This is a genomic window from Ensifer sp. Root142 (assembly GCF_001426785.1).
Classification (GTDB): domain Bacteria; phylum Pseudomonadota; class Alphaproteobacteria; order Rhizobiales; family Rhizobiaceae; genus Ensifer; species Ensifer canadensis.
In genome coordinates, this window is record NZ_LMFK01000049.1 from 288,358 (window position 1) to 345,510 (window position 57,153).

General features: G+C 62.6%; 52 protein-coding genes and 2 pseudogenes (1 of these 54 only partly in view). 19 read left to right on the plus strand and 35 right to left on the minus strand.

All coding sequences use genetic code 11. From position 1 onward, the window contains the following. Positions 1–9 precede the first annotated feature (9 nt). From ASD52_RS36230 to ASD52_RS36245, 4 genes are all read right to left on the minus strand, one after another. Positions 10–780, minus strand: a complete 771-nt coding sequence (locus ASD52_RS36230; protein ID WP_057211363.1) for an amino acid ABC transporter ATP-binding protein — start codon at positions 778–780, stop codon at positions 10–12. Between the two features lie 13 nt (positions 781–793). Then, on the minus strand, positions 794–1,456 hold the full coding sequence (locus ASD52_RS36235; protein ID WP_057211365.1) for an amino acid ABC transporter permease: 663 nt from the start codon (positions 1,454–1,456) through the stop codon (positions 794–796). Positions 1,457–1,461: 5 nt separating this feature from the next. Further along, positions 1,462–2,124, minus strand: coding sequence for an amino acid ABC transporter permease (locus ASD52_RS36240; RefSeq protein ID WP_025428472.1), 663 nt, complete (start codon positions 2,122–2,124; stop codon positions 1,462–1,464). 72 nt (positions 2,125–2,196) lie between these two features. Beyond that, positions 2,197–3,036, minus strand: a complete 840-nt coding sequence (locus ASD52_RS36245) for a transporter substrate-binding domain-containing protein (protein WP_025428471.1) — start codon at positions 3,034–3,036, stop codon at positions 2,197–2,199. A 160-nt stretch (positions 3,037–3,196) separates the two neighbouring features. Here ASD52_RS36245 and ASD52_RS36250 point away from each other — a divergent pair, with 160 nt between their 5' ends. From ASD52_RS36250 to ASD52_RS36275, 7 genes and pseudogenes are all read left to right on the plus strand, one after another. Next, positions 3,197–4,255, plus strand: a complete 1,059-nt coding sequence (locus ASD52_RS36250; protein WP_057211367.1) for a D-TA family PLP-dependent enzyme — start codon at positions 3,197–3,199, stop codon at positions 4,253–4,255. Between the two features lie 347 nt (positions 4,256–4,602). Further along, positions 4,603–5,628, plus strand: coding sequence for a sulfate ABC transporter substrate-binding protein (locus tag ASD52_RS36255; RefSeq protein WP_025428469.1), 1,026 nt, complete (start codon positions 4,603–4,605; stop codon positions 5,626–5,628). Between the two features lie 392 nt (positions 5,629–6,020). Beyond that, a pseudogene (gene cysT, locus ASD52_RS36260) lies at positions 6,021–6,833 on the plus strand (sulfate ABC transporter permease subunit CysT); the annotation flags it as partial. Beyond that, entirely contained in the window at positions 6,823–7,695 is an 873-nt protein-coding gene (gene cysW, locus ASD52_RS36265) for a sulfate ABC transporter permease subunit CysW (RefSeq protein ID WP_057211371.1), read from the plus strand. The pseudogene cysT and the gene cysW, both read left to right, overlap by 11 nt. 15 nt (positions 7,696–7,710) lie before the next feature. Further along, a partial coding sequence (locus ASD52_RS40510; RefSeq protein WP_244497547.1) for a sulfate ABC transporter ATP-binding protein occupies positions 7,711–8,396 on the plus strand: 686 nt, incomplete at its 3' end. Position 8,397: 1 nt separating this feature from the next. Then, positions 8,398–8,935, plus strand: a pseudogene (locus ASD52_RS40515) (TOBE-like domain-containing protein); the annotation flags it as partial. 105 nt (positions 8,936–9,040) lie between these two features. After that, positions 9,041–10,405, plus strand: a complete 1,365-nt coding sequence (locus ASD52_RS36275; protein ID WP_057208938.1) for an FAD-binding oxidoreductase — start codon at positions 9,041–9,043, stop codon at positions 10,403–10,405. A gap of 15 nt (positions 10,406–10,420) precedes the next feature. On the opposite strand, the gene ASD52_RS36280 is transcribed toward ASD52_RS36275, so the two are convergent. From ASD52_RS36280 to bcsN, 13 genes are all read right to left on the minus strand, one after another. After that, the gene (locus ASD52_RS36280; RefSeq protein ID WP_025428465.1) at positions 10,421–10,927 is read right to left on the minus strand and encodes an RES domain-containing protein; all 507 of its coding nucleotides are present in this window, start codon (positions 10,925–10,927) and stop codon (positions 10,421–10,423) included. Continuing rightward, entirely contained in the window at positions 10,927–11,298 is a 372-nt protein-coding gene (locus ASD52_RS36285; RefSeq protein WP_025428464.1) for a DUF2384 domain-containing protein, read from the minus strand. Before ASD52_RS36285 ends, ASD52_RS36280 begins: the two co-directional genes overlap by 1 nt. A gap of 61 nt (positions 11,299–11,359) precedes the next feature. After that, the gene (locus ASD52_RS36290; RefSeq protein WP_025428463.1) at positions 11,360–12,157 is read right to left on the minus strand and encodes a crotonase/enoyl-CoA hydratase family protein; all 798 of its coding nucleotides are present in this window, start codon (positions 12,155–12,157) and stop codon (positions 11,360–11,362) included. Then, on the minus strand, positions 12,154–13,023 hold the full coding sequence (locus ASD52_RS36295; RefSeq protein WP_057208936.1) for a hydroxymethylglutaryl-CoA lyase: 870 nt from the start codon (positions 13,021–13,023) through the stop codon (positions 12,154–12,156). The genes ASD52_RS36290 and ASD52_RS36295 overlap by 4 nt, the downstream gene beginning before the upstream one ends. Continuing rightward, on the minus strand, positions 13,020–15,008 hold the full coding sequence (locus ASD52_RS36300) for an acetyl/propionyl/methylcrotonyl-CoA carboxylase subunit alpha (RefSeq protein WP_057226872.1): 1,989 nt from the start codon (positions 15,006–15,008) through the stop codon (positions 13,020–13,022). Before ASD52_RS36300 ends, ASD52_RS36295 begins: the two co-directional genes overlap by 4 nt. A 16-nt stretch (positions 15,009–15,024) precedes the next feature. After that, complete coding sequence (locus tag ASD52_RS36305; RefSeq protein WP_057208934.1) at positions 15,025–15,408, minus strand: RidA family protein; 384 nt, start codon at positions 15,406–15,408, stop codon at positions 15,025–15,027. Between the two features lie 10 nt (positions 15,409–15,418). Further along, a complete protein-coding gene (locus ASD52_RS36310; protein ID WP_025428459.1) occupies positions 15,419–17,026 on the minus strand; it encodes a carboxyl transferase domain-containing protein in 1,608 nt (535 codons plus the stop codon). A 53-nt stretch (positions 17,027–17,079) separates the two neighbouring features. Next, the gene (locus ASD52_RS36315) at positions 17,080–18,243 is read right to left on the minus strand and encodes an isovaleryl-CoA dehydrogenase (protein WP_025428458.1); all 1,164 of its coding nucleotides are present in this window, start codon (positions 18,241–18,243) and stop codon (positions 17,080–17,082) included. A gap of 283 nt (positions 18,244–18,526) precedes the next feature. Next, positions 18,527–20,737: a hypothetical protein gene (locus ASD52_RS36320; protein WP_025428457.1), complete on the minus strand. Its 2,211-nt coding sequence runs from the start codon at positions 20,735–20,737 to the stop codon at positions 18,527–18,529. Next, positions 20,734–21,789: a glycosyl hydrolase family 8 gene (locus ASD52_RS36325; protein WP_025428456.1), complete on the minus strand. Its 1,056-nt coding sequence runs from the start codon at positions 21,787–21,789 to the stop codon at positions 20,734–20,736. The genes ASD52_RS36320 and ASD52_RS36325 overlap by 4 nt, the downstream gene beginning before the upstream one ends. After that, complete coding sequence (locus ASD52_RS36330; RefSeq protein ID WP_025428455.1) at positions 21,786–24,134, minus strand: cellulose biosynthesis cyclic di-GMP-binding regulatory protein BcsB; 2,349 nt, start codon at positions 24,132–24,134, stop codon at positions 21,786–21,788. Before ASD52_RS36330 ends, ASD52_RS36325 begins: the two co-directional genes overlap by 4 nt. Beyond that, entirely contained in the window at positions 24,131–26,311 is a 2,181-nt protein-coding gene (bcsA, locus tag ASD52_RS36335) for a UDP-forming cellulose synthase catalytic subunit (protein ID WP_057208928.1), read from the minus strand. Before bcsA ends, ASD52_RS36330 begins: the two co-directional genes overlap by 4 nt. 112 nt (positions 26,312–26,423) lie before the next feature. Then, a complete protein-coding gene (gene bcsN, locus ASD52_RS36340; RefSeq protein WP_025428453.1) occupies positions 26,424–27,401 on the minus strand; it encodes a cellulose biosynthesis protein BcsN in 978 nt (325 codons plus the stop codon). A 620-nt stretch (positions 27,402–28,021) separates the two neighbouring features. Here bcsN and ASD52_RS40685 point away from each other — a divergent pair. Then, positions 28,022–28,144 (plus strand): hypothetical protein, encoded by a 123-nt coding sequence (locus tag ASD52_RS40685; protein WP_025428452.1) that lies wholly within the window; start codon positions 28,022–28,024, stop codon positions 28,142–28,144. A 370-nt stretch (positions 28,145–28,514) separates the two neighbouring features. Here ASD52_RS40685 and ASD52_RS36345 read toward each other — a convergent pair whose 3' ends face one another. The 8 genes from ASD52_RS36345 to ASD52_RS36380 form a co-directional block, all read right to left on the minus strand. After that, positions 28,515–29,087 carry a gluconokinase gene (locus ASD52_RS36345; RefSeq protein ID WP_162254190.1) on the minus strand — a complete coding sequence of 191 codons (573 nt, stop codon included), beginning with the start codon at positions 29,085–29,087 and terminating at the stop codon, positions 28,515–28,517. 93 nt (positions 29,088–29,180) lie between these two features. Beyond that, positions 29,181–29,876 (minus strand): class II aldolase/adducin family protein, encoded by a 696-nt coding sequence (locus ASD52_RS36350; RefSeq protein WP_057208924.1) that lies wholly within the window; start codon positions 29,874–29,876, stop codon positions 29,181–29,183. A gap of 20 nt (positions 29,877–29,896) precedes the next feature. Then, positions 29,897–31,342, minus strand: coding sequence for an FGGY family carbohydrate kinase (locus ASD52_RS36355; RefSeq protein ID WP_057226875.1), 1,446 nt, complete (start codon positions 31,340–31,342; stop codon positions 29,897–29,899). Positions 31,343–31,435: 93 nt separating this feature from the next. Beyond that, positions 31,436–32,284, minus strand: a complete 849-nt coding sequence (locus ASD52_RS36360; protein WP_025428448.1) for a sugar phosphate isomerase/epimerase — start codon at positions 32,282–32,284, stop codon at positions 31,436–31,438. A 2-nt stretch (positions 32,285–32,286) separates the two neighbouring features. Then, on the minus strand, positions 32,287–33,285 hold the full coding sequence (locus ASD52_RS36365; RefSeq protein WP_025428447.1) for an ABC transporter permease: 999 nt from the start codon (positions 33,283–33,285) through the stop codon (positions 32,287–32,289). Next, positions 33,282–34,283 (minus strand): ABC transporter permease, encoded by a 1,002-nt coding sequence (locus ASD52_RS36370; protein WP_025428446.1) that lies wholly within the window; start codon positions 34,281–34,283, stop codon positions 33,282–33,284. Before ASD52_RS36370 ends, ASD52_RS36365 begins: the two co-directional genes overlap by 4 nt. Then, positions 34,276–35,790 carry a sugar ABC transporter ATP-binding protein gene (locus ASD52_RS36375; protein ID WP_025428445.1) on the minus strand — a complete coding sequence of 505 codons (1,515 nt, stop codon included), beginning with the start codon at positions 35,788–35,790 and terminating at the stop codon, positions 34,276–34,278. The genes ASD52_RS36370 and ASD52_RS36375 overlap by 8 nt, the downstream gene beginning before the upstream one ends. A gap of 183 nt (positions 35,791–35,973) precedes the next feature. Then, on the minus strand, positions 35,974–36,966 hold the full coding sequence (locus ASD52_RS36380) for an autoinducer 2 ABC transporter substrate-binding protein (RefSeq protein ID WP_025428444.1): 993 nt from the start codon (positions 36,964–36,966) through the stop codon (positions 35,974–35,976). Positions 36,967–37,208: 242 nt separating this feature from the next. Here ASD52_RS36380 and ASD52_RS36385 point away from each other — a divergent pair, with 242 nt between their 5' ends. From ASD52_RS36385 to ASD52_RS36395, 3 genes are all read left to right on the plus strand, one after another. Next, positions 37,209–38,267, plus strand: coding sequence for a LacI family DNA-binding transcriptional regulator (locus ASD52_RS36385; protein WP_057208922.1), 1,059 nt, complete (start codon positions 37,209–37,211; stop codon positions 38,265–38,267). Between the two features lie 89 nt (positions 38,268–38,356). After that, positions 38,357–38,806, plus strand: a complete 450-nt coding sequence (locus ASD52_RS36390; protein ID WP_025428442.1) for an Lrp/AsnC family transcriptional regulator — start codon at positions 38,357–38,359, stop codon at positions 38,804–38,806. Positions 38,807–38,809: 3 nt separating this feature from the next. Continuing rightward, the gene (locus ASD52_RS36395; RefSeq protein WP_025428441.1) at positions 38,810–39,439 is read left to right on the plus strand and encodes a LysE family transporter; all 630 of its coding nucleotides are present in this window, start codon (positions 38,810–38,812) and stop codon (positions 39,437–39,439) included. Positions 39,440–39,464: 25 nt separating this feature from the next. On the opposite strand, the gene ASD52_RS36400 is transcribed toward ASD52_RS36395, so the two are convergent. The 4 genes from ASD52_RS36400 to ASD52_RS36415 form a co-directional block, all read right to left on the minus strand. Beyond that, positions 39,465–39,857: a GFA family protein gene (locus ASD52_RS36400; RefSeq protein ID WP_025428440.1), complete on the minus strand. Its 393-nt coding sequence runs from the start codon at positions 39,855–39,857 to the stop codon at positions 39,465–39,467. A 144-nt stretch (positions 39,858–40,001) separates the two neighbouring features. Continuing rightward, the gene (locus ASD52_RS36405) at positions 40,002–41,006 is read right to left on the minus strand and encodes a DUF535 family protein (protein WP_234908102.1); all 1,005 of its coding nucleotides are present in this window, start codon (positions 41,004–41,006) and stop codon (positions 40,002–40,004) included. Positions 41,007–41,222: 216 nt separating this feature from the next. Further along, entirely contained in the window at positions 41,223–42,395 is a 1,173-nt protein-coding gene (locus ASD52_RS36410; RefSeq protein WP_171521349.1) for an ATP-binding protein, read from the minus strand. Then, entirely contained in the window at positions 42,392–43,087 is a 696-nt protein-coding gene (locus tag ASD52_RS36415; protein ID WP_025428437.1) for a response regulator, read from the minus strand. The genes ASD52_RS36410 and ASD52_RS36415 overlap by 4 nt, the downstream gene beginning before the upstream one ends. A gap of 354 nt (positions 43,088–43,441) precedes the next feature. Here ASD52_RS36415 and fabZ point away from each other — a divergent pair, with 354 nt between their 5' ends. Then, positions 43,442–43,930, plus strand: a complete 489-nt coding sequence (fabZ, locus tag ASD52_RS36420) for a 3-hydroxyacyl-ACP dehydratase FabZ (RefSeq protein ID WP_025428436.1) — start codon at positions 43,442–43,444, stop codon at positions 43,928–43,930. Positions 43,931–44,207: 277 nt separating this feature from the next. Beyond that, positions 44,208–45,005 (plus strand): phosphatase PAP2 family protein, encoded by a 798-nt coding sequence (locus tag ASD52_RS36425; RefSeq protein WP_057226799.1) that lies wholly within the window; start codon positions 44,208–44,210, stop codon positions 45,003–45,005. Between the two features lie 39 nt (positions 45,006–45,044). Here the strand turns inward: ASD52_RS36425 and ASD52_RS36430 are convergent, their stop codons facing one another. Next, complete coding sequence (locus ASD52_RS36430) at positions 45,045–46,046, minus strand: substrate-binding domain-containing protein (RefSeq protein ID WP_025428434.1); 1,002 nt, start codon at positions 46,044–46,046, stop codon at positions 45,045–45,047. Between the two features lie 192 nt (positions 46,047–46,238). On the opposite strand from ASD52_RS36430, the gene ASD52_RS36435 reads away from it, so the two are divergent. The 4 genes from ASD52_RS36435 to ASD52_RS36450 all read left to right on the plus strand — a co-directional run bounded on the left by ASD52_RS36435 (position 46,239) and on the right by ASD52_RS36450 (position 51,634). Continuing rightward, on the plus strand, positions 46,239–47,267 hold the full coding sequence (locus tag ASD52_RS36435; RefSeq protein ID WP_025428433.1) for an ABC transporter substrate-binding protein: 1,029 nt from the start codon (positions 46,239–46,241) through the stop codon (positions 47,265–47,267). 136 nt (positions 47,268–47,403) lie between these two features. After that, positions 47,404–49,641 (plus strand): iron ABC transporter permease, encoded by a 2,238-nt coding sequence (locus ASD52_RS36440; RefSeq protein ID WP_057208918.1) that lies wholly within the window; start codon positions 47,404–47,406, stop codon positions 49,639–49,641. Further along, the gene (locus ASD52_RS36445) at positions 49,638–50,699 is read left to right on the plus strand and encodes an ABC transporter ATP-binding protein (RefSeq protein ID WP_025428431.1); all 1,062 of its coding nucleotides are present in this window, start codon (positions 49,638–49,640) and stop codon (positions 50,697–50,699) included. Before ASD52_RS36440 ends, ASD52_RS36445 begins: the two co-directional genes overlap by 4 nt. A 122-nt stretch (positions 50,700–50,821) precedes the next feature. Then, on the plus strand, positions 50,822–51,634 hold the full coding sequence (locus ASD52_RS36450) for an inositol monophosphatase family protein (RefSeq protein WP_025428430.1): 813 nt from the start codon (positions 50,822–50,824) through the stop codon (positions 51,632–51,634). Between the two features lie 22 nt (positions 51,635–51,656). On the opposite strand, the gene ASD52_RS36455 is transcribed toward ASD52_RS36450, so the two are convergent. Both ASD52_RS36455 and ASD52_RS36460 read right to left on the minus strand, forming a co-directional pair. Then, positions 51,657–52,430, minus strand: coding sequence for a slipin family protein (locus ASD52_RS36455; protein WP_025428429.1), 774 nt, complete (start codon positions 52,428–52,430; stop codon positions 51,657–51,659). 26 nt (positions 52,431–52,456) lie between these two features. Then, positions 52,457–53,821 (minus strand): nodulation protein NfeD, encoded by a 1,365-nt coding sequence (locus tag ASD52_RS36460; RefSeq protein WP_025428428.1) that lies wholly within the window; start codon positions 53,819–53,821, stop codon positions 52,457–52,459. 244 nt (positions 53,822–54,065) lie between these two features. Between ASD52_RS36460 and ASD52_RS36465 the strand changes: the two genes are divergently transcribed. Next, positions 54,066–54,767: a DUF2161 family putative PD-(D/E)XK-type phosphodiesterase gene (locus ASD52_RS36465; RefSeq protein ID WP_025428427.1), complete on the plus strand. Its 702-nt coding sequence runs from the start codon at positions 54,066–54,068 to the stop codon at positions 54,765–54,767. A 19-nt stretch (positions 54,768–54,786) separates the two neighbouring features. Then, the gene (locus ASD52_RS36470; protein WP_025428426.1) at positions 54,787–55,155 is read left to right on the plus strand and encodes a YbaN family protein; all 369 of its coding nucleotides are present in this window, start codon (positions 54,787–54,789) and stop codon (positions 55,153–55,155) included. 40 nt (positions 55,156–55,195) lie between these two features. Here ASD52_RS36470 and ASD52_RS36475 read toward each other — a convergent pair whose 3' ends face one another. The 3 genes in view from ASD52_RS36475 to napA are tightly spaced (at most 4 nt apart) and all read right to left on the minus strand, a layout consistent with a single transcriptional unit that may run on beyond the window. Next, the gene (locus ASD52_RS36475; RefSeq protein ID WP_025428425.1) at positions 55,196–55,891 is read right to left on the minus strand and encodes a NapC/NirT family cytochrome c; all 696 of its coding nucleotides are present in this window, start codon (positions 55,889–55,891) and stop codon (positions 55,196–55,198) included. A 4-nt stretch (positions 55,892–55,895) separates the two neighbouring features. Further along, positions 55,896–56,396: a nitrate reductase cytochrome c-type subunit gene (locus ASD52_RS36480; protein WP_038577799.1), complete on the minus strand. Its 501-nt coding sequence runs from the start codon at positions 56,394–56,396 to the stop codon at positions 55,896–55,898. Beyond that, positions 56,366–57,153: the end of a periplasmic nitrate reductase subunit alpha gene (gene napA, locus ASD52_RS36485; RefSeq protein WP_025428423.1), read on the minus strand. Its footprint extends 1,717 nt past the window's final position; the window shows 788 of its 2,505 coding nt (coding positions 1,718–2,505); its start codon lies off the right edge, out of view; it ends in the stop codon at positions 56,366–56,368. Before napA ends, ASD52_RS36480 begins: the two co-directional genes overlap by 31 nt.

Below are 57,153 nucleotides of genomic sequence, written 5' to 3' on the forward strand. Positions count from 1 at the left end.
ATTTGTGCATCAGTTGAACGACGAGGTTTTCAGGAATTCGGCCAGGCGCTCAGTCTGCGGCTTCAGGAACATCTCCCGCGGATTGCCCTCTTCGCCGATGCGCCCCTGGTTCATGAAGATCACCCGGGAAGACACCTCGTAGGCAAACCGCATCTCGTGCGTCACGAGCAACATGCTCATCCCGTCCTCCGCCAGCCCCTTGATCACCTGCAGCACCTCGTTGACAAGCTCCGGATCGAGCGCAGAGGTCACCTCGTCGAACAGCATCAGCTTCGGGTTCATGGCAATCGCCCGGGCGATCGCTACGCGCTGCTGCTGACCGCCCGAAAGCTGGCCGGGATAATGATCCCTGTGCGAGAGCAACCCCACCCGGTCGAGCCATTTCTCGGCCACCGACAGTGCTTCGTCCCGCCCCATGCCGCGCACCTTGATAAGGCCGAGCATGACGTTCTTCGCCGCGCTCATGTGCGGAAAGAGGTTGAACTGCTGGAACGCCATGCCGGTCATTGCCCGCTGGCGGGCGATTTCCTTTTCCCGCTTGCGCCGCCTGACGCCGGCGACGGTGTCATAGCCGATCTCCTGGCCGTCAATGCGGATCGACCCGCCCTGGAACTCCTCCAGCATGTTGATGCAGCGCAGCATCGTCGTCTTGCCCGAGCCGCTGGAGCCGATGATCGAAATGACCTCGCCCTGCGCCATTGTGCAATCGACGCCCTTCAGCACCTCGACGGGGCCATAACGCTTGTGGAGGTCGCGGATTTCAAGAAGTGCCTGGGTCATCGGATCCGGTGCCTCACGATGGGACGGCTGTCTTGCGCTCGACGTAACGGCCGAAGCGCTCGATGCTGTAGTTGATGACAAAATAGAGGAAGCCGGCGAAGAAATAGAACTCGAGGCTCATGAAAGTGCGCGAGATCAGCTCCTGCGTGCGCAGCAAAAGCTCGGCGACGCCGATGATCGACAGCAGCGTCGAAGCCTTGACCATTTCGGCGGCGGTATTCACCCAGGCCGGCAAGGCCTGCCGCAAAGCCTGAGGACCAAGGATATAGGCAAAAGTCTGCGGGAATGTCAGGCCGATCGCCTTGGCCGCCTCCGTCTGTCCCTTGGGGATCGCCTGAAGCGCGCCGCGGACCAGTTCACCCACATGCGAGCTGCAGAAAACCGAAAGGGCAAGGATGCCGGCCTGGAACGGCCCGAGATCAATGCCGATGGTGCTGAGCACGTAGTAGCTGGCGAGAACCAGCACCAGTACCGGCGTGCCGCGGATGAAGTCGGTATAGCCGCGCACGATGAAGCGCACGGGTTTGTAGCCGTAGGTCAGGGCGAGACCGACGAAGACGCCGAGCACCGTCCCGACAACGATGGACAGGAAAGAAATGGAAACCGATACGCCGAGACCCTTGAGAAGGGGGATGCGGGCGATCCAGAGCTGGTCGAGGAATGCGGAAAGATCCATGGCGATCACCTCGGCACGGCAAGTCGGCGCTCGACCGCGCGCATCAATGCGGCGAGAAGCGAACAGGTGGCGACATAGAGGCAGCTGGCGACGATCCACGTCTCAATCACCCGGAAGCTTTCGACATTGATCTTGCGCGCCTCGAAGGTCAGTTCGGGAACGGCGATCGCGGCTGCAAGCGAGGTATCCTTGAACAGGGAGATCATCGTGCTGCCGAGCGAGGGAAGTACATTGCGCAGCATCAGCGGCAGGATAATCGAGGTGCGGATCTGCATTTCCGTGAGCCCGATCGCCAGTCCCGCCTCCCTTTGGCCAGGAGGCACGGAAAGCAACCCGCCGCGGAACACCTCGGCGAGATAGGCGCCGGAATAGATCGCCAGCGTCAGCACGAAACTCTCGATCTTACCTAGCCTGACGCCAAGCTGCGGCAGGGCAAAGTAGCTGAACAGCACCAGCACCAGGATCGGCGTGTTGCGGATCGCGGTCACATAGAAGCCGGCCGGCTTGCGTAGAACCATGGACTTCGACACCAGCCCGAAGGCGGTGACGAGGCCGATGAGACAACCGGCGAGGATCGCCGCGAAGGCGAGGCCGAGACTGAGAGCCAGACCTTCGAGCAGAAGGTCGAAAGACCGCCAGACTGCGGCGAAATTCAACTGATAACCCATGTCTTCAGCCATCCATGCCGACAGGACAGGCGTCGATCCCGCACGAGTACGGGATCGACCGAACGGAAGCGCCTACTTGAATTCGACCGGAAAGCCGATCTGCGGCGGCGTCAGGTCCTTGCCGAACCAGGTCTTGAACGACTTCGCATAGAAATCGAAATCCACCCCGGTCATGGCTTCGTGCAGCGCGGTGTTGACGAAGTTCAGCCAGTCCTGATCCCCGCGCTTGACGCCGCAGGCATAGGTCTGCGGGTTCCAGCCATAGCCGGCGTCCTTGTAGCGATCGGGGTTCTGGGTCATGTACCAGGCAAGCGACGACTGGTCGGTGGCCACAGTATCGGCCCGGCCGGATTCGAGCGCCTGATAGATGAGGTCGACAGATTCATACTGATCGACGGTCGCTTCCGGCAATGCCGCATGAACCATCGCCTCGGCATAGACGTTCTGCAGAACCGACACGGTCACCGATGAACCCGCCGCCTTCAGCGCCGCATAGTCGGCATATTTGCCGTCCGACTTCAGCATCAGGCCGACGCCTTCGCGATAATAGGGGATGGTGAAGGCGATCTGCTGGGCGCGCTCGCCGGTCACCGTCATGAACTGGCAGGTGATGTCCACCTTGTTGGTGGTGATGTTCGGGATACGGGCGTCTGATGACTGGTTGACGTATTCGATCTTTTCCGGGTCGCCGAACAGCGCCTTGGCGATGATCCGGCCCATGTCGACATCGAAGCCCTGAAGCTTGTCTTCGGCGCTCTTGAAGTGCCACGGTGCATTGGTGCTGCCGGTGCCGAGCACGAGATGACCGCGCGCGAGAATTTCGTCGAGTTTGCTCGCTGGCTGCTGCGCCTGTGCCGGCAAGGTAATGGAGGCGGCTGCGATGGCGGCAGCCGCGAGAACTGTCTTGATCATCTGCATTCTCCCATTTTTGGGTTCCCGTCATTATTCCATTATACAGTATCACAATCCTGAATAATGGATTGACGTATGAAATGCCGACGGTCATAACTTGTCAAGGGTGGATGATGTAGCTTCCCCGTGTGCCGCGCCCGACAAAAGGAAGTGATGAGCGATGCCCCTGCCGATCGAAACGCCCGCCGTGCTGGTCGATATCGAGATCGCCAAGCGCAACATCCGCACGTTCCAGGACTACGCGGACATCAACGGCATCCGCGTTCGGCCGCATATCAAGACCCACAAGTTGCCGCAGATGGCCGAGCTGCAGCTCGACGCCGGCGCCATCGGCATCACCTGCCAGAAGGTGACCGAAGCTGAAGCGATGGTGGACGGTAGTGCGCGGATCAACGATGTCCTCATCACCTACAACATTCTCGGAACGCCCAAGCTCGACCGGCTCGAGCGCCTTAATGGACGCATCGCGCTGGCAGTCGTCGCCGACAACGAGACGGTCATCAATGGACTTTCCCGTCACTTCTCGACCAAGGGCAAGCCGCTTCGGGTGTTCGTCGAATGCAACACCGGCGCGGACCGTTGTGGCGTCGCTTCGCCCGTGGAAGCCGCCCGTCTGGCCCGCCTGATCAATGATGCCAAGGGTATCGAATTCGCCGGCCTGATGACCTATCCGCCAATCGCCGGCGAGGCAAAGGTTCAGGCCTTCATGAGCGAGGCCAAGCGCCTGATCGAGGCGGACGGCCTGACCGTGCCTGCGATCACCTCGGGCGGCACGCCGAGCATGATGCATTCGGCCGGCGCGCCGATTGCATCCGAATATCGGCCCGGCACCTATATCTACAACGACCGCTCCCTCGTTTCGCGCGGCGTCGCAACCTGGGACGACTGCGCCCTCACCGTACTGGCGACCGTCGTCTCGGTGCCTTCTGAGCACCGTGCGATCATCGATGCGGGCAGCAAGGTTCTGACCGCCGACCTCCTAGGCCTCACCGGCTATGGCCATGTGCTTGGCCGCGACGACATCCGCATAGACCAGCTCTCGGAGGAACACGGCCGACTTGTGACCGACGGACCGATCGGCCTGACGGTCGGGCAGCAGCTGCGCATCGTTCCCAATCATGCCTGCGTCGTGACCAACATGGTCGACGCCGTGCATATCGTCGAGGGCGACGAGCCGAAGGCCATCTGGCCGATCGTCGCCCGTGGCCACGTGCTCTAGCGGGTTTGTTGCTGCGGCAACCGTTCTTTGGCTGAGTTTTCCTAGGCCCCGCTTCGTCCCAGAAGGGTCGCATCCCTAGCAGTCCCGTGCCCAAACCGCGTCCATACGGCCGCCCGATCACATAGCCCATCCGGAATTTTGATGTGCGCGTCAAAGGGCTCATGCTATTCTCCGCCCGGTTCGCCACTGACAGGAGATCGGCGACCAGACGGGCGTTGGGCAAACCGTTCCTTAAAAAGGCACAACAACGATAGGACTTTTCCCGATAGCCACCTCCCGCATCATCAGTTTGCGTTGAAGCAGTCAATTAAATTGATAGTTTTATCTGGTAACCGATGGAGGTCGAGATGGGCTTTGGACGAATTACCGGAATTGTGGGACTGGCAATTGTAGTCGGAGGCCTGCAGCTTGGTGCTGCAAGTGTGGCTTTTGCCGACACGACGATCCTGAACGTGTCCTATGACCCGACACGTGAACTTTACAAGGACTTCAACGCTGCCTTCGCTGAAAAGTGGAAGGCGGACACCGGCGAAACCGTGACGATCCAGACATCGCATGGCGGCTCCGGCAAGCAGGCCCGCTCCGTGATCGACGGACTGCAGGCCGACGTCGTGACGCTGGCGCTTGAGGCGGACATCGACGCGATCGCCAAGGAAACCGGAAAGATCCCGGCAGACTGGAAGACCAAGTTCGAAAATAACAGCGCACCCTACACGTCGACGATCGTCTTCCTGGTGCGCAAGGGCAACCCGAAAGGCATCAAGGACTGGGGCGATCTCGTCAAGGACGACATCCAGGTGATCACGCCGAACCCGAAGACCTCGGGCGGCGCGCGCTGGAACTTCCTGGCAGCCTGGGCCTACGCACGTGCGGCCAATGGCGGCGACGATGCCAAGGCGCAGGCATTCGTTACCGATCTGTTCAAGCATGTGCCGGTGCTCGATACCGGTGCGCGCGGCTCGACCACGACCTTCGTCCAGCGCGGCCTTGGCGACGTGCTGCTCGCCTGGGAAAACGAAGCCTATCTTTCGCTCGAGGAACTCGGCCCGGATAATTTCGACATCATCACGCCGTCGATCTCGATCAAGGCCGAGCCGCCGGTCGCGCTGGTTGACGGCAATGTCGATGCCAAGGGTACGCGCAAGGTCGCCGAGGCCTATCTCGGTTACCTCTACAGCGACGCCGGCCAGAAAATCGCTGCGAAGCATTACTATCGCCCGTTCAAGCCGGCGGCTGCCGACCCCAAGGATGTCGCTCGCTTCGGTGATCTCAAGCTGGTGACGATCGAGGACTTTGGCGGCTGGAAGGAAGCGCAACCGAAGTTCTTCGGCGACGGTGGTGTGTTCGACCAGATCTACAAGCCGGGGCAATAATCGACCCTGTTCATGACATGAGAAGATCGGCCGGACCATTCGATCCGGCCGATCCCGTGCTACAGCGCCGCGCGTCAAATATGACGCGTAAAGGGACGCTGTAGCGCTTTGAACTTGCTGCAAATTTCCTCGTAAAACCGTTTCCGATTTGAGGAGGAAATTGTGCAGTGGGCCCACATGGGGATTGCGGGCATCATTGAGGACCGCTTGGGTTTTTTGCCTTGGGCATGAGAGGTGAGTTGGATTTGAGAGAGCATGGCCACAACAGGCGCTGGCGGTTTCGYCAGCCGAGYGTGCTTCCGGGGTTTGGTCTGGCGCTCGGCGTCACGCTATTCTGGCTGGTTTTGATCATCCTCATTCCTTTGTCGGGCCTGATCTGGCGTTCGAGCGGNGTGCTTCCGGGGTTTGGTCTGGCGCTCGGCGTCACGCTATTCTGGCTGGTTTTGATCATCCTCATTCCTTTGTCGGGCCTGATCTGGCGTTCGAGCGGCCTCGGCTGGTCGCAGTTCATGACGCTGGCGCTCGAAACCCGCACGCTCAATGCACTCAGGATCAGTTTCGGCACGGCCTTTGTCGCCGCCATCGTCAATCTGATCTTCGGCGTCATCCTCGCCTGGGTGCTGGTGCGCTATCGTTTCCCCGGCAAGCGGGTGATCGACGCCATGGTCGACCTGCCTTTTGCGCTGCCGACGGCGGTCGCCGGCATTGCGCTGGCGACACTGTATGCCCCGAACGGCTGGATCGGCGCGCTGCTGGCCCCACTTGGCATCAAGATCGCCTTTACCCCCGTCGGCATCGTCATCGCGCTGATCTTCGTCGGCCTGCCCTTCGTCGTCCGGACCGTGCAGCCGATCATGGAGGAGATCGACAAGGAAGTGGAGGAGGCCGCCGCCACGCTCGGCGCCAGCCGCTTCCAGACGATCCGCCGGGTGCTGTTGCCGGGGCTGCTGCCAGCTGGGCTGACCGGCTTTGCGCTCGCCTTTGCCCGCGGCGTCGGCGAATACGGCTCGGTGATCTTCATCGCCGGCAACCTGCCCTACGTCTCCGAGATCGCYCCGCTCTTGATCGTCATCCGGCTGGAAGAGTTTAATTATCCCGCCGCCACCGCCATTGCCGCGGTGATGCTGGTGATCTCCTTTGCCATGCTGCTCGTCATCAACTCGATCCAGGCCTGGAGCCGGCGGAGATATGTCTATGTCGCCTGATCTCGCTACAGCCGCCCATCACGTGCGCGCCGCCACCTCGGAAAGCCGCTTTGCTCGCTTAAGCCTGACGCTGGCAGCGCTTGCCTTCGTCGCCTTGTTCCTGCTGCTGCCGCTGGCCGCCGTCTTTACCGAGGCGCTGCGCAAGGGACCGGCCGAATTCCTGTCGGCGCTTGGCGATGCCGAGACCTTYTCCGCCATCCGCCTGACGCTGATTGTCGCCGCCATCGCCGTGCCGCTCAACCTCGTCTTCGGCGTCGCCGCCGCCTGGGCGATCGCCAAGTTCGAGTTCATCGGCAAGGCCTTCCTGACGACGYTGATCGACCTGCCGTTCTCGGTCTCGCCGGTGATCTCCGGTCTGGTCTTCGTGCTTCTGTTCGGCTCGCACAGCCTCATCGGCCCGTGGCTGCAGAGCCATGGCATCCAGATCCTGTTTGCCGTGCCGGGRCTGGTGCTGGCCACCGTCTTCGTCACCTTCCCCTTCGTTGCCCGCGARCTGATCCCGYTGATGCAGGAACAGGGCACCAGCGACGAGGAGGCGGCGCTGTCCTTGGGCGCGTCCGGCTGGCAGACCTTCTGGCATGTGACGCTGCCCAACATCAAATGGGGGCTGCTTTACGGCGTGCTCCTGTGCAACGCCCGCGCCATGGGYGAGTTCGGCGCGGTGTCGGTGGTYTCGGGCCATATYCGTGGCCAGACCAACACCATGCCGTTGCAGGTGGAAATCCTCTATAATGAATATAACTTCGTCGCCGCCTTTGCGGTTGCGACGTTGCTGGCGCTGCTGGCGCTGGTCACCCTCGTCTTGAAAACGGCGCTCGAGCTTCGCTACAGCGCCGAGATCGCCGCCAGCCGCAGGCATTGAAAGGTCCGGATCGTCATGGAAGTCCGCGTTCAGAACATACGCAAGGAATTCGGCCGCTTTCCGGCGCTCGACGATGTCTCGCTCGACATCCGCTCGGGCGAGCTGATCGCGCTGCTCGGCCCCTCCGGCTCGGGCAAGACGACGCTGTTGCGGCTGGTCGCCGGTCTCGAAAGCCCGACCGACGGCACGATCTTCTTCGGCGACGAGGATGCCTCGCAAAAGACCGTGCAAGAGCGCAACATCGGCTTCGTGTTCCAGCACTATGCCCTGTTCCGTCACATGACGGTGCTCGACAATGTCGCCTTCGGGCTGAAGGTGCGTCCGGCCAACCGCCGGCCACCGGCGGCCGACATCCGCAAGCGCGCGCTTGATCTCATCGATCTCGTCCAGCTCTCCGGGCTTGAGAAGCGTTATCCGGCGCAGCTGTCGGGCGGCCAGCGCCAGCGCGTGGCGCTCGCCCGCGCCATGGCGGTCGAGCCGAACGTGCTTCTGCTCGACGAGCCCTTCGGCGCACTCGATGCCCAGGTCAGGAAGGAACTCAGGCGCTGGCTGCGCGAGATCCACGACCGYACCGGCCACACCACCATCTTCGTCACCCATGACCAGGAAGAGGCGCTGGAACTTGCCGACCGGGTGGTGGTGATGAGCAAGGGCACGATCGAACAGGTCGGCACCCCCGACGAGATCTACGACCATCCGGTNCCAGGAAGAGGCGCTGGAACTTGCCGACCGGGTGGTGGTGATGAGCAAGGGCACGATCGAACAGGTCGGCACCCCCGACGAGATCTACGACCATCCGGTSTCGCCGTTCGTCTACGGCTTTATCGGCCAGTCGAACGCGCTGGCCGTCACCTTGCAAAACGGCGAGATCTGGTTCGAGGACCGGCCGATCGGCCTCAGAGCCCCGACCGAGCCCGACGGCCCGGCCACCCTCCACTTCCGCCCGCACGACATCGAGCTGATCGATGGCTGCGGCGGCTGTCTCGCCGGCCTGGTCACCGCCAGCCGCCGCGTCGCCGGCACCCGCCATCTCGAACTCGACCTCGGCCGCAACCATCCGCATGCCGAAATCGAACTGCCACCCGAACGCACCACAACACAGGACCGCGCAAGGGTCGCATTCCGCCCGACAAAGTGGAAGCTGTTCAGGGACGAGAAGGCGGGCAACGAGGTGCCAAGCGCAGACGTCGAGGCGGAGGCGCCGGTCCAACCGTTCGAACTGGCACGCACCGGGACCTGACGGCTTCTCAGCGCCCGATCCTCATCTCGCCTCCAAGCCATTTCCCGTTTCTGCCGAGATGCGCTACAGCACCTCATGCGGTGAGAGAAGCGGGAGACGAGGCGCATGTCCGTTATTGACGATCTGAAACAGGCACTCGGCGATGCCGTGCTGACCGGCACTGACATCGGCGAGCGCTATCGCAGCGACGCCAGCCTCACCGGACGTTATCTTCCGAAGGCCGTCATCCGCCCTGCGAACACAGAGGAAGTCGCAGCGACCCTCCGCATATGCAACGCCCATGGACAGGCGGTCGTCGTACAAGGTGGGCTGACCGGCCTTGCCGGCGGCGCGAACCCGGACGAGGACGCGATTTCCATCTCGCTCGAACGCCTGACCGGCGTTGAGGAAATCGATCCGCTTTCCGCAACCATGACCGTCCTTGCCGGCACGCCGCTCGAGGTCGCCCAGCGCGCCGCCGACGATGCAGGCTTCCTGCTGCCGATAGACCTCGGCGCCCGCGGCTCCTGCCAGATCGGCGGCAATCTCGCCACCAATGCCGGCGGCATCCGCGTCATCGGCCATGGCGTCACGCGTGACAACGTCCTGGGGCTTGAAACCGTGCTTGCCGATGGCACGATCCTCTCGTCGCTCAGCAAGATGATCAAGAACAACACCGGCTATGATCTGCGCCAGTATTTCATCGGTTCGGAGGGCACGCTCGGCGTCATCACACGCGCCGTCCTGCGGTTGAAGCCGCGGCCGTCCGGACGGCTGACGGCGCTCTGCGCGCTTCAGACCTATGACCAGGTCGTCGCCTTCCTGGCGCGAGCACAAAGAGGACTTCCTGGCCTCTCGGCCTTCGAGGCCATGTGGGAAGACTATTTTCACTTCAACTGCGAGGCGGAGGGACAGCGCTTTTTCGAGACGTCCCCCGCCTTTGCGGTGATCGTGGAACAGGATGTCCAGGGCCACGAGACCGACAGCGAGGAATTTGAGACCTTCCTCGGCGCCGCACTGGAAGACGATGTCATCGTCAATGCTCTGATCGCCCAGTCGGAGAAAGAAAGCCGGCTCTTCTGGCAGGTGCGCGAGGGCCACGCGATGGACCGCTTGCTGCCGGCGCTGATCAATCTCGACGTCAGCCTGCCGATCGGCGAAATCGGCCGTTTCGCGGCCGAATGCGGCGCGGCGCTCGCCGCCCGTTTCCCGCAGGCGCACATCTCCTTCTTCGGGCATGTTGCCGACAGCAATCTGCACATCGCTTTTTCCACGCCGGGAAGCGACGAGAGCACGCAGCACGCGGTCGACGGCATCGTCTATGACATCGTTCGGCGCTATCGCGGCTCGATCTCCGCCGAACACGGCATCGGCACCTTGAAGCGGGAGTTCCTCGGCCATTCGCGAAGTGCGGCTGAGCTTGAGGTCATGCGCCGGATCAAGCACGCGCTTGACCCGAAGGGCATCCTGAACCCCGGCAAGGTTTTTTGACTGGGCGTATCGGCCTCAGAGCCAGGACGCCGGCGTCTTCGGCAAGCGGCTTTCCGGATCGATCACCGTCAACTCCGCCCCGCCGGCATTCCATCGCCAGAGCGCGACGCAGCTGCCGCCCGGGGACATGAAGGACGGGTAGATCAGCCCATCGAAACCACGGCTGGTCAACTCCGCCTGCAGACGGTGCGTCGCCGGCACCACGCCTTGATCCAGTGCGTCGCGCCACTCCTCCCGGTGGATATCATCAGTAACGCCGAAATCCGCAAGCACATCCGGCGCCATCATATCGGCCAGCCACGCATGCCGCAGTTCAAGCTGAGCGATCAAAGCGGGATGCTGGACAAAGCTCTGGTTATATTCCGCCCAGGCGGTCGACAGTTCGCGCGCCGCGTAAATCGTCGGCAGGCCGACCGGGTTCCAGCGGCCGCCGAAGCGCGCGGCACCATCGCCCGAAAGCGGAGCGTGGGCCCAGCGGGGCACATAGGCGCGCCAGAGGCGCACCGGCTCACTCTCCGACATCAGGCGTAGACACCCGAACGCACGGCCTCGAGATAGGCAAGCACCTTGTCTGCCTTGCCCTCTCGGGCAAGATCATAGGCAGTCTTGCCCGCCCATCCGGGGATCGGCTGGTGCTTGAACCAGATCACGGCCCGGCTCTCGTCGCCCGCCATTTCGGCAGCCATGGCGAGGATACGCACGACTTTGCTGAGAGCCGCGTCGACCTTGCGCGCGCTCGACTTCGCCGTCAGCGTGTTGCGTGCGACGCCGATCAGCTTCGCCAGTTCCGCAAGTGTCACGCCCAGACGATCCGCGACCAGCCGGGCAGACAGAAACGACGACTGGCTTTCGCCGAAATGGGAGGCAGAGATGTTGAAGCCGACGGCTGACATGGCGCATTCCGATCTTATCTTGATCATCACCTGATCAAAATAGGCTCAAAATCTGCTCAAATCAAGGAAGCGATGCCTGTCGCCAAGAGGGCTCGCGCCGTTCGAAGAAGGCGGCAACGCCTTCGCGCGCCTCATCGGACTCCCAGCAATCGGCAAGCTGCTCGATCGTCGCGGCAATAGTCTCTTCGGTGATCGGCTGTCCGAGCGAACGGGCAAGCCGTTTCGCCCGTCCGGTCGCACCGGGCGCTGTCTGGAGATAGGGTTCGACCTCGGCCGCAATTGCCGCATCAAGCGCATCGGGGGCAGCAATGGCCGTCACCAGACCGGCATCCCTTGCCTCTTCGGCGCTGAACAGGCGTGCGGACATGAACAGAGGCCGCGCCCTGCCCTCGCCGATGCGGGCAACGACGTAGGGGCTGATGGTCGCCGGAATGAGGCCGAGCCGGGTTTCGGTCAGGCCGAAGCGCGCATCGGACGACGCAATGACGGCATCGCAGATGCTCATGAGGCCGACGCCGCCGCCGAAGGCATTGCCGTGCACCCGTGCGATGACCGGCTTGGCGATCTCGTTCAGCGCCTTGAACATCAACGCCAGACGGGTCGCCTCGGCGATCCGGGTCGGCCGGTCCGCGTCGAACTGCTCGCGCATCCAGTTGAGATCGCCGCCGGCGCAGAAACTGCGGCCTTCGGCATCGAGCACCACGACGCGGACGGTGACATCCACTGACAGTCGCTCCGCCGCCTCAGTCAGTTCACCGATCATGATTGCGGAAAGCGCGTTGTGCTTCTGCGGTTGCGCCAGCGTCAGGCGGGCGACGCCCTTCGCATCGACGGCGTATCGGATCGTTTCGAACATCAGCCAGCACTCCTCAGCGATCGTGCGAAGGCGGCCGCATCTTCGAGCCTTGCCGCATCCAGCCCCGTCGAAAACCCGCGCCCGATGACAAAGGCATTGACATCAAGCGTATCGACATTCCCTGCGGCGCCCGGCGCATAGGGGCAGCCGCCAAGGCCACCGGCAGAAGCGTCGAAGACACGCAAGCCGCGCTCGAGCGCGACTCCGATATTGTCGAGCGCTCGCCCGGACGTGTCGTGAAAATGGCCCGCCAATTGTTCGGCCGGAACATGAGCCAGCACGGCCGCCAACATCGCGTCGACCGCCTCGGGCGTGCCGCGCCCGATCGTGTCGCCAAGGCTGATCTCGTAACAGCCAAGCACCATCAAGGCGGCGGCCACTTGGGCAGCGCTCTCCGGCGCGATCGCGCCTTCATAGGGGCACTCGACAACGCAGCTGACATAGCCTCGCAACGGCACAGCACTGGCGCGGCAGGCCTCTGCAACCGGGCGAAAGCGCTCGATGCTTTCGGCGATCGAACAATTGATGTTCTTCTGCGAGAAGGTCTCAGACGCCGAGGCGAAGATCGCAACCTCGTCGGCCTTGGCCGCCAGAGCCGCATCGAAGCCCTGCATGTTCGGCGTCAGCGCCGCGTAGCGCGTACCCGGTCGACGCTTTATCCCGGCCATGACAGCCGACGCATCCGCCATTTGCGGCACCCATTTCGGGCTGACGAAGCTCGTGACCTCTATGCGCTGGTAACCACAGTCCGACAGCAGATCGACAAGGTGGATCTTGTCCTTCGTGTCGACAAGCCGCTTCTCGTTCTGCAAGCCGTCGCGTGGCGCCATTTCGACAAGTGTGACATGTTCTGGCGCCAGCACGCTCATTCGCTGCGCTCCGGTTGCAACACGACGAGGATCGCGCCGGCGCTTACCTGTTCGCCTGGCGTTACCAGCGCGCTCTCGATGACGCCCGCACGCGACGCTGCCAGCGTCAGCTCCATTTTCATCGCTTCCATCACCACGAGCGGTTGGCCCTTCGTGACCACGTCGCCGGCGCGAACATGGATGAGCTTGACGATGCCGGGCATCGGAGCGGCAAGCTCGTCCTCCGCCGCCTCACCGGCGTGGGCGGTGGCGAGCGCATCGGGAAGGCGAAGAACGAAGGTCTCGCCACTGACGAAGAGCGTGATGGTTTCATGCTCGCGCAGGAAGCGGAAGACGCGTTGCTCGCCGGAGATCTCCACACGGGCGCCATCGTCGAACCGATCGAGCACAAGCACCGGAAAGGTGCTTTCGCCAGCCCGCACTGCGAACTGATCGCGCCCGCGCGCGGCAAGCGTGACGACCGATCGCCCGCCGGCGTGGTCGACGGCAATGCTTCTATGAGCATCCCCCCAGATCTGCCAGTGACCGAGCGACGACCAGGGATCGTCGGATTTCATCGGCTGCAGCACGCCGGTGGCGGCGATCGCCGCCAGTGCCAGCGCCTCGTCACTCGGCACCACAGGCGTCGTCAATTGATCGATTGCCCGGTCGATAAGGCCGGTATCCGGCCGCCCGGCGCGAAAGTCGGGCTCTGCAGCGAGGCGGGCCAAGAAATCGAGATTGGTGATGGTACCGCCGATACGGCAGGCTTTGAGGGCGCTCTCCAGCCGCGCCAGCGCCGACGAGCGGCTCGGCCCGTGTACGATCAGCTTGGCGATCAGCGGGTCGTAGTAGGGGGCGATGACGTCGCCCTGCCGGACGCCGGCATCGACGCGGACGCCGTCTACAGGAAAATCGAGCGTTGCGAGCCGCCCGGTTGCCGGCAGGAAGCCGCGCGCCGGATCCTCGGCATAGATCCGTGCCTCGAACGCCCAGCCATCAATGGCGATTTCATTCTGTCGCTTTGGCAAGGCCTCGCCGACAGCGGCGCGCAACTGCCACTCGACGAGGTCAATGCCCGTGATCGCCTCGGTGACCGGATGCTCCACCTGAAGCCGGGTGTTCATTTCCATGAAATAGAACTGGTCCGGCCAGAGCCCGTTGGTGACATCGGCGATGAATTCGACCGTGCCCGCACCGACATAGCCGATGGCGCGCGCAGCCTTGACCGCGGCCTCGCCCATGGCGCGGCGAACCTCCGCCGTCATGCCGGGCGCCGGCGCCTCCTCGATCACTTTCTGATGGCGGCGCTGCAGCGAGCAGTCGCGCTCGAACAGATGCAGGATATTGCCGTGGCGGTCGCCGAAGACCTGGACTTCGATGTGACGCGGCTTGGTCAGGTATTTCTCGATGAGCACCGCGCCGTCGCCGAAGGCGGCTTCGGCTTCGCGGCGCGCTGCTTCAAGGGCCGCAGCAAACTCGTGCGGCTGCTCGACCTTGCGCATCCCCTTGCCGCCGCCACCTGCGCGCGCCTTGATGAGTACGGGAAAGCCGACGTCAGCCGCCCGGTCCGCCAGGAAGGATGGCTCCTGCTCGTCACCGTGATAACCGGGGACAACGGGCACGCCGGCCTGTTGCATCAGCGCCTTGGCCGCATCCTTCAGCCCCATCGCGCGAATAGCGTCCGGCGACGGGCCGACGAAAGTCATGCCCGCGGCCTCGACCGCCTCGGCAAAATTGGCGTTTTCCGACAGGAAACCGTAGCCCGGGTGAATGGCATCCGCGTTGACGGACCGAGCCGCAGCCACGATCCGCTCGATCGAAAGATAGCTCTCGGAGGCTGTTGGCGGTCCGATGCGGATCGCCTCGTCCGCCAACGTCACATGTAAAGCGTCGACATCGGCATCGGAATAAACGGCGACAGTGCGGATGCCCAGGCGCCGGGCCGTGCGGATGACGCGGCAGGCGATCTCACCGCGGTTGGCAATCAGAAGCTTTGAAAACATCGGCATATGGCCCGCCCTATTGTGCCGCGATCACTTCGACTTCGAGCAACCAACCGGAATCGAAGATGCCGGCAATCACCACCGTCATCGCCGGCGCGAGCGGACCGAGATATTCGGCACGGGCCGCGCGGTTGGCCATGGTGTGGTTGCGATCGGCGAGAAAGGCCGTCACCTTGACGATATCGGCCTTGCTCATGCCGGCGGCCTTCAATTGGGCGTCAATGTTCAGCCAGACCTGGCGCGCCTGTGCCTCGAAGCCGTCGGGCAGCACGTCGTCGGAATTGAGCGGCACCTGGCCGCTGACGAAAACCAGTCGCTCGAAATTCTCGAGCCGCACGGCTTGCGAATAGCCGCCACGGGGTTGCGGCGCATTCTTGGCGTTGACGTTTTCGCGCTTCATCGCGATCTCCCTACATTCTGAACAGGCCGAAACGCGTATCTTCTATTGGCGCATTGAGCGCCGCCGACAGGGACAACCCGAGAACGTCGCGGCTCTTGCGCGGGTCGACGACGCCGTCGTCCCAGAGCCGGGCCGAGGCATAGAGCGGATGGCTCTGGCGCTCGAAGAGATCGAGAACCGGCTGCCGGAACTTGGCTTCCTCTTCCTCGTTCCAGGGCGTTCCGGCGCGCTTCAGCGCCTCGCCGCGCACCGTCGACAACACGCCGGCCGCCTGTTCGCCGCCCATTACAGAAATCCGGCTGTTGGGCCAGGTCCAGAGGAACCGCGGCGAGAAGGCGCGACCGCACATGCCATAGTTGCCGGCACCGAACGATCCGCCGACCAGCATGGTGATTTTCGGCACCTGCGCCGTCGCCACGGCCGTGACCAGCTTGGCGCCGTGCTTGGCGATGCCTTCGGTCTCATATTTGCGGCCGACCATGAAGCCGGTGATGTTTTGCAGGAACACCAGCGGGATCTTGCGCTGGGCGCAAAGCTCGACGAAGTGCGCACCCTTCAGCGCCGATTCCGAAAAAAGCACGCCATTGTTGGCGATGATGCCGACGGGAACGCCGTGGACATGCGCGAAACCGCAGACGAGCGTGGTGCCGTAGCGCGCCTTGAACTCGTCGAAGCGGGAGCCATCGACAAGTCGGGCGATGACTTCGCGGATGTCATAGGGCGTGCGCAGGTCCGCCGGCACGATGCCGGCGATCTCCTGCGGATCGTAAAGCGGCGGCTCCGGGCTCTGCAATTCCACCGACGTCGGTTTGCGGCGGTTGAGTGCGGCGACCGCACGGCGGGCAAGCGCCAGCGCATGCGCATCATCGCGCGCCATATGGTCGGCAACACCGGAGAGACGCGTGTGCACGTCGGCGCCGCCAAGGTCCTCGGCCGAGACCACTTCACCGGTCGCCGCGCGCACCAGCGGCGGGCCGGCCAGGAAGATCGTGCCCTGACCCTCGACGATGATCGTCTCGTCCGACATGGCCGGCACATAGGCGCCACCTGCGGTGCACGATCCCATGACAACGGCGATCTGCGGAATTCCGGCCGCCGACATGTTGGCCTGGTTGTAAAAGATCCGACCGAAATGCTCCCGGTCGGGAAAGACCTCGTCCTGGTTCGGCAGGTTGGCGCCGCCGGAATCGACCAGGTAGATGCACGGCAACTGGTTCTCGGCGGCAATCTCCTGCGCACGCAGATGCTTCTTGACCGTCATGGGATAATAGGTCCCGCCTTTGACGGTCGGGTCGTTGCAAACGATCATGCATTCGCGGCCGGACACCCGGCCGATACCGGTGATGAGACCCGCTGCCGGCGCATCGCCGTTATACATGCCGTGTGCGGCCGTCGAGCAGATTTCGAGGAAGGGCGTTGCCGGGTCGATCAGCGAGGCGACGCGGTCGCGCGGCAGCAGTTTGCCGCGGCTGACATGGCGCTCGCGCGCCGTCTCGCCTCCACCGCCGGCCGCCATCTTGACGGCGTCCTCCACAGTCGTAATCGCCTCCGCCATCGCCGCCTGATTGGCCTTGAACACGTCGGACGAGGGCGAGATGTGAGATTTCAGAACAGTCATGAAGTCCTCATTCGATCGAGCCTGATTGTGGCTTCGGAGGTCTACCCTGGCGTCTATCTGGTCTCGGTGAACAGCTCGCGGCCGATCAGCATGCGGCGGATTTCACTGGTTCCGGCACCGATCTCGTAGAGCTTGGCGTCACGCAACAGCCGCCCGGCCGGATAGTCGTTGGTGTAGCCGTTACCGCCGAGCGCCTGGATGGCTTCGAGCGCCAGCGCCGTTGCCTTCTCGGCCGCATAAAGAATACAGCCGGCCGCGTCCTTGCGGGTGGTCTCACCACGATCGCAGGCTGCAGCCACCGCATAGACATAGGCGCGCGCCGCGTTCGCCGTCACATACATGTCGGCAAGCTTGCCCTGCATGAGCTGGAACTCGCCGATCGCCTGGCCAAACTGCTTGCGCTCGTGGAGATAGGGGACGACGACGTCAAGGCAAGCGGACATGATGCCGAGCGGTCCGGCGGACAGAACGACACGCTCATAATCGAGGCCCGACATCAGCACTCGGACACCGCCGCCTTCGTTGCCGAGAATATTTTCCGCCGGCACCTCGCAATCCCGGAAGATCAACTCGCAGGTGTTCGAGCCGCGCATGCCGAGCTTGTCGAGCTTCTGGCCGGTGGAAAAGCCAGCAAAGTCTTTTTCGACGAGGAAGGCGGTAATTCCGCGCGGACCGGCACTTGGGTCCGTCTTGGCGTAGACGACCAGCACGTCCGCATCCGGGCCGTTGGTAATCCACATCTTGCCACCGTTGAGAACGTAGCGGTCGCCGCGCTTCTCGGCCCGAAGCGTCATGGAAACGACGTCGGAGCCCGCTCCCGGTTCGGACATGGCGAGTGCGCCGACATGTTCGCCGGAGATCAGTTTCGGCAGGTAGCGCGCCTTCTGCGCCTCGTTGCCGTTGCGGCTGATCTGGTTGACGCAGAGATTGGAATGGGCGCCGTAGCTCAAGCCGACGGAGGCGGAGGCGCGGCTGATCTCTTCCATGGCGACGCAATGGGCGACATAGCCCATGCCCGCACCGCCATAGGCCTCGTCGGCGGTGATGCCGAGCAGCCCGAGATCTCCCATCTCACGCCAGAGTGGCGTCGGGAAAGCGTTGTTGCGATCGGTTTCCGCCGCCAGCGGCGCGATACGCTCAGTCGCAAAACGGCGCACGCTATCGCGCAACGCGTCAATGTCCTCGCCGAGCGCGAAGCTCAATCCGCCCTGAAACATCTCTCGTCTCCTCCCCTCGACCCTATCAGTGATCTCCTCACCACCAACTGGCCGGTCTGCGCTCCATCCTCTACGCGCAACGCGGCGATTGCAATGATATCAACGCCGCGATGTCGAGCGACGATAACACCGCGTCCCGCTAATTTCCTTCCAAAGAGGAAATCCGGGAAGCACGATCTGCAAAGTTTAGGAACGTTTGGCGATACATCCGCTGCGTGAAGGTGCTTCGGCCAATCTGGCTCGCGGCAACTGTCGTGTCGCGACGGAATCGCTTGCGAAGCGTTTACTTGTTCGGCCAGATCTCCTGCGCCTTGCCGACATCGGCAAGGCCGCGCTGCGCCTCACGATTGCCGGTGGCAGCGACTGCCTCGAAGATACGTCGGGCTTCGGCGTAATACTTGAGACTGAGATAGGCGTAACCGCGCAGCACCATCAGGTCGGACCGCTGCGTCGAGATCTGCCCCAACTGATCGAGAAAAATCAGCGTCTCGCGATAACGTTTGGCATCGAAAGCGGCAATCGCCCGGTCGGCGAGGATCGCGCTCTGGAGTTCTTCGGCCCGACCACGGCTCTGTGTTGATTTCGTTGCGGCGACCGCAGCCTTGTTGGTCAGCCCGGCCCTGAGATAGGCGAGGCTCTGGCCATAAGCGGCATCTTCGCGCATTTGCAATGCTGGTGCCTGCAGGGCGACCTCGAAGGATTCGGCCGCTTCCAGCGGGCGGTTCAGATCCATCAGGCACCAGCCGCGCGTCAGCGCCGCCTGCGGCGACAGCCGCGCCGGGTTGATGGTCGTCCGGCATCCCGTTACCGCCCTGCCGGCCGCTTGTGGTCGGCGAGCAACGGCAACCGGCTGCTCGACCACATAGCGTGTCGTCGTTCGTGGCGCGGCCTCCGTCACGACTGCAGGTGACCTTCGCTCCGCATCAGCTATCGGTGCCGGCTCTCGCGCAAGCGGCTGTTGTTGCCGGGCGATGGCGTCGCGCCGTTCCTCCTCGGTCTCGCCGAGGAGGGCGATGCGCTCCGAGCGCCCCGCCCAGAGCCGCTGGATCTCGGCGACGCCGGCAGCATCGCCCAGCTGGTTGCGGCTGAGCGCCAGGCCATAGGCCGAAGGTTCGTCATCGGGCTTCCAGCGAAGCGCGGTGGCAAACCATTGTGCGGCCGTCGCCGGTTGTTCCATGGCACGGGCATACCAGCCGAACTGCTGCGCCGTGGCCGGATCACGCCCTTTGGTCGTCTCCTGCGCGATCCGGGTCAGTACTTCCTCGCTCAGCGTGACCGGTGGCTCGATCGCCAGCAGGTTTGCCGTCGCGGCAAAATAGGTCGCCTTGGCATCGGTCGACGTATCGCGCCAGGGATACAGTACTTTTTCCGCATCCTCATGCGCCTTGCGGGCGATCAAGGTCAGCGCCAGGCCTTGCGACGCGGAGGCTGAATCTTCCTTGTCGTGGGCGCGACGGAACCATTGTTCGGCCGCGCTGATATTCTCCCGGCGAAGCTGGTACCAGCCCAGGAGCAGCGCGTCACTCGCCATGCCCTCGGTTTCGACCAGGCGTTCGAGGCGCTGGATATATTTGGGATCGACCGCCAGCTTGCCATCCGCGTCGCCTTCCGCAACGAAGCGGCGCGCCAGGTCGTCGCGAATGCTTTCGAACTCGGCAGCGCCTCCAGGTGCTGTCCGTTCGTGGGCCAAAATCTCCTGCGCCATCTCATAGGGCAGTCCGGAAACCGCCTTCTGCACCGTCGCCAGCCGCTCCGGAGCGTTCTCGCAATTCTTCAGCACGTAGAGATAGGCGTCTCGGGCGCGATCGGGACGTTTGGTCTCGGTGAAGGCATCGGCCACCCGCCACAGCACATCCACTTCCGAGCACGTCAACAGGCTCGGTGTGCTCGCCGCAACCTCGATGACCGTCTCGTACTGCTTGAGATCGGAGGCATTCACCAGGCGCGCCCGTGCTTCGGCGACGTTCAGCCGCTCGAGCAGATCGGCCGGCGGTTTCCAGGCGGCCTCGCTTGCCTGGCGCTCGGCGATCGCCTTTCGAACCTCGGCGTAGCGCCCCTCCGAATAGAGCTGCCACATCGTTTCGAGCTGGACATCCTTGTTACGCGGAACCGCAAGTGGGTCCTTGGGCGGCGTCCAATCGGGATAGAGCGCCCTCAGCCGTGATATCTCGGCCTGCAGTCGAGCGGTATCACCCTTGCTGGCGAAGTAGCGCAGTGCCGATTCGTCTACCACCGGCGCCGTTGCCTGCGACCGCCTCGCATCGGCGGGCTGCGTATTCTGCGTGACCTGCCGAAACTCAGGCGCTGCGCCTCTCGAACCTCTGTCCACGACACCGAACGACGCCTCGTCGGGAAGCGCGCCTCCGTCAGGGCCCGTCGCTGGCGCACCGGCGTTGCCGGCCCAATTCTTGCGCAGAAGCCCATCGTCGGTAAATCCGACAATCCCGACCGCCGTGAGGATGATTCCGGCGATGACAACGGTTGAGGACTTCATAGACACTCCGGACGCTTCTCCTTCGCATAAGACAACCCGAGGAGGTGCAGTGTCGAAGGGTAATATTGCGTCGGGCTGAACACCTTGACGCTGTCGGGCAACGGAGCCCGCTCCATGAGACAGGCCAGAATATGGTTAACAAATTGATAACCGGGGTCCGTCAGCGTCGCCCGAACAGCCCCTGTCGTTACGTCGCTGATGAGCAATTCGCCATTGGCACCAAGCATGCCCTGCCGCAATCTTGAAAGCAATTCGGCGTCATCGATGTCTGCCCGAACCAGGTAGAGCGGAATGCGCAGCGAATTGTAGCCGAATTCCGCCGGGAAGCCCTGCGCCGCCTTCAGGCGCGTTTTGGCGCTGATCCAATCGGCCGGCATCTTTCGCGGGCCGAGCTGCAGTTGATCAAGCATCTTGCGACCATCATTCGCCAGCGCCGCCCATATCGGCGAAGGCGCGACGCGATCAAGGACAGGGAAGGCCTCGAAGATCCAGTAGGAAGGGTTGACGACGGGACCGTCTTCGCGATCGGTTGCGGAAAAACCGGCAACCCCCGGCAGCAGCAAGGTTCGGCCGCCGTAGTCGATCACGGTCCGGTCGAGGATTGCTTTCGCGATCTTGGAGGCCGCCGAGAGGTAGTCCTTTCGCTTCCACCGTTCGCCGGCAAGCGTCAGCGCATAGGCGATCAGGATATCGCCGTCGGTCGCATTGTTGATATCGATCACATGCGGCTTTTCGCTCGGGCTCCATTTCCAGGCGGCAAGTCCGTCGTCGCGCAAAAGCAGCTCGCGACGGGTAAAGGACCAGATCAGCTCGAAATCGGCAGCGCTGCCGGCAAGCACCGCCAGCCACAAACCATAACCTTGTCCCTCGCTGTGGCTGATGCCGCCGTTACCGTCATCGATAATGCGCCCACCGGGATCGAGGAACTTTGTCTTATACTTCTGCCAATCCTCGGCGCTCACGGTCTCGCCCCGTCCCTGGGCTGCCGCGCGCGTCTGAGGCAGAGCGACGACAAGAGCCAGGGTGAGGAGAAGAACCGTGCGCCAGATCATGGGCGGCGCCCGAGCCGACTGAGCATGGATGACGTGGCGAGGCCCAGCAGCACCGATAGTGTTACGAGCAGCACGGCGTAGAAAAGAATGTTGCTCGACAGCCAGTTGGCAATGATCAGCCGGTAATTGCCAAACGAGGCCGGCCTTGTCTGCACGAAACTGAAATTGGCGACCGGCACCACCTTGACGGCGTTGGTTGCCGGCTCGTAGGTCGAGATGTGCCCGGCGATCTCTCGCCATTGATCGATGTCGGCAAGTGCCGACACCCCATCGCTCAACTGTTTGGCGGACGGCGCTGCAACCAGCGTCCACGTGGCGTCATCCGTGGGGTTTGCCCCTTGAGCGAGGAGCAAGGTTGCCGTTTCCGGAGGGACAAAATCGCTTTGTTCCTGCGGCAGAATGCGTAGCGAACTCAGGGAGATGTCGAACTCCTGCTTTACCCAATCCTGAAGAGCCGTGATCTGGGTGCGCCAGGCGCCGCCACTCAGGCGCGTCTGCCATTCATCGATCGCCTTCTGGGTATCCGCGCCGCGCCCGACGGCCTGTGCGCTGCCCCAGGACATCTGGCGGCTGGGATCGATACCGACTTGCGTCAGCACAGTTTTCGGCAATTCGGGCAACGTACCGATGAAGAGCGCATTGCGCGTGCCAGCGGCCAAAGGCGAGGCAATCATCTCGACCGCGATCGGCCGCCCGCCGGCCACCCCCAACCGTGCCAGGAACGTGGCAGCGGCCGACAAGGTGTCGGCATCGGCCCGGTCAATGAAGAGCGGGATCACGCCCGCGCTGTTGCGATAGGGTGCCGCCGCGCCCGACATCGCGGCGAGATTGGGCCGCCGACCGATCCGCGCGAAGTTGGGCATATGAAGTTCGGACGTGTCGAACAGTGCAAAACGCGGATCCGTCGAGGCTGGCGCACCCGGCGCACAGGCCTTGTCCTGCTCCGTCAAAAGCACGGCCTCGAGCTCGATCAGGTTGGGCCCGGGCTTGAAATGGCGCATGGTCACATTGATCGGCAAATGCCGCAGGATGCCGCCGGTCGCCGAATCGAACGGGACCGTCGAGGCGATGTTGCCGTTGACATAGATGTCGATCCGGCTGCCGGGCCGCACCGTCTCGGTATAGGCCGCATCCAGCAGGATCGTCGCCTCGCCATAGGCGTCCGCATAGAAATCCGACGGGACTGCCACCGAAAACCGGGACCGGAAGCGACGACCGGTGAATTCGCTGGTCTCGACGCCGAGCTCGGAGAAACGCAAGCGCGTGTTGCCGGCAACGACAGGTGTTTCCGGCAAAAGCCAACGTTCGGTGTTGATGACGTCGCGGGGGACATTGCTCGGCCGGTCCATTGGCTCGGCGATAGCCTCGATCGCGGCCTGAACGGCCGGCCAGTCGGGGCCGCTGAGAACCAGAACCGGCGCATTCGTCTCGCCATCGCGGACGAAGGCCGCAACCGACCCACTGGCAGCGCCATCGGGCAGCGAAGGGAGCAGCGGCGATACCTCATCGACGGTGCCCGCAATCACGGTCAACTCGCCGGGCTTGCCCAGCTCCGGCAGTCCTTCGCTGAGAATGACCCGCTGCGCCGGCATATGGCCGCGCAGGGCCAACCCCTGTGCAAGCCGCATCAGGCCCGCAGCGCGGCTCGGCTGCTGCATTCCCGGAACGACAAGATTGAACTGCGTGTGTCCCCTGTCGTCCAGACCGACGGCGCGGATATCGTCCACGCTCGCAAATGCCGCGCTCTGCGCATCCGCAAAGCTGATGAAAGCCGTCTCCGGCGCGATTTCGGTCCAGAGTTCATAGGTGGATTCGATGGTGCAGTCGGTACGGTGGTGCTGCTGCACCCGAAACCTGATGTCATTGGAACCGGCCCGCAGCAGACCGGCCGGCAGTGCGTAACTCCGGGTCTCGGCGGTGCCCGACGCCTTGATCGGCCCCTCGCCGACCAGCTCGCCGTTGACGAAAACCGAAAGGGACGAAGCCTCCGGCGCGATCACGATCGCATTCTGATAACCGAAATTCAACGTTGCAGCCGATTGTGCCTGGGCCGGCGTCAGATACATCGACCAGGCGCGTTCATCGACCTCACCGGTGAGCGACAGCGCGCTGAAGGGAATGATGTACCGCCTGAAACCATCGGGCCCGCCGCCAACCGCTGCGGGACTGCTTGCGTCCGCGCCGGGCTCGCTGGTCGGCTGGCCCTCATCCGTCCCTTCCGGCAGTTCGATAGACGGCTCGACGGCCGGCCGCTCCGGCGACATGTCGAACGGGTTCGACTGCGCGAACGTCTGTGTCGTCGCGGCAAGGAACATGATGAGGAGGGCAACCGGCATCCGCTTCATCGCCGCGCCTCCGCTTGCCTGTCGGAGGAGCGCAAGCTGCGCGCGAAATAGATCAGGCCGCGGCTCATCTGATAGAAAGCCAGCCACAGGAACCAGGCCGTGCCTGCGACCAGTCCTGGGTTTCCGCGCCGCGCCTTCTGGAACTCGCTCCATTGCTGGGAGTTCGCAAAGATCAGATCCGCCACCAGACTGTGGTGACGCGCGACCTGCGGCAGATAACGGCAGCCGATCGTGGTGATGTCGCCGGCACTCTCCTTGTTCTTGATCGCGACCGGCAAGGTCTCGGAGGTGCCATCGCCACTATAGGGCTCGAAGCGAATGAGCCCGTCCGTGTCGACGGGTAGCGTCGCCGCATCGACGCCATAGACCTGAATTCGGGCGCCGTTGGCCGATACGTCTTCGATCGTTGCCGGATACCATTGATCTGCGACACCGAATTCGCAGCGCCGGCTGACCTTCACGCGCCGCGATGACGCCTTTTCCCCGCGTTCCGAGACCACGCCGAGCGCGCAGCCCGCCATGATCAGATTGAGGAGGTTCCAACCTCCCACGACCAGGGTTACGTCAGCCTTGTAGGGCTCGGTGTAGACCCGGTAGACCGTCATCAGAAGGGCGATGAAAAGCACGGCGAAGATGACGAAGAACGGTCGGCTGATTTCCGACAGGCGGCTCTCCAGGATCGACTCGTCCTTGGCCGTCACCTTGAAGGTCGGCCGGCTCGGGCGCATCAGGACCGAGATGACCGCCGGCAGCAGATGCACGGTCTGGGCATATTCGTAGAGCTCCGAGATCCACGGCCAACGGAAGGCGCCGTAGAGATAGTTCTGCATCATCAGGTTCACGAGCATGTAGGCGAGCGTATAGGCAAGGAACTCACCACCCGACGCGGTGAAGATTTCCAGGTCGAAGAACAGATAGAACAGCGGCGCAAACAGAAAGATCGTGCGCGACACCGGGAAGAGCCAGAACAGCGTCGACGACATGTAGCAAAGCCGCTGCGGGATCGACAGCCCGCGCTTGAACAGCGGAAAACGGAACAATAGGATCTGCATCATGCCCTGCGCCCAGCGACTGCGCTGGCCGATGAAGCTGGCAAAGGTTGCCGGTTGCAGCCCGGCGATTAGCGGCCGATCGACATAGATGCTGTTCCAGCCGCGGCCGTGCAGCGCCAGCGCCGTTTCGCAGTCCTCGGTGATGCTCATGCCGCTGAAGCCGTCGGTATCATCGAGCGCCTTGCGCCGGAGCACGGCAGCCGAGCCGCAGAAGAAGGCCGCGTTCCACTTGTCGAGGCCGCGCTGGATGATGCCGTAGAACATTTCGTTCTCACTCGGCATCTTTTCGAAGGTTCGCAGATTGCGCTCGAGCGGATCAGGATTGAGAAAGAAGTGCGGCGTCTGCACCAGGAAAAGCTTCGGGTCGCTTTCGAAATAGCCCACCGTTTCCAACAGGAAATCGCGAGCTGGCGCGTGGTCGGCGTCAAAGACGGCGATCAACTCGCCGTCTGAATGCAGCATGCCGTTGTTGAGATTACCGGCCTTGGCATGTTCGTTGCGCTCGCGGGTCAGGTAGCGCACACCGAGATCGTCGCAGAGAGCCTGCAATTCCATATGCCGGGCCGAGGCGCGCTGCGCCTCCACCAGATTCATCGAGTAGCGCTTTTGCTGGGTGCCGCCATCATCAAGCAGCCAGACCTGCAGCTTGTCGGCCGGGTAATCCATGCCTTTGGCGGCAGCCAGCGTATTGGCCAGCAACCCTGCATCCTCGTTATAGGACGGCACGAAGACGTCGACCTTCGGAAACGCCCCCGGCGAGATGGCCTTTGCCTTGCGCGGCGGCAGCGGCATCGCGACGACGAACAAGCTCAGCGACAGCATCATCACGCTGTACATTTCGGCGAGGTAGAGCAGGAAGCCGGGAATGAAGTTCTCAAGCTGGTTCAACGGCGGCAGCGTGCTGGTCGTGCGCCAGTAGACATAGCGAAGCACGATAGCCGTTCCGAAGGCGAGCGCGATCAGGCGCCAGCGACCTTCGGCCTTGATGAGCTTCAGTATCGCCATGAACGTAACGACGAGCACGCTCACGATCAGCTGGGTCTGAAGATTGACCGGCAATGTGATGACGGCAATGACGCAAAGGGAGAAAAACGCCCACGCTGCAACGGGACCGATCTTGCTCATTCATTCTGCCTTCCAGCATTCGGCATCATGCCACTGGTATCGCTTGACCTGACTTCATCTGGGCTTTTGCAAGCCCGATACGAGCCCATACCAAACGATCGTTAGGAGCTGATTAAGGACAATTGCCCCCCGCCGGTGCATCGCAGGCAGGTAACGGCACAATCACGGTCGCTCCAGTCTTTGCCGCGCCACCCGGTTCCGGCAACCTGATCGAATTCGCCGTCGCCGGCACGGCGACTGGCTGCTGACGCGCGGGTTGCTCGACGCGGACCACGCGCCTGGTCGGCGCAGGCGCCGTCATCACGGTCACGGGTCGCGTGTCAGTGGGCGCCGGCTCCTTGCGGTAAATCGGGTTGCCAACGCGGCCGATGCCCGCCTCCAGCGGCGGCGGGGCGCCGTAAGGGTTCCAGGCGGGATCGCCGAATGTGCCGACGATCGTATAGCCATAGACGGGTGCGAGAAGGTCGTTTTCGCTTGCGCCAGTTGCGCAATAGCGGAAGCGGATCTGAATGGTGCCGTAGCCTTTAAGGGGAGAACGATGATTTTCCGCCCCGCGTATCTGCTGCCAGGCGAAAATGCAGGCGTCGTCGCCGCGGCCACGGCCATAAGCATAACCGAAGGGCCCGTAATTGTTCTGCAGAAAGTCCGACGACTGCTCCAACGACACACCGGGAAGCGCACGCCGCGCCTGCCGCATCATCTCGGAGCTCCTGACCGCAACGTAGCCGCTGCTCTTCTGCTGGTCGAACCTGGTCTCCATCGGCCCGAAGAACTGCGCGCGCAGGAAGTTCTGCCCCGGCGTCGCGGCCGAAGTGTAGAGGTAGATATCCTGCTCGATGGCGTTGGTTCTTCGCCGCTCGACCACATTCAGAACGGCGGGCCCGCCTGGCGGCGGCAGGATCAGCGCATTCTCGGCCGGAACAATCGTCGCATTGGTCGGCGTACCGACGTCATTGTGCGTCGCGCAGCCGGACATGAGGAGGCCTGCCGCAAGCAGAGCTGTAGGCGCGACCACGCCCAGCGGCTTGTTGGTGATCGTGGAGCGGTCGTCCGATACGTCGAATCGCCTGCTGAAAAATCGTCCTGCCATGCCCGAGCATTAGGTGATTCAGGCAATTTCGCAAACCCGCAAAGGATAGGGGATGGCTTTTCGAGCTCTGGTGGCGGGGTGACCGTTGCAGCTATTGCAGTTGGCACAGTAGCCCCGCGAAAACGCGTCCATCAGCGGTCGCCAACTCGGGCAATCCGGCGCAACCTACAGAGCCATTTCAGATCAACCGCCGCGAGCCCGCCGCTATGTTGAAAAAGGCGACATAAACGGCGCTACAGGCGCATAGCTATCGCGCCTCACATACAAAGACCGGGTGAAAATCGGAAAAATACTCAAATAAATTCTTTCGCCGAACAGGTAATAATAGAAAACATCAGAAGCGATGCAATCCATGAAGATTTGCCGCAGCCAGACGTTTACTTATTAATATCCGAAGCGCAGGATAGAAAAACTTTCTGCGTACAAAATCTTTGGTGAAGCTCATCTTCAACAAAAATCTGCGCCGAGATTTACGCTGAAATAGATTTGATCCACCTGATCGAATTCTTGAACGAGCCAAAGCCTCTGCTGCGGGTTCCTTTGAGGCATTTTCGTCATCGCAGCGTGCTGCCCGCACCGTCCGGCGGCCGTCGCAAGCAGAGTGAAAATTGGAGCTCGCCATGCGAAGCCTACTTCCCGCCCGTTTCCATGACTACGATTTCACCCCCATCTTCGTGGGTGCCGGGTTTACTCTCGCGATCGCCGTCATCGCCTACGGCTCCTTGTTTGGTCGCATCCTCTAGCGAGGCGCACCAACAGCAGGCCTGTTTATGCGATCTGCGTCTGCAGCCACACCTTGAACAGCAAGGCACGCCGCGTTTCTGGCTTCAACGCCGCTTGGACAACGCCATGATCGGAACCATCGGATGTCAAGCCCATGGGCGCGGCCAGCCACGCCTATCGCTCTCACGCCCGATGTGCCGGCTTTGATCAAATCCGTTTGTGGCACTGAACAAAAGCCGGGGAGACCGATAGACAGGGCTGCTAGCATCCAGACGGTCATCAATAGCGGTACTGCCGGTTTCACGGTCGGCACTGCTGCACTTGCGGTGCCTTTCCGACACCCGGTCGGAGCTGACACAGCAATTGCTGGAGATCCAGATGATGACGGGTCTAGCGCGATCCGAATGCGGTATCAGATGACGCAGCATTGTTCGACAAACCCAGGCCGTCGAGTGCGGCAAGCGTTGCCTTGACCACGTCGACCGTGGGCTGATCGACATCGACGACGACCGTGAGCGGCTCGCCGATCGGCTCTTCAAGCGTCGCCAACTGCGTGTCGAGCAGTGACGCCGGCATGAAATGCCCCTCGCGGTGTTGCATTCGGCCGGCGAGAACGTCGCGGCTGCCATGGAGATAGACGAAGACCAGATCTCCCCCTGCATTCTCGCGCAACAGATCGCGATAGCTCCGCTTCAACGCCGAGCACGAAACGACGAGCGGGTCGGCGCTCGAGGAAAGCTGCTTTCCGATCTCACGGAGCCAGGGCCATCTGTCCTCATCGGTGAGCGGGATGCCGGCTGACATCTTGGCGATATTGGCTTGCGGGTGCAAAGCATCGCCTTCGATGAAGCGATAGCCAAAGCCCCGTGCCACCGCCTCGCCGACAGAAGTCTTGCCGCTGCCGGAAACGCCCATGACGACAATCGAGCAACGGAACCTCGGCGCATGACTACGGGATGACATATCGGGGCTCGCCATGGATCGCTCGTCTCTCCGGTGCCTAATCGCGACGTCGCTGATAGCGCTGCACCAGCAACGACACAAGCCCGGCTGCTGTCAACTGGCGGCCCGCGGGCGAGCGAGATCGTTGACGCCCTCATCATCAGGTGCCTGGCCATAACTCATCCGGCGCATCTGGGCGATCACCCGCTGCATCTCGTCGTCGGGCAGAACCGGCGGCTCGCCGAGCGTGAGGGCCTGGACATACATGCGCGAGAGGGTCTCGATTTCGATCGCCATCCACAATGCCGATTCCAGCGTCTTGCCGAGCGAGATCTGACCATGCTGACCGAGCAGGCAGGCGGTGCGGTCCTTGAGCGCCACCAGCGCGTTGTTGGACAGCGCCTGGGTCCCGAACGTCGCATATTCGGCGCAGCGGATCGTCGTGCCACCGGCAATGCCGGTCATATAGTGGAAGCTGGGGATGGTTTTGTGGTGGCAAGCAAGCGTGGTGGCATAGATAGAGTGGCAATGAAGAACCACGTTGATATCCGTGCGCTCGCGCAGGATATCGCGATGGAAACGCCATTCGGATGACGGTCGAAGGCCTGTGTAGTTGCCCTTAAAATCCATCTCGACCAGATCTTCCGGCTGCATCGTCTCATAGGCGAGCGACGAGGGCGTGACCAGGAAACCATCGCCGATGCGCACCGACAGGTTGCCGGCCGTCCCCTGGTTGATGCCGCTCGAATTCATCCGGCGGCAGATATCCACCATCTCGCGGCGAAGGGAGAGTACATCGGGCTGGTTCATCAGTCGTTCCTTTCGAAGTGTCAGTGGAAAACGGGTTCGGCTGGCTGACGCGCCCTCGCACGCCACTCAGTCGCGTAGTCGGAGATCGCAGCCGTGAGTGATGCGACATCGCTGGCCTCGGCCAGCGAAAGCGGCGCTGGCCGCCTGCGGGAATGTTGGCCGGCAAGCAGGGCCGCGCCGGATGCAACGCCGTAGGCATCGAGATTGAACCGGACCTGTCGGTCCGGCAGCAGTGCGGCGACAAGGCGGGCATAAAGCGGGTCGCCCAGGAAGCTGCCGTCGAGAACGACCAGAGATCCCGCCCCCAGGGCCTCGATGCATTCGGCGGTCAAGAGCGCACAATAGACGAGCGCCACCGCCTTCCGCTCCATGGCAGTCTCCGGCTTCGGCCCTGATATACGTCCCTGCCCGGCGCTGCCCGGAAACAAGCCGTTGTCGTCGCCGAAGGAAGGCAGCGCCATCGTTCTGCCGGCGATCAATCGCCGGACGATCTGTTCGGGCACAGGGTCGCTTGGTTGCCCGGGGCCGGCCACCAGCGAAAATTCTCGCCCGCCCATGGTCAGCACGCCACCGAGCGGATTGCCGAAGACGTCGCTGTTCAAGGTCATGCCCCTGTTTTCTTCGAGCTTGTCGATCGAGGTCTGACCGGAGAAACCGACAATCCAGGTGCCGGTGGAAATGACGGTGAACTCGTGCAGTCCGGCGGCATGATAGCGGTAGTGGTTGAGGCTGCTGTCATGCGCACCGACCAGGATACGAAGCCCCTGCGGCAAGCCGTGACGCCGCGCCAAATCTGCGCGCACCGGCCCGAGATCCTGCCAGGCGTCGGCGAAGGGCGGCATCAGCCGGCCCCAGCCACGCGCCGCGACGATCGGTGCGAAATGCCGCTCCGCCACGTTCCAGAGATGCGACTGCGCGCCAAGCAGGCTCGCCTCCGAGGTCGCCACGCCCGAAAGCCGCCATGCCCAGTATTGCGGCAGACCGAGATACCAGCGCGCCCGCGAGAAGGCTTCCGGTTCGCACTCCTGCATCCAATAGAGCTGCCGGGCCTGATGGGTTGCCGCATGCATCGTCGCGCTGCCGCGGTCGAAGAACGATCCGGACAGCGGGACATAACCGGCTTTGATCGCCTCCGGCAGCGGCTGTTCATAGTCGATCATCGGCAGGGTGGCGCCCTCGCCGATCTCGGGATCGTCACCAACAAGGACGCCTCCGGAACCGTGTCCGGAGGCAACGAAGGCCGAAAGTGGGTGACGCCGGCAGAGTTGTCCGATGCCGGAAAAGACCCACTCGCTAATGGCGCCGAGATCGTGATGGCGCCAGGGCGGTCCGGGCAGCACCGGGTTGGGGATGCTGAGCGTCTCAAGCACGACACCATCTGCCGTGACGGCATTGAGCTTGACGTTGGTCTTGCCGACGTCGAGCACCGCGATCGTGCCCTGCTCGTTGCGTGATGGTGTTGGCATGATGTCCGCACCTCCCGTCACATGCCCGGCCGCCAAGGATCGGATCGCCGCCCAATTTGAGCGTTTCCGGTTTAAACGAGGCCCGGAAACGCTCTAGATCAGCCCGTATTGCTTGGCCTTGTTGCGCAGGAACGGCAAGCCGTTGCCCATCACCTCTTCCTCGTCCCTGGCGACGGGGCGCCAGACGGCGAGGCCATAGGCGACTTCCGGCGGCATGTTGATGAAGCTCTCCATGGCAAGGCCACCCTTGAAGCCGATCGCCGCAAGCGTCGCAAAGATCTCGTCCCAGGCGCAATTGCCATAGCCCGGCGTGCCGCGATCGCTTTCGGATAGGTGGATGTATTTGATGTGCTCGCGCGCATCGAGAATGCCGGTGCCGATGCCCTTTTCCTCGATGTTCATGTGGTAGGTGTCGAGATGCACGAAGACATTGTCGGCGCCGACGCGCTTGATCATGTCGACGGCCTGCCTGCCGGTGTTGATCAGGTGGTTTTCGTAGCGGTTCACGGCCTCGACGCCGAGTTCGATGCCGCGCGATTTGGCGTGTTTTGCCGCCGCCGTCAGCACGCGGGCGATATTGTCGTATTCGGCTTCGGTCGGCGGTACGCCGGTACGCTCGCCGATGCCGCCATAGATGACGCCGGACAGCGCCTCGCCGCCGAGATCGGCCGTCTTGTCGATCGCGATCTTCAGGTGCTCGATCGCCGCATCTGGCCTGACGGAAGCCCAGGCGCGTTCAGGAAGACCGAGCGAGCAGACCGCGCGCAGCTTGTTCTTCTCCAGCAGCGCCTTGGTGTGGGCGGTGTCGACGGCCGGCGGATTGAGCATCGGGATCTCGATGAAATCCACCTTGTACTTGACCGCAGCTGCGACCGCACGCTCGGCACCGGGCCGGTCCCAATTCATGGTCCACATGCTCGTATGGACGCCAAAACCCTGCATGATCACGTTCCTTTTCTGACAAATGAAATCTTGAACTTGGAGGCGGCGAAGCGCAGCACCATGACGCCGACGAGCAGCAATCCCCAGACCGCCGTGGCGAGGTGCTGATTGGCGCCGATGAGATTAAGACCGGACGACAGCAGCTGCAGCACGACGAGCGCCACGAACACCGGAATGACCCGGCCGAAGCCGCCGAACGGATTGACGCCGCCGAGGAAACAGGCGAGCACGGTGATCAACAGATAGGATTCGCCATGGCCGATGCGCACCGAGTTGAACCGCGCCAGCATGATGATGCCGGCAATCGCACACATGGCGCCCGAGAGCGTGTAGACAAGCACGATCACCTTGCGGGTGTTGATACCGGAATAGCGCGTTGCCTCAAGGTTTGAGCCGATCATGTAGGTGTTGAAGCCGAGCCTGGTTCGGGTCAGCAGCACATGCCAGGCGAGCACGCAGACGATGAAGACGATCAACGGGACCGGTACGCCAGCGATCGAACCATGGCCGAGCGGCCCGATGAATGGGGGAAAACCCGAAACGTCTCCACCGCGCGTCAGAAATTCGCCGAGACCGCGCAGGAAGATCATCATCGACAACGAGACGAGGATCGGGTGTGCGCGGGTAAAGGCGATGACCAGGCCCATCACGACGCCGCTTGCGGCCCCGACTGTGACAGCGAGCACACAGCCGAGCGCAAAGGCACCGGCACCGGCATCCGCGCCACCGTTTGCCTGCAGCACCCAGGCAAGCGTCAGCCCGGCAATGTTGGCGGTGAAGGTTACGGCAAGGTTGAGGCCACCGGTCAGGATCGGCAGCAGCATCGCCAGGGTCAGCAACCCAAGTTCGGGCAGCTGGAACGCCACCGAGCCAAAGGTCGCGGCACTCAGAAACTGAGGCGACGCCAGGCCGAACACCAGGATGACGGCAACCAGCGCCAAGCCTGGGCCTGCCATCTCTGGTCCGATCCATGCCTTCAGGCGATCCGAAAACCTTGTCATCGGCGTGCACCTTTCTGGCTGGCGAAGGGCAGGAGCCGTTCGATGCTGGTGTTGGAAAGGGTGATGGCGATCAGGATGATGGCGCCGACGATCATCTTGAACGCAAAGGGGGAAACGCCCATCAGGTTCAGCCCGTTCTGGGTGATCGCGATCAAGAGCACACCGAGCACGCAGCCAAGCACCGAGCCCTTGCCGCCGCCGAGCCTTGCACCGCCGAGAACGACGGCAGCGAGGACATCGAGTTCGCGTCCGTAGAGCGCGTTCGGCACCACTTCCTGCGCATAGTGTGCCTGCACCAGCCCGCCGATGCCGGCCATCAGACCGAGCCAGCCGAAGGCGATGAACTGCATGGCACCGATGTTGATGCCGAAGCGGCGCGCGCCTTCCGGATTATCACCGAAGGCATAGAGCTGGCGACCGGTGGTCGTGCGCGTGATCAGCACCCAAGTGGCGATGACGCACAGCACCATTACCAGCACCGGAAGGGTGATCTCGATCCAACTGCCGTCGGCCATTTCATGCTCGAAGAGCACGACGCGATCCGTCAGCCATTCCGGCAGGTCGTAGATCGAAACGCCCTTGGTGAAGAACATCAGCAGGCCGAAGTAGATATTGAAGGTCGAGATCGTCGCGACGATCGAAATGATGCGGAAACGGTGGATCAGCAGCGCATTGATGGCGCCAAGGCATATGCCGATCGATCCGGCGATGATCAGGCCGGAGATCCAGCCGCCGCCGCCGATCCAGCCAAGCGCGATCGCCGTACCGTACTGCACCACCGAGGCGGCAACAGCGAAGGAGATGTCGATGCCGCCGGCGATGAGCACGACCAGCAGGCCGACGGCAAAGATGATGTTGACCGAACTGGTGTTCAGGAGATCGAAGGCGTTGCCGAGCGAGAAGAAATTGGCCGTCGCCAACGACAGCACCGTGCAGATGACGGCGATGACGGCGAGCAGCGCGACTTCCGTCGCGTGGGTGCGGGCGAAACTATGCATAGACCGCCCCCTCGATTTCGGCGAGCGGAACGCTGCGGGGATCATAGCTGCCGACGATGCGACCCTGCGCCATGTGCAGGACGCGGTCCGCGTTGAAATAGACCTCCGGAACCTCGTCGGAGATCAGAATGATCGCGAGCCCCGTCTCTGCGAGCTTGGCGACGATGTCGAAGATGCCGGCGCGTGCGCCGACGTCGACGCCGACGGTGGGCGCGTCGAGGATGAGCAGCTTCGGATCGGTCGCCAGCCATTTGGCGATGGCGATACGCTGCTGATTGCCGCCTGACAGCGTCGAGATCGCGTCGCCTTGCAGGCCGATCTTGACGCCGAGATCGGCAATCCAGCCGGCGACGAGCTTGCGCTTGCGCTCATCCGAAAGAAAGCCGCCCGAAACGATCTTGCCGAGCGAGCTGATGACGAGATTGTCGGCGATCGACTGCGGCTGGATGAGGCCGAGCGACAGCCGGTCTTCGGAGAGATAGGCGACGCCCGCCTTGATGGCATCGCGATTGGAGGCGAAACGGACCGGCTTGCCCTCGAGCGTAATCGTACCGACCACCGGTTGCAGCATGCCGAAGAGCGTCTGCGCGAGTTCGGTTCGACCGGCGCCGAGAAGACCGGTAATCCCCAGCGTCTCACCGCGCCTGACGGTCAGCGATATGTCATCAAACTGGCCGGGGCGGCTCAGGCCCTTTACCTCCAGCACGACGGGCTGATCCTGCCCGGATTTGGCGCGGACCTGCTGGTCGAAGGTCTTGCCGGTCATCAGTTCGGTGATGCGCGATTGCGTCATGCCGGCGGCGGGATAGACGCCGACCAGCGCACCGTCGCGCAGCACGGTGATGCGGCTTGAAATTTCCAGCACTTCCGCAAGGCGGTGGCTGACGAAGACGACGGCGACGCCGGAGGCCGAAAGGCCACGAACGATGTCGAGCAGATGATCGGTCTCCGACTGGGTCAGCGATGCGGTCGGTTCATCCATGAAGACGAGCTTCGCTTCGCCGACGAGCGCGCGGGCAATCGCCACGATCTGGCGCTGGGCAATCGCATATTCCTTGAGCGGCAGGTCGACGTCGAGCGTGATGCCGAGGCGCTCAAGCGCATCCGTCGCGATCTTGCGCATGCGGCCATAATCGACCAGCTTCGGCCAGCGGCCGAGAACGGTCTGGAAGGCGATGTTTTCAGCGACGCTCATTTCGGGGAAAAGCGCCAGGTCCTGCCAGATGACCTGAATGCCGCGATCCTGAGCGGTCACCGGCGACATGTGCGAATAGGTCTCGCCGTCATATTCGATCGAGGCGCCTTCGGCCGGGCGGTAGACGCCGGTAATGATCTTGATCAGGGTGCTCTTGCCGCAACCGTTTTCGCCCGCGAGGCAATGGACCTCGCCCGGACGAACGTCGAAGCTCACATTTTTGAGCGCTTTGACGCCACCGAAAGTCATGTTGATGTCGTGCAGGGACAGAAGCGGCATTTCGCTGCCTCCCGCGGTCGCAAGCTGATGCATGAACGTGTGCCCCGAATACCGTTTTGAAGGGACGTGCCAGGCCGGCCGAAGCCGGCCCAGCAGCCGGGAGAACCCACTGCATGTTTCCTTAAATCGCTGCTGATCTAGGGATAAAACATGCAACAATTCATAGCGTTACAGCGGTCTTTGCGCGTCCAATAGGACGTGCGACGCTGTAGCGGGTCAGAGACCCATGGCCGCAAGGTCCGCGACTGTATCCTTGTTGATCGGCACGAGCTGATCGACGATGATGTTGTGGTTCTCGAAGTCCGGCTTGACCTTGCCGAGACCTTCGATCTCGTCGCCGTCCTTGACTTCCTCACCCTTCATCAGCTTGTCGGCGAGCGTCACGAACACTTCGCCCGCCTGCTTCGGATTCCACATGAAGCCGCCGGAGATCGCGTCCGACTTCACCAGCTTCTGCCCCTGGCCCGGCGAGAACGGGCCGAGCACGAAGATCTCGCCGACCTTGCGGCGCTCTTCCACGGCGCGGCCTGCCCCGATCGGTCCCTGGCTGCCGAAGGCAAGAAAGCCCTTGAGGTCCGGATGGGCGGAAATCAGGTCGAGCGCGGTCGAGCGGCTCTTGTCGACGTCTTCGGCAACGCCGTAGCGTTCGCCGACCAGCGTCATATCCGGGTGGTTCTTCTTGATGTAGGCAATCGCTGCATCGGCCCAGGCATTGTGCAGCGGCACGGTCAGCGAGCCGACGAAGACGGCATATTCGCCCTTGCCGCCCATCTTCTCGGCGAGCAGCTTGCCATGCGCTTCGCCGAAGCCGGTCGAGGACGCCAGCTCGAAATCCCAGTCGGCGCCCTTCTGGCTCGGCGATTCATGCGTAATGACGATGATGCCCTTTTCCTTCGCCTTGGTCAGAACCGGCTCCAGAACCTTGGCATCGTTGGGCACGACGCCGATGACCTTCACGCCCTGGGCGATCAGATCCTCGATGGCGCGTACCTGCAGCGCCGGGTCGGCGCTCGTCGGGCCGACCATGAAGGCGTCGATGCCGAGCTTTTGGCCACGTTCCTTGATACCGGCCTCCATGGCGTTGAACCACGGAATACCGCCAATCTTGACCACGACGCCGACCTTTCCGGCGTCCTGAGCGAATGCGGCAGCCGCACCGGCAAGCGACAGCGATGTCGCCAGGGCGGCGACCAGAATTTTCTTGATCATGTCTCTCCTCCACTCGCCCCCATAGGGGACACGCCCGGCTGCAAAAGCGCCGGCCTCCAGTTTCAAATCGCAACTGGCTGGGAACGAATTCCCGCCTCCCTGATCGCCGCCTCCTCAGACGACACCATCGCATGCACAATCGATATTTCTTGTTTGCACAATCGATGGTGCAAAGACTATTGTGCAGACTTAATCTTTCGTCAAGGGGAAATCGGCACTAAGACGATGAGGGAGGCACGTGGATGACGAAGAGCAGCAAGAAGAAGGCGACGATCTACGACTTGTCGGTGCTATCAGGCAGTTCGCCTTCAACCGTGAGTGCGGTTCTGAATGGAACCTGGCAGAAGCGGCGGATCAAGGAGAGCACGGCGGCGCTGATCCGCGACCTGGCCGAAACCCACCAATACACCGCCAACCGCCAGGCACGCGGCCTGCGCAGTTCGCGCTCGGGCCTCATCGGCCTGCTGCTGCCCGTCCATGACAACCGTTACTTCTCTTCGATGGCGCAGACCTTCGAAGCGCATGTCAGAAGCAAGGGACAATGCCCGATCGTCGTCAGCGCCAGTCGCGACCCGGAAGAAGAGCGCCGGACTGCAGAGACGCTGATCTCCTACTCGATCGACGAGCTATTCATCTGCGGAGCGACAGACCCGGACGGCGTGCACGAAGTCTGCGAGACCGTGGGCCTGAAGCATATCAATATCGACCTACCCGGCACCAAGGTTCCGTCCGTCATCAGCGACAACTACGAAGGCGGCCGGATGCTGACCGAGGCGATCATCCGCCATTTCCCGGCGGATCAGCCACTGCGGCCGGATGAGCTCTACCTCTTCGGTGGCCGCGACGACCACGCCAGCCGTGAGCGCATCCGTGGCTTCCGCGCCGTCAAACGCGAGCTGTTGGGAGAGGATCCGGACGGCTGCATCCAGCCGACAGGCTACGCTCCCAACAATGCCAGGCTCGCCTTCGAAGCCTTCTACGAAAAACACGGCAAGCTGCCGCGCGCCCTGTTCGTCAACTCCTCGATCAACTTCGAGGGCCTGTTGCGTTTCATGGCCGGTCATCCGCACGAGAACTTCGCCGACCTCACCGTCGGCTGCTATGACTACGACCCCTTCGCGTCCTTCCTGCCCTTCCCGGTCATCATGATCCGGCAGGACGTCGAAGGCATGATCGCCAAGGCGTTCGAGGTCATCGAAGAAGGGCGGCCCCAGCCACGCATTCACCTGATCAGCCCCGAGCTGGTCCAACCGCGCACGGCGCTCACTGGCCCGCTCGATGCCCTCAAGGACATCGACTGAGCTACGATCTCCGTTGATTTTTCGGCTGCGCAATATTTCCACCGATGATTTTTCTGTACATCTATTCTATTTCCACGTATTCATTGGATATGGACGAAATAGACAGAAAAATCATTGGAATTCTCGCGCAGGACGCCCGCCGGTCTTTGACCGACATTGGTGCTGCGGTCGAGCTTTCGCCCTCCTCGGTCAACGAACGTATCCGCCGGCTCGTCACTAGCGGGGTGATCCGCCGCTTCACCATCGACGCCGACCATAGCGCGCTCGGGCTCGACGTGCTCGCCTATGTCTGGGTCGGACTATCCCCCGATGCGGATGAAGCCGCGTTTCGCACCTTCATGGCCGATCACCCTTGCGTGGCGGAGTGCCATCACGTCACCGGCGCCTGGTCCTATTGCGTCAAGGTACGCATGCCATCGCTCGGCGATATCGAGCCCTTCCTGGCAGAGCTCAAGCACCGCCGCTTCCTGGCTCGTAGCGAGACGGTGATTGCCTTGTCGACTGTAAGGGAAACCCAGTTCACCAGCCCGGAGCGCTGATCCATGTCTGCATTGCTGTTTGGAAAAGGCCTGTTGCTCGGCCTGGCCATTGCTGCCCCGCTCGGCCCGATCGGTGTGCTATGCATCAACCGCACGCTCGAGCGCGGCTTCTGGGCCGGTGTCGCCGGCGGCTTGGGCACGGCGCTTGCTGACGCCAGCTATGCGCTGCTAGCGGCCGCCGGCTTTGCTGCCTTTGCGACCCTGCTCGCCACGGTATCGACACCGCTCAGCCTGCTCGGCGGCGCCTTCATGATTTGGCTTGGCTGGCGTGGGCTTCAACCGAGCCCGGTCACAGCCGCGGCCCAGGTCGGTGCGCGCGACCTCATCCAGACAACCGCGGCGACCTTCGCGCTGACGATCGCCAATCCGCTGACGATCCTGTCCTTTGCCGCGTTCTTCGCCGTCCTCGGCCTGGCGAAAGCCGGTGGGCTTGCGAACGCCGCCATCGTCGTTGCCGGCGTATTCCTCGGTTCACTCGCCTGGTGGATGCTTTTGAGCGGCGGGATCGCCCTTGCCCGGCAACGCCTGCCCGACCGTTTTGTCAGCTGGGTCTCACGCCTTTCGGGTATCGTCCTGATTGCCTTCGGTGCGATAGCCATCGGATCGGTCGTTGTGAACCTCGCCTCAGATTAAGAGCTACGCCAACAGCTGTCGGCGGCTATCCGGCTGTCGGCTTAACGCATTCGACATGCCACCATTTCGGTCGTCCGCCGCGGTAGCTATGCGAGACCGGGATCAGATCAATGGCACCGGTCTTGTCGAAACAGCCGAGCACCAATGCCACGACGGGTGCGTCATCGAGCGCACCGATCGTGCTCCCGCACGTGGCGCAGAAGGCGCGACTGGAATAGTCCGAGGAGCGATAGGTCGAGGGCGCACCGCCCGGCCCGATCCAGGCAACAGCTTCCGTTGGGAATTCAACCCAGGCGACGGTCAGTGCACCCGAATGCCGCTGGCACAGTTTGCAGGAGCACGTGTGCGGCTTTCCAGCCGGCCCCTGCGCCTCAAAACGGATCGCCCCGCAAAGGCATCCACCAGTATGTGGTTTCATCCTCTTGGTCACGGCTCTTGTCACTCTTTACCCTCAGTTGCAGTTTCGATTCGCACAACATAGCGTGCAGCACGCAACTTGGCGTAGCGCTGTATTGACACACTCCGTCAGAGGTCCAGGAAAAGAGCAGTCATGCGCCGGCGGTCAGTAGAACCACGCGCCGATGTCGCGAAACGCACGTTTGCTCTGGTCGCGCCTGTTTCCGCCTTGCGCGGCCTGGCCCTCGCCGGTCGGAAGACTGAAGCCGAACGGATCAGACGGCTCGCCTCCCCTGTCGCGCCAATAGGCATCGAGATCGGCCATCATCATCCGGCGGCGTTTGCGCCGCCTGCGATTGATCACATGCCTTTCGTTGGAGACGGCATAGACGTGCGGAGCGTTGCCCTCGGAGGCGAGCCCCTGAAGCGTCAGCAAAACGGCGTCCTTGGGCCGCAAACCACCAAGATCGCGGGTCGCGGTAATCAACGCACGTTTCGCATCGCCTCCGCGCGGCCCCTGCATACCGCCGATCGCCAGGCTATAGGCGCCTTCACCGCAGCGCACGAAGGCAAAACTGACGGTACACAGCGCATAGCGATCGCTTTGCCGGCTGAGCCTGATCGCAAAGGCGCCCTCATGGCGGCCGCCGCAGTGGTCGGCCAGCAGCAACTGGATGCGATAGTTTTCGTCGCGCCCGCCAACGGTGCCCATTTCCATCGGTGTGCCGCGCCAAAGCGCCATCAGCGAGCGGCGGGACAGGACTTCGCTCGCCACATCGAAGTGGTCCATCAACAGTTCAAGACGCCGCCGCGAGGACGCGCCATGCAGCAGAAAGGTCGGGACCGACTTGCGGATGAGATCGTCATGCGGAAGCCCCAATTTGTAGCGATCGCCGAACGCGCCGAGAAAGGCGAGCCAGCGCGTCGTCAGCACCGGCTGAAGCAAAAGGCGCATCGAGAACACGGCCGCTCGCTTCAACGTGAGCCGCCCGCCGAGTTTGAGGACCTGCCACAGGATCTGCCGGCCCGAGCGACCGCGCTCCGGCATATTGGCGGCAGCGACAAAGCCCACCGATGGCGGCAGGGCCTCTACTGTGTCACCGCCATCTAAGGGGAGCGATGGCAAACCCGATCGAGCGCTGTATTCCTGCAAACGACCTTCCAGGGACATGATGCAATTCCTTGAAAGCAAATGCTTGTCCAAGCATCGCCGGGATATCCGGCGCCGCTGGGTTTGCCTTCTGTTTGTCAAGGGAATGCGGAGATGTGATCGGGAATTGAGCGCCGTTTGTGGCGCATCCATCTCCGCGTGCAAATCGCCGCTCGGCTTTCGCCGAACGCTGCACAGGACCTGACCCGGCCCTATTCAAGGTCATTCTGATAGTGATCAGGCGGCGCTTTCGCGCGGCAGCATTATGGTGATCATCGCTCCGCCGCCGGGGCGCGCTGCGAACTCCAGCCGGCCGCCGTGGGCCTTGGCAATCGCCTGCACGACGGAGAGGCCAAGGCCTGTTCCGCCGGTTGCTCGCGATCGTGACGCATCGCCGCGCCAGAACAGGTCGATCGAATGGGTCGACACGTCGTCCGGGAGCCCTGGCCCGCGATCGAGCACGCGGATGAAGGCTTCATCGGCTCCACGCGCACCGGTTTCGCAGCGAAGCACGCCACCGGAGGCCGCATAGCGGCAGGCATTTTCGACGAGCGCGAGCAGGGCCTGGCGCAGGCGCTGGGAATCGCCCGACACGACCGCTGGTTCGAGCGCTGCCTCAAGCGAGAGGCCTGCGGATGCCAGAATGGTGCGGGAGGCGCCGAGCACCTGTGTCGCCTCGGCAGAAAGATCGACGGCGCTGAGCTGGGTGACCAGCTTCTGGCCCGCCGCCAGCGAGAGTGTGCGCAGATCCTCGACCAGGGCGGACAACCCTTCCACCTGCACGAGGAGCTGCCGCACACGCTCCTGTTCCAGCGGAAAGACCCCGTCGGCCATGCCCTGCAGATTGCCCTGCAATATCGTCAGCGGTGTGCGCAGTTCGTGGGCGACGGCCATCGTGTTGAAGCGCAGACGGCTTTCCATGCTTTCAAGTTCCGCCGCAAGTTCATCGAAAGTCCTGATCAACGTCGCCACTTCCTTCGCCCCCTTCCGCACGGATCCAACACGGACTGCGAAATCGCCCGCGCGCAGATCCTCGGTTGCCTGCGCGAGCAATTCCAATGGGCGGCTGATTTTGCGGGCAAGCCAATAGCCGATCAGGCTGCAGGTTGCCGCAGCGATGACACCGAACGTGATGATCGACAGGTCGATCTCGTTGTTGCCCCATTCCTCAATCTGCGGGATGTTGGTGACGAGCGACCGAAGGTGCTCCTCCTGAGGCATGCGGCCGGCATTGAGGTCGGTATATGCCTGGGCCGCGCCAGACGGCATCCGCTTGAGCATCCGCTCCTCAAGGTCCGACTCGACCCACATGACCCCGAAATAGACGATACAAACACTGACCACGAGCAGGACCGCCTGAAGCATGGCGGTGAGAACGCTGAGCGGCAGCCGCGACATTCTGATTTTCATCTCGGCTCCACGAACCGGTAGCCGACGCCGCGAACCGCGGTGAAGAATCCGCAGGCTCCGAGATCCTCAAGCTTGCGCCGAAGGTTGGCGACGTGGGTATCGACGGTGCGCGCCAGCGCGTCACTATCCGGAAGGCAGGCGTCGAGTATGTCGGCCCGATCAAAGGCGTGCGTCGGGCGGCGGATCATGTGGGCCAGGATACGGAACTCGCTGAGCGTCAGCGGCAGGGACCGGCGCTTGCCGCTGTCGTCGATAAAGGCGGCATGGGCGTCGAGGTCGACCTCGACGTTTTCGAAGCGCAATATCGTGGCGCCGGCGCCGTTTCGCGTCCGCCGCAGCACCGCATTGACGCGAGCCACGACCTCCTGCGGATTGAACGGCTTGACGACATAGTCGTCGGCGCCGAGCCTAAGGCCAGCCAGTCGATCGAGATCCTCGGCAAGGGCCGTCACCATGATCGTTGGAGTGTTGCTCTCGCGACGGATGCGCGCCAGCACTTCGAAACCGTCGAGCCGCGGGATGCGCACGTCGAGAAGAATGAGATCGGGCGAAAGCACGGAATGGTGGGTAAGCGCGGTTTCACCATCCGCGGCACGCACAGTCCTGAAGCCATCGCGCACGAGATAGGCATCGAGGATCTGCGCGATCTCCGGTTCGTCCTCGACCAAAAGGATGAGCCCCTTGTCGACCATCTGCAAATTCCTCGCGCATGTGTTGTGGTCTCGAACTTATGGGACGAAAAAATCCGGCATGCAATTCATCCGAGCAGTGCTCGACAGCATCACAGAGCGTTCCGCATCAAGCGTTCTTGGTTTCTCCGCCATTTCTTGACAAATCGAACAGAGTGTCCCCGCCGACGCCCCCGGACCATAGCTGTCGAGCACGGTGCATGTGCCGGTAACGCTAACTTGCGGCCCCATCCAACACGACCGATCGAAACTGCACACGCCTGGCTCGCTCATCCGGATCGGGCCGAATGGCGGACCGCCACCTCTTCTCGCATGGCCGGACGCGGGCCAACCATTAAAAACCACAAGGAAACTTTCATGCCTCTTGAAACGAACCATCTTACGTCGGCCGACATTGCCAGGATTCTGCAATGCATCCCGCATCGCTATCCATTCCTGCTCGTCGACAGGCTCGTCTCGATCCGTGGCGAAGAAAGCTGCGTAGGGATCAAGAATGTTTCGATCAACGAGCCGCAGTTTCAAGGGCATTTCCCCGGCAATCCGGTCTTTCCCGGAGCGCTCATCATCGAGGGCATGGCGCAGACGGCAGGCGTCATGTGTGCCGCCTCCAAGCTGGCGCAAGGGTTGACGCCCAAAATCATCTACATGCTGACGGTGGACAAGGCACGGTTCCGCAAGCCCGTCCGCCCTGGCGACGCCATCGCTTATCACATGACCAAGCTCGCCTATCGCCGCAATATCTGGCGTTACCGCGGCGAGGCCCTGGTCGACGGCGCGCTCGTTGCCGAGGCCGAGATTTCGGCATACCTGGAGACCGAAGGGAAGCAACCCGTGGCGGCGGCTTGAGCTTGCCATGACAGCCACGCGTGGCGATTCGATGGGTCGTCCGTTTCTTATCGATGCTTGCGTTAACCGCTTAGCAGTCACTTTGGCGCTCGCGGTGGCGCAGCCTTGCCCAGCGCCGCGTGGGGAGGAATGCCTGCCCCAGCGGCCCTAAGCACCACTTCGAATGGTTGATTTTCCGTGCGCTCCGAGCCTTCTCGAGTTCCCCGCCCTTCCTTGACAGACAACCGCAACTCTCCCGCTCGCACCTCCTCAGATTTTTTCATCGCGAGCATTCGGAATGTCCAGCTTCCTGCAATCCACCATCACACCTGCCGCCGGCCGCCGGTGGCAGGCTGCCAATCCCCAGACATGGCTTGCGCGATGCTACGCCTACGTCCAGGAACAGCCGGTCCAGGCAGCCGCATCGGCAACGATCTTCGTAGGCTTCATTTTCATGGCGTTTCCCGGCATCGATCTTGCCGTGTCTCGCTGGGCGGCGGCCGGTGACGCGGATTTTCCGCTATCGCGAGAACACGCGCTGCGTTTGCTGCGCGATTTCAACCGTCTGATCCCGATTTTGATCCTGCCTGCCGTAGCAGTCACGCTAGCCGTGCAGATGCGCGCGCCGCGCGCCTGGCTGCCACGCCCGCACAAAATGTTGTTTTTCCTGACCTTCTATGCGGCCGGCCCGGGCCTTGCCATCCAGCTTCTGAAAAGACTGGTCGGTCGCGCCCGCCCCTCCGAAATCATCGAGTTCGGCGGAACCCTGCCGTTTACGCCCGCCTGGCAGGTGTCCGGCGCCTGTTCGCGCAGTTGTTCGTTTGCCTCCGGCGAGGCGGCGACAGCGATTGCGTTGATTGCATTGGTGGTCTTTCTACCAACACGATGGCGCTTGACGACGATAATCGCCTTGATCCCCGTCGTGCTCGCCTTCTCGCTCAATCGCATCGCCTTCGGCGCCCATTTTCTCTCGGATGTTGTGCTCGCCTGGTTGCTGATGCTCTGGATCATGCTGTGGCTATGGTCGGCCTTTGCAGCCCACGGCACGCGCATCGATGCCGCTCTGACACGCGGCCGACGCCATCTCGAAACATGAGATCGGCGGCAGCCTCGCTGCCGGTCGGTTTCTGCTTACTCAGGCGCTGCGCACGGACCGGCGCCAGACGAAGGGGGCGTTGAGCCGCAGCGACTGCGATTGCCCGACATCATCACTCATCAGCCACGCGACCGCCGCTGCCGCGATCTCCTCGATCGGCTGGGCAAATGTCGTCAGGTCATAGGAGTTCCAGGCCGCCTGCGGAATGTCGTCGAAGCCGACGACGCAGAGATCGTCGGGGATCGACAGCGAAAACTGATGTCGGGCCGCGTCCATGAAGCCGAGAGCCACGAGATCGGTGACGCAGAAGACCGCATCCGGGCGCTCGCGGCGGGTCATCAGTCGCTGAGCGAGAACCTTGCCGCTTTCGTAACCCGTCGGGCCGAAGCGCTCGACGGTCACATCGAGCCCCTGCTCCCGCGCGGCGGCAACGAAGCCCACTTCGCGCGCCATGAGGCTTGGCGTTCCCGCCTCCGAATTGGCAAAGGCGAGACGGCGACAGCCAGCCCGCAGGAACGCCGTCACAACGCTCTGCGCCGTGTCGTCCTCGTCGAGGTTTATCCGGAGCGGTCCCTGATGCTCGTCGTTTCGATTGATCAGAACCAACCGCTGGCCATTCCTGACACAGAGGTCGACGAGCGACTTGTCCGGCATGCCGGACAGCACGATCGAGGCATCGGCCCGGTACCGGATCGCCTGCCGCAACGCCATATCGACACGTTCGTCGGAGCGGTCGGTGTTGACGAGCATCGCGATCTTGCCGGCGTTCTGCAGTTGCTGCGTCAGCGCCTTGATCAGCGCAGAACGATAAGGCGTGCCCATATCGGAAACGACGAGGCAGACGATGCCGCTTTCGTTGCGCATCAGTCCGCGGGCCAGATGATTGACGTGATAGCCGAGCACCTCGGCCGCTTCCATAACCTTGCGGCGTGTCTCCGGCGCAATGCTTGCACCCGCTGTAAACGCGCGTGAAACGGCGGACCGGGAAACGCCGGCCTTCCTTGCTACTTCCTCGGCACTGACGAATATCTTGTCGCTCATCGGGAACCAATCTTGCACGGCCTTGCAAACTTCTTGCAACAAATCGCAGACCTGTGCAAGCTCGATCAAACCCAACAGATTAAACTTTCCGCTTTTGTTTGGACTCGGATTGACAACATTCCAATCCATGTGACACCTTGCACGCGCTTGCATTACTGCGGTGTGGAGGCATCGCATCATTGGGAGGAAGTTATGAAAGCTGTATCCATTTCGGTTGCGCTCGCCGCAACCGGCCTAGCATTCGCGGCGTCTGAGGCGCAGGCGGCAGGCAGTCTTAATCTAATCTGCTCGGCGGACGTCGTCATTTGCGAGCAGATGACCGCCGATTTCGAGAAGGAAAGCGGGATCAAGGTCAACATGGTTCGCCTGTCTTCCGGCGAGACCTATGCCAAGGTTCGTGCCGAGGCACGCAACCCCAAGACCGATATCTGGTGGGCAGGCACCGGCGACCCGCATCTGCAGGCCGCATCCGACGGGCTGACGCTCGAATACAAGTCGCCAATGCTCGATCAGCTCCAGGATTGGGCAAAGAAGCAGGCCGAAGGCTCCGGCTATCGCACCGTCGGCGTCTATGCCGGCGCGCTCGGCTGGGGATACAACACCGAGATCTTCCAGAAGAAGGGCTTCAAGGAGCCGAAATGCTGGGCCGACCTGCTGGACGCGTCGCTGAAGGGCGAGATCCAGATGGCAAACCCCAACTCGTCGGGCACCGCCTATACGGCGCTTGCATCGCTGGTGCAGATCATGGGCGAAGACGAGGCGTTCGATTACCTGAAGAAGCTCAACGCCAACGTCGCGCAATACACCAAGTCCGGCTCGGCGCCGGTCAAGTCGGCCGCCCGCGGCGAAGCCGGCCTCGGCATCGTCTTCATGCATGATGCCGTCGCCCAGGCAGCCGAAGGCTTCCCGATCAAGGCGATCGCCCCTTGCGAAGGCACCGGCTACGAGATCGGTTCGATGTCGATCATCCGCGGCGCCAAGAACCTTGACAATGCCAAGGCGTGGTACGACTGGGCGCTGAAGGCAGACGTTCAGTCGCGCATGAAGGATGCCAAGTCCTTCCAGCTGCCGTCCAACAAGAGTGCGGAAGTGCCGAAGGAAGCACCCAAGTTCGAGGACATCAAGCTGATCGACTACGACTTCGCCACCTACGGCGATTCCGAAAAGCGCAAGGCGCTGCTTGAGCGCTGGGACCGCGACGTCGGCGCCAGCGCCAACTGACGCCATTCGGTTTACGATCGGCCGGATCGAACGATCCGGTCGATCACATCTCGAAAGACCGCAGGCGTTTCCGGCGGCCGAAAGCCGGCCCTGCAACAAATCGACATTCCAATATTGAAGAGACGCGAGGACCGTGATGGAACATCGCAACCGTAGGCTCGACCTCACACTCGGGCTCGGGCTGGCCGCATTCTTGGCTGTGCCCTGGTACCGCATCGAGGGAGGCTTCTTCGGGCTTGGCTGGCTTTCCGGCTTCCCCTCCGATGCTGCCGTGGCACCCGGCCTTGCGCAAATCTTTGCCCACGGGCGTTCATGGCTCGTCGTCGCGCTCGTCCTGCTCGGCATCTGCGCAGTTGCCCGGTTCGTCCGCGATCCGGCCCGCCGCGGCCTGGTGTTGGCGGTAGCCGGCGCGCTCGGCCTTCTCTTCATCGCTGCCCAGGGTCTGGCGATCGGCTTTACCGGTTGGACCTGGACGATCAGCGAAACCCTGTTCGGCCCGCTTGCCGACGGACAGCCCTCGATGGGCGCCGGCGCCGTTCTCGCCTCCCTCGCCTTCATCCTCATCTTCGCATTTGGGCTGGCGGAGCGCGGCGTCATGAAGGGCGATGCCTTCATCGTCGCCTCCATCGCGCTGCTCGTCTGCCTCGTCGTCGTCTTCGTCTTCTATCCCGTCGGCAGCATGTTTGCGGCTTCAGTCCAGGACTTCGACGGTTCGTTCAAACCTGACGGTTTCCTGCGCAACATCCAGGACGGCTCGATCTGGAGCCTTGGCTGCGTCACCGGGGGCGAGCGCTGCGGCGTCGCCTGGCGCACGCTGTGGCTGGCGCTGATGACCGCTTCCGGCTCGACGTTGCTCGGCCTTGCCTTCGCGCTCGTCGCAACCCGCACCCGCTTCCCTTTCAAGAAGGGCATGCGCATGCTGACGGTGCTGCCGATCATCACGCCGCCCTTCGTCATCGGCCTGGCGCTGACCCTGCTCTTCGGTCGCGCCGGCGTCATTACCGAGTTCCTGTCCGATGCTTTTGGCATCGAGCCGGGGCGCTGGCTCTATGGCCTCACCGGCATCTGGATCGCGCAGGTGCTGTCCTTCACCCCGATCTCGTTCCTGGTACTGATCGGCGTCGTCGAGGGCGTCAGCCCTTCGATGGAAGAGGCATCGCAGACGTTGCGGGCCGACCGCTGGCGGACATTCTGGAACGTCTCGCTTCCGCTGATGAAGCCGGGCCTCGCCAACGCCTTCCTGATCGGCTTTATCGAGAGCATGGCCGATTTCGGTAATCCGCTCGTGCTTGGCGGCAGCCATGGTGTGCTTTCGACGGAAATCTTCTTTGCCGTCGTCGGCGCGCAGAACGACCCGTCACGCGCCGCCGTGCTCGCGATCATCCTCTTGTGCTTCACTTTGTCGGCGTTCCTCGCCCAGCGCTATTGGCTGGCGGGCAAGAACTATTCCACCGTCACCGGCAAGGGCGATTCCGGCTCGCATATCGCTCTGCCCCGCTCGTTGTCGATCGGCGTCCACGCCGTGGTGATCCCGTGGATGATCTTCACGGTCGTGGTCTATGGCATGATCCTGTTTGGCGGCTTCGTGAAAACCTGGGGTCTCGATAACTCGCTGACGTTTGAGCACTATATCAAGGCCTTCTCGTTCTCGGTCACCGACGGCGTCATCGCCTGGACCGGCGTCGCCTGGAATTCATTCTGGACGACGATGGAAATCGCGCTGATCTCAGCGCCACTGACGGCCCTCGTCGGGCTGTTGACCGCCTACCTGATCGTCCGGCAGCGATTTGCCGGGCGGGATGTGTTCGAATTCGCCTTGATGTTGAGCTTTGCCATTCCCGGCACGGTCATCGGCATCAGCTACATCATCGCCTTCAACCTGCCGCCACTCGAAATGACCGGCACGGCACTGATCCTCGTTGCCTGCTTCGTCTTCCGCAACATGCCGGTGGGCGTACGCGGCGGCATCGCGGCGATGAGCCAGCTCGACAAAAGCCTGGACGAGGCATCGCTGACGCTCCGGGCAACCAGCTTCCGCACTCTGCGCAAGGTCATCCTGCCGCTCTTGCGTCCGGCGATCGTCGCCGCCCTCGTCTACTCCTTCGTCCGGGCGATCACGTCGATCAGCGCCGTCGTCTTCCTCGTCAGCGCCGAATACAACATGGCGACGTCCTATATCGTCGGCCTCGTCGAAAACGGCGAGTTCGGCGTGGCGATCGCCTATTCGTCGGCCCTCATCGTGGTGATGATCACTGTCATCACCGGCCTGCAACTGCTTGTCGGCGAGCGCAAGCTTCGGCGGGAGAACCGCGTCTTCGGCGCGGCTCCGGCCCGCGCTGCCACCAAGACCCTTTCCCAGGAGAACCCCGCATGAGCACCCCACGCACCGGCTCGGTCGTCTTCCAGAACGTGCGCAAGCAGTTCGGCGCCTTCACCGCCATCCACGATCTGTCGCTGACCATCGAACCCGGCACTCTCGTCACCCTGCTGGGGCCATCCGGCTGCGGCAAGACCACCACGCTGCGCATGCTCGCCGGCCTGGAGCATCCATCCGCCGGCCGGATCCTGATTGGCGGCAAGGACGTCACCATGCTACCGGCCAACGAGCGCGATGTGTCGATGGTGTTCCAGTCCTACGCGCTGTTCCCGCATATGACCTCGCTCGACAACGTCGCCTACGGCCTGGAATCCTCGGGCATGAAAAAGAAGGAGGCACGCGATCGGGCCGAGGAAGGCCTGAAGCTCGTCGGCCTCGGCGGCCTTGGCCAGCGGCTGCCGGCCGAATTGTCCGGTGGGCAGCAGCAGCGCGTCGCCGTCGCCCGCGCGCTGGTGCTCGAGCCGCAGGTGCTGCTGCTCGACGAACCGCTTTCCAACCTTGACGCGCGGCTGCGCCGGCGCGTCCGCACCGAAATCCGCGAGCTGCAACAACGGCTCGGCTTTACCGCCGTCTACGTCACGCACGACCAGGACGAGGCGCTTGCCGTCTCCGATAGGATCATCGTCATGAAGGATGGCGAGATCGCCCAGGAGGGGGCGCCGCGCGAACTCTACGAGGCGCCGGCATCGGCCTTCATCGCCGACTTCATGGGCGAGGCCAATGTGCTGCCTTGCGAGATCACCGCATCCGACGCCGGCCTTGCCACCATCCGTGTCGGCGGCCTCGAACACAGGCTGCCATCGCGCGATGCTCGGCCCGGCCCATCGAAGCTTGCCGTGCGCCCCAATGCCGTGACGCTGACGCCGGCGACTGGTGCAGCACTGCCCGGTACGATCAGTACCGCCGCCTATCTCGGCGGCCACATCGAGTATGAAGTTGAAACACAGAATGGATTGCTATTCGTGGTTGATGATGCGATCGAGGAGATGTTATCTCCCTCGACCGAAGTCGCCATCGGCTTCCGCAACCGCGGCCTTGCTTTGATTACTGCATAACTCCTTAAACCCGGGAACATTATGCAGCAAATTTAGAGCGTTACAGCATCTTTTGCGCGCCCAACTGACGCGCGCCTCTGTAGCGTATGATGTCTTGAGATCGACACAGGAAGGACTATTGCATGACTTCGCCAATCGCGGGCCTTGAAGCTCGCTTCGCGCTCACCAAGACCATTGCCGAGGAAGCCGGACGGCTTGCCCATGACTACTTCCTGCAGCGCGAGACTCTGGTCATCGAAACCAAGGCCGACGCCCATGACGTTGTTTCAATCGCCGACCGGAACGTCGAGACGCTGATCCGCGATCGCATCAGCGCCTCGTTCCCGGACGACGGTGTGCTCGGCGAAGAACACGGCCTTGTCAGTGGCACTTCGGGCTTCACCTGGGTGATCGATCCGATCGATGGAACGACGCCCTTTGTCAACGGCATGCCCAACTGGTGCATCTCGATCGCCGTGCTTTATGCCGACAAACCCGTGATCGGCGTGATCCAGTCGCCGTGTCACGACGAGCTCTATGCGGCTGCTTCCGGACTGGGCGCGACACTGAACGGCAAGACCCTGCGCCTCGATGCGACACGGACGATCCGCGATGCCGTGACAGGACTTGGCGCCAACAATCACGTGACGCCGGCCGAAGTCGCGGGGATCGTCGAGCGCCTTCTTGCCGCCGGCGGCAACTTCATGCGCAACGGTTCGGGCGCGCTGATGATCGCCTATGTGGCCGCCGGTCGGCTCGTCGGCTACTACGAACCCTACATGCATGCCTGGGATTGCCTGGCCGGTTATTGCCTCGTCAACGAGGCAGGCGGCTGGTCGCTGCCCTTCCCGACACAGGGCGAAGCCCTGACCCGGGGAAGCGCTGTTCTGGTCGCAGCGCCCGGTGCTATCGACGACCTGCTCAAGGTCGCACAACTCGAACGCAAGGCAGCCTGAAACATCGAGACCCCAAACGTGATCAGCTCGTCGACTTATCGACCTTGGCCGACAGCAGGTTGACGAGCTCCATCGGGAACGGAAACACGATCGTCGAGTTCTTTTCGCCGGCGATCACGTTCAAGGTGCTCAAATAGCGCAACTGCATGGCTTCGGGCTGCCGGGCGAGGATCTCGGCGGCCTCGAGCAGCTTGGCCGCCGCCTGCTGCTCGCCTTCGGCGTTGATGACCTTGGCACGACGTTCCCGTTCGGCCTCTGCCTGGCGGGCAATGGCGCGGACCATGCTTTCGTTGATGTCGACATGTTTGATCTCGACCGTGGCAACCTTGATGCCCCAGGCATCGGTCTGGCTGTCGAGGATCTTCTGGATGTCTTCGTTCAGGCGGTCGCGTTCTGCCAGCATCTCATCGAGGTCGTGTTTGCCGAGTACTGAGCGCAATGTCGTCTGGGCGAGCTGGCTCGTCGCCATCATGAAATCCTCGACCTGGATCGTCGACTTTTCGGCATCTATCACCCTGAAGTAGATGACCGCGCTGACGCGGACCGACACGTTGTCGTGCGAGATGACGTCCTGGCTTGGAACATCGAGCACGCGGGTTCTAAGATCGACCCGCACCATCTGCTGGACATAGGGAAGAAGCAGGATCAGCCCCGGACCCTTGACGCCCGTGAAGCGACCGAGTGTGAAGATGACGCCGCGCTCATATTCGCGCAGGATCCTGATCGCATAGGCAATGACGATCAGGAGGAACAACAGGATCGCGAGATAGGGAGCGAGGCTCCCAAGTATGTCCATGATCTTTACTCCTTCTACCGCATGCGTCAGGCTTTTGCCTCGTCGCGCGCGACCTCGAGCGTCAGCCCGTTGCGGCCGACAACCTTCACATTTTCTCCCGCATCCAGCGTCTGGCTGCTGACAGCCTGCCACCGTTCGCCGTGGGCGATCACATAGCCGCTGGCGCCGGCCCAGCTATCGACCTTGCCCGCCAGCCCGATCATCTGCTCGCCGCCGGTCACCACCGCATGGCGCCGCGCGCTGAAGGCGAGACGGGCGACGAGCAGGCTGAAACCGAGGCTGGCAATGCCGACGCCGGCAAGCATAGCCCATGAGACCTGCAGCCCCGGAGTGTCGGTATCGAAAAGGATCGCAGCGCCGAGAACCAGCGCCAGGGCGCCGCCGGCACCGAGTACACCGAAAGAAGGCGAATGCGCCTCCGCAACCATCAGGCCGACGCCGAGCAGGATCAAACCGAGACCGGCATAGCTCACCGGCAAAACGGCCAGTGCGTAGAGACCGAGCAGCAGGCAGATCCCGCCGACGGTGCCAGGCACGACCGATCCGGGGGTCAGGAACTCGAAGATCAGTCCATAGATGCCGATCATCATCAGAATGATCGCGATGTTCGGATCGGTGATCACCCCAAGCAGGCGCGTGCGCCAGTCGGGCACAAAAGCCTCCACGCCAAGCCCAGTCGTTTCAAGCGTGATATCCGCCTGCCCGACACGGACAATTCGCCCCTGCGCCTGCTTTAGCAGATCGTCGATGGAAGCGGCAGTGAAATCGACGACTTTCTCCTGAACGGCAGCAGCCGCAGACAGGCTCGCAGCCTCGCGCACAGCCCGTTCGGCCCAATCGGCATTGCGCCCGCGCAACTCGGCCAGTCCGCGGATATAGGCGACGGCATCGTTGATGAGCTTGGCCTCGATTGTCGTCTGGGTTGGCCGAGATTGGGCAGCAGTATCTTTGTCGTTCTCGCCGGGACGCTCGTCCTTCTGGCCGCCGAACATGTCTCCGCCGATAGCGATCGGCGTTGCCGCCCCGAGATTGGTTCCCGGCGCCATGGCAGCGATATGGCTTGCATAGAGGATGTAGGTGCCAGCGCTTGCCGCACGTGCTCCGCTGGGTGCAACGAAGCTCGCGACTGGAACGGATGATGCCAGGATCGCCTGGATGATTTCGCGCATGGAGGTATCGAGACCACCCGGCGTATCCATTTGGAGAACGACAAGCGGCAGGTGCCGATCATTGGCCTTCTGCAATCCGCGTTTGATATATTCAGCCGATGCCGGACCGATCGCCCCCTTCAAAGACAGCACCAAAACAACCTTCTCGGTTTCTGGCGCGGACGCGGCGGGAAACACGAATGCTGATATCAGCGACAGCAACAGGGTGAGGACTCGCAACATCTGTCGTCAAAGCCTCGGATACCGGGCGCCCTCCGGCGAAGGCCGCCCACGCAGCAATATTAACACACCATAAAGTTAAGACGAAGCACAACGCACCACCGCGCTGCGACCGGACAACCGGATGACAAAGCCCCGGATCGGGGCTATCTGCATGTCAGAACAATTGCCCCGGCTCGCGTAACAAACGACCATGGCGGCACTTGCCAAGACGAACCGCCTTCGATCTCGACAGGAACCCATCCGCTTGGAGACAACACTTTATCTTCCGATCAAGCGCTTCCTCGAAGAGGCGGGATACTCCGTCAAAGGTGAGGTCGGGGGCTGCGATATCCTTGCGCTCAGCGACGACGAGCCGCCGCTCGTCGTTATCTGCGAGCTGAAGCTGACGTTCAATCTGGAACTGGTGCTGCAGGCAGTGGATCGCGCCAATGCCGGTGACGAAGTTTGGATCGCAGCGCGTGTCTCGGCCAAGGGCAAAGGGCGGGAGAGCGACCGCCGCTTTCGCGATCTCTGCCGCCGGCTCGGGTTCGGCATGCTCGCCGTTGCCGACAACGGCACGGTCGACGTGATTGTTGCGGCATCGGCCGCCATGCCGCGCAGGAACCTGAAAAAGCGAGCGCGTCTCATCAAGGAACACCGCCGTCGCAAGGGCGACCCGACGCTCGGCGGCAGCACGCGCGCGCCGATCATGACCGCCTATCGCCAGCAGGCCCTCGCCTGCGCGGCGGCATTGCAGGATGGCAATCTACGTCCTCGCGACCTGCGTGAGGCCGCACCCGATGCCGCCAAGATCCTGCAAGGCAATGTCTATGGCTGGTTCGAACGGGTCGACCGCGGCATCTATGCGCTGACCGGAATGGGAGCTGAAGCACTTCGGCGCTGGCCGCAAGGCCGAGTATCGGGTGAGAATGATACCGCGGCGATGTCGACATGTTCCGAAGATTGACCCGGCTTGGAGACCAGCTATGAACCTTCCTCTTCGGCTGCTCTGTCTTGGTCTTGGATGGCTGATGATCGGTTTCGCCGTCGCCGGCATCTTTTTGCCGATCTTGCCAACCACGCCCTTTCTTCTCCTGGCGGCCGGCCTGTTCGCTCGCGCGTCGCCGCGACTTGAGCGCTGGCTGCTGGAACACCCGACCTTCGGTCCATCCTTGCGGCTCTGGCGGGAAAAAGGTGCGATACCGGCTCGGGCAAAGATCATAGCCATTTCGCTGATGGCTACGAGCTTCGCCTTCTTCTGCATCGTCAGCAAACCGAGCCTGCCGCTTGCGTCGGTTGTCGCCGGGGCGATGCTGCTCCCGGCCCTTTTTATCATCACCAGGCCGACCGCCTGAGGGGTCACCCCCTTCGCGGCGCATTTACCGGAAGCGACGATCAGAGATTGCTGGCGTGAAGCTCCATCATCGCGCGGCGAAGATCGTCGATCGGCGTCATGCCCGAGGTGCTTGTGCCTTCCAGCTCCTTCGGCATCTTCCAGCCGGGATCGATACCCTGCATGTTCGGCAGTTCGTGCGCGATGCCCTTGTGGCAATCGATGCAGGTCGCCTTGCCCGATAGCAGGTAGCGCGTGTGAATGGTGGCGGCCCGCTCCGTCTGCTTCTGCAGATCCATGGCAACAGAGGAATGGCAGTTGCGGCATTCCAGGCTGTCGTTGGCCTTCAGCCGCGCCCATTCGTGCTGGGCCAGTTCAAGCCGTTTTTCCAGAAATTTGGGGCGGGTGTTGATGGTGCCGAAGATCTTGCCCCAGACCTCCTTCGACGCCTGCATCTTGCGGGCGATCTTGTCGGTCCACTGATGCGGAACGTGACAATCCGGGCAGGAGGCGCGCACGCCGGAACGATTGGAAAAATGGATCGTGCGCGTCAGTTCCTCATAGACGTTGTCTTTCATCTCGTGACAGGAAGTGCAGAACTTCTCGGTATTGGTGATCTCCAGCGCCGTATTGAAGGCGCCCCAGAACATCACGCCACCGATGAAGCCGCCCAGCGTCAGAAAGCCGAGGCTGAGCGTGCCCGCCGGCGTGCTGACAAGCCGCCACGCCCACAGGATAAGTCTCCGGATCCGCTGCATGGGCTCACTCGCTTCCGGCCGGCTTGACGCCGAGTTCGCTCATGTCCTTGAAGACATTGTCGACCAATGGGCGAACATCCGCCTGCGGCACATGACATGCCGTGCAGAAGTAGCGCCGCGGCGAAACGTCGGCGATCATCTGCCCGTCGCGCGTCATGTAGTGCGTCACGCTGATCATCGGTGCGCCGCTATCCTGCGTGAACTCGCGTTTGTGGCAGGAGAGACAGCGGTTGGTATTGACCGAAAGCTGGTAACCCTCGATCGAGTGCGGGATGATCGGCGGCTGGTCCGGGTAGGCGCGCATCTTGCGTTTGTCATCGACCACCCATTTCGGCAAGCTCGCGGCAGCCCCGGTTTCCATCTGTGGTGTCGGGCCTTCAAGCTGCGGCACCATTTGCTGGACGACCTGGGCAATCGCCGTCGTCGTGACAAACATGACGAGGCCGATGGCAACGACCACCCATTCTGGTCGCTTCAAGCGACTGAGACGATCTTGACTGCGCATTTTTTGAAATCCGTCTGTTTGGAGATGGGATCCGTTGCGTCGAGTGTCACCTTGTTGATCAACTGGCTCGCATCGAACCACGGCACGAAGATCACGCCGGGCGGCATGCGATTGCGTCCGCGCGTGTCGATGCGTGAGCGGATCTCGCCGCGCCGCGACATGATCCGCACCTCCGCTCCCTGATTGATGCCGCGCTTGCGGGCGTCATCCGCATTCATGAAGCAGCGGGCGCCCGGAAAGGCGCGATAGAGCTCCGGCACACGCATCGTCATCGAACCCGAATGCCAGTGTTCGAGCACGCGACCCGTCACCAACCAGAGATCGAATTCCTCGTCGGGCGATTCCGCCGGCGGCTCGTAGGGCACCGCAAGAATGACCGCCTTGCCATCCGGGCGGCCGTAGAATTTCACGCCCTCGCCGGCCTTGACGTAGGGGTCGTAGCCCTCGCGATAGCGCCAGCGCGTCTCCTTGCCGTCGACCACCGGCCAACGCAGACCGCGTTCCTCGTGGTACCGGTCGTAGGGCGCGAGATCGTGACCATGGCCGCGACCGAAGGTGGCATATTCCTCGAACAGCCCCTTCTGGAGGTAGAAGCCGAAGGCTTCGGCCTCGTTGTTGGCGTAGTCGCCGCTGACTTCGCTTAAGGGGAAGCGGTTGACCTCACCGTTCTGGAACAGGACGTCATGCAGGCTCTTGCCCTTGAACTCTGGGTTGGCAGCGAGGATTTCGGCCGGCCAGACTTCGTCGGTTATAAAGC

Coding starts and splice junctions, on each gene's coding strand:
- ASD52_RS36230 (WP_057211363.1), bottom strand. CDS start 780: ATGACCCAGGCACTTCTTGAAATCCGCGACCTCCACAAGCGTTATGGC.
- ASD52_RS36235 (WP_057211365.1), bottom strand. CDS start 1,456: ATGGATCTTTCCGCATTCCTCGACCAGCTCTGGATCGCCCGCATCCCC.
- ASD52_RS36240 (WP_025428472.1), bottom strand. CDS start 2,124: ATGGGTTATCAGTTGAATTTCGCCGCAGTCTGGCGGTCTTTCGACCTT.
- ASD52_RS36245 (WP_025428471.1), bottom strand. CDS start 3,036: ATGATCAAGACAGTTCTCGCGGCTGCCGCCATCGCAGCCGCCTCCATT.
- ASD52_RS36250 (WP_057211367.1), top strand. CDS start 3,197: ATGCCCCTGCCGATCGAAACGCCCGCCGTGCTGGTCGATATCGAGATC.
- ASD52_RS36255 (WP_025428469.1), top strand. CDS start 4,603: ATGGGCTTTGGACGAATTACCGGAATTGTGGGACTGGCAATTGTAGTC.
- ASD52_RS36275 (WP_057208938.1), top strand. CDS start 9,041: ATGTCCGTTATTGACGATCTGAAACAGGCACTCGGCGATGCCGTGCTG.
- ASD52_RS36280 (WP_025428465.1), bottom strand. CDS start 10,927: ATGTCGGAGAGTGAGCCGGTGCGCCTCTGGCGCGCCTATGTGCCCCGC.
- ASD52_RS36285 (WP_025428464.1), bottom strand. CDS start 11,298: ATGTCAGCCGTCGGCTTCAACATCTCTGCCTCCCATTTCGGCGAAAGC.
- ASD52_RS36295 (WP_057208936.1), bottom strand. CDS start 13,023: ATGAGCGTGCTGGCGCCAGAACATGTCACACTTGTCGAAATGGCGCCA.
- ASD52_RS36300 (WP_057226872.1), bottom strand. CDS start 15,008: ATGTTTTCAAAGCTTCTGATTGCCAACCGCGGTGAGATCGCCTGCCGC.
- ASD52_RS36305 (WP_057208934.1), bottom strand. CDS start 15,408: ATGAAGCGCGAAAACGTCAACGCCAAGAATGCGCCGCAACCCCGTGGC.
- ASD52_RS36310 (WP_025428459.1), bottom strand. CDS start 17,026: ATGACTGTTCTGAAATCTCACATCTCGCCCTCGTCCGACGTGTTCAAG.
- ASD52_RS36315 (WP_025428458.1), bottom strand. CDS start 18,243: ATGTTTCAGGGCGGATTGAGCTTCGCGCTCGGCGAGGACATTGACGCG.
- ASD52_RS36320 (WP_025428457.1), bottom strand. CDS start 20,737: ATGAAGTCCTCAACCGTTGTCATCGCCGGAATCATCCTCACGGCGGTC.
- ASD52_RS36325 (WP_025428456.1), bottom strand. CDS start 21,789: ATGATCTGGCGCACGGTTCTTCTCCTCACCCTGGCTCTTGTCGTCGCT.
- ASD52_RS36330 (WP_025428455.1), bottom strand. CDS start 24,134: ATGAAGCGGATGCCGGTTGCCCTCCTCATCATGTTCCTTGCCGCGACG.
- bcsA (WP_057208928.1), bottom strand. CDS start 26,311: ATGAGCAAGATCGGTCCCGTTGCAGCGTGGGCGTTTTTCTCCCTTTGC.
- bcsN (WP_025428453.1), bottom strand. CDS start 27,401: ATGGCAGGACGATTTTTCAGCAGGCGATTCGACGTATCGGACGACCGC.
- ASD52_RS40685 (WP_025428452.1), top strand. CDS start 28,022: ATGCGAAGCCTACTTCCCGCCCGTTTCCATGACTACGATTTCACCCCC.
- ASD52_RS36345 (WP_162254190.1), bottom strand. CDS start 29,087: ATGTCATCCCGTAGTCATGCGCCGAGGTTCCGTTGCTCGATTGTCGTC.
- ASD52_RS36350 (WP_057208924.1), bottom strand. CDS start 29,876: ATGAACCAGCCCGATGTACTCTCCCTTCGCCGCGAGATGGTGGATATC.
- ASD52_RS36355 (WP_057226875.1), bottom strand. CDS start 31,342: ATGCCAACACCATCACGCAACGAGCAGGGCACGATCGCGGTGCTCGAC.
- ASD52_RS36360 (WP_025428448.1), bottom strand. CDS start 32,284: ATGCAGGGTTTTGGCGTCCATACGAGCATGTGGACCATGAATTGGGAC.
- ASD52_RS36365 (WP_025428447.1), bottom strand. CDS start 33,285: ATGACAAGGTTTTCGGATCGCCTGAAGGCATGGATCGGACCAGAGATG.
- ASD52_RS36370 (WP_025428446.1), bottom strand. CDS start 34,283: ATGCATAGTTTCGCCCGCACCCACGCGACGGAAGTCGCGCTGCTCGCC.
- ASD52_RS36375 (WP_025428445.1), bottom strand. CDS start 35,790: ATGCATCAGCTTGCGACCGCGGGAGGCAGCGAAATGCCGCTTCTGTCC.
- ASD52_RS36380 (WP_025428444.1), bottom strand. CDS start 36,966: ATGATCAAGAAAATTCTGGTCGCCGCCCTGGCGACATCGCTGTCGCTT.
- ASD52_RS36385 (WP_057208922.1), top strand. CDS start 37,209: ATGACGAAGAGCAGCAAGAAGAAGGCGACGATCTACGACTTGTCGGTG.
- ASD52_RS36390 (WP_025428442.1), top strand. CDS start 38,357: ATGGACGAAATAGACAGAAAAATCATTGGAATTCTCGCGCAGGACGCC.
- ASD52_RS36395 (WP_025428441.1), top strand. CDS start 38,810: ATGTCTGCATTGCTGTTTGGAAAAGGCCTGTTGCTCGGCCTGGCCATT.
- ASD52_RS36400 (WP_025428440.1), bottom strand. CDS start 39,857: ATGAAACCACATACTGGTGGATGCCTTTGCGGGGCGATCCGTTTTGAG.
- ASD52_RS36405 (WP_234908102.1), bottom strand. CDS start 41,006: ATGTCCCTGGAAGGTCGTTTGCAGGAATACAGCGCTCGATCGGGTTTG.
- ASD52_RS36410 (WP_171521349.1), bottom strand. CDS start 42,395: ATGAAAATCAGAATGTCGCGGCTGCCGCTCAGCGTTCTCACCGCCATG.
- ASD52_RS36415 (WP_025428437.1), bottom strand. CDS start 43,087: ATGGTCGACAAGGGGCTCATCCTTTTGGTCGAGGACGAACCGGAGATC.
- fabZ (WP_025428436.1), top strand. CDS start 43,442: ATGCCTCTTGAAACGAACCATCTTACGTCGGCCGACATTGCCAGGATT.
- ASD52_RS36425 (WP_057226799.1), top strand. CDS start 44,208: ATGTCCAGCTTCCTGCAATCCACCATCACACCTGCCGCCGGCCGCCGG.
- ASD52_RS36430 (WP_025428434.1), bottom strand. CDS start 46,046: ATGAGCGACAAGATATTCGTCAGTGCCGAGGAAGTAGCAAGGAAGGCC.
- ASD52_RS36435 (WP_025428433.1), top strand. CDS start 46,239: ATGAAAGCTGTATCCATTTCGGTTGCGCTCGCCGCAACCGGCCTAGCA.
- ASD52_RS36440 (WP_057208918.1), top strand. CDS start 47,404: ATGGAACATCGCAACCGTAGGCTCGACCTCACACTCGGGCTCGGGCTG.
- ASD52_RS36445 (WP_025428431.1), top strand. CDS start 49,638: ATGAGCACCCCACGCACCGGCTCGGTCGTCTTCCAGAACGTGCGCAAG.
- ASD52_RS36450 (WP_025428430.1), top strand. CDS start 50,822: ATGACTTCGCCAATCGCGGGCCTTGAAGCTCGCTTCGCGCTCACCAAG.
- ASD52_RS36455 (WP_025428429.1), bottom strand. CDS start 52,430: ATGGACATACTTGGGAGCCTCGCTCCCTATCTCGCGATCCTGTTGTTC.
- ASD52_RS36460 (WP_025428428.1), bottom strand. CDS start 53,821: ATGTTGCGAGTCCTCACCCTGTTGCTGTCGCTGATATCAGCATTCGTG.
- ASD52_RS36470 (WP_025428426.1), top strand. CDS start 54,787: ATGAACCTTCCTCTTCGGCTGCTCTGTCTTGGTCTTGGATGGCTGATG.
- ASD52_RS36475 (WP_025428425.1), bottom strand. CDS start 55,891: ATGCAGCGGATCCGGAGACTTATCCTGTGGGCGTGGCGGCTTGTCAGC.
- ASD52_RS36480 (WP_038577799.1), bottom strand. CDS start 56,396: ATGCGCAGTCAAGATCGTCTCAGTCGCTTGAAGCGACCAGAATGGGTG.